The sequence below is a fragment of the Caballeronia sordidicola genome (assembly GCF_000729995.1).
GTDB classification, from domain to species: domain Bacteria; phylum Pseudomonadota; class Gammaproteobacteria; order Burkholderiales; family Burkholderiaceae; genus Caballeronia; species Caballeronia sordidicola_A.
Genome location: NZ_JNFG01000006.1, coordinates 57,672 through 115,342, shown reverse-complemented (window position 1 = coordinate 115,342; position 57,671 = coordinate 57,672). Strand labels below are relative to the sequence as shown.

46 protein-coding genes (1 of these 46 only partly in view) are annotated in these 57,671 nt (G+C 60.8%); 22 read left to right on the top strand and 24 right to left on the bottom strand.

The window, feature by feature from the left end; genetic code table 11:
- Nucleotides 1-223: 223 nt before the first annotated feature.
- Nucleotides 224-1,249, top strand: coding sequence for an alpha/beta hydrolase (locus FH08_RS0106240; RefSeq protein WP_031357501.1), 1,026 nt, complete (start codon nt 224-226; stop codon nt 1,247-1,249).
- 88 nt (nt 1,250-1,337) lie between these two features.
- On the opposite strand, the gene FH08_RS0106235 is transcribed toward FH08_RS0106240, so the two are convergent.
- The 5 genes from FH08_RS0106235 to FH08_RS0106215 form a co-directional block, all read right to left on the bottom strand.
- Nucleotides 1,338-1,958, bottom strand: a complete 621-nt coding sequence (locus FH08_RS0106235; RefSeq protein WP_031357500.1) for a glutathione S-transferase C-terminal domain-containing protein — start codon at nt 1,956-1,958, stop codon at nt 1,338-1,340.
- Between the two features lie 231 nt (nt 1,959-2,189).
- Nucleotides 2,190-2,909, bottom strand: coding sequence for a PqiC family protein (locus tag FH08_RS0106230; RefSeq protein ID WP_031357499.1), 720 nt, complete (start codon nt 2,907-2,909; stop codon nt 2,190-2,192).
- Complete coding sequence (locus FH08_RS0106225) at nt 2,906-4,579, bottom strand: intermembrane transport protein PqiB (RefSeq protein WP_031357498.1); 1,674 nt, start codon at nt 4,577-4,579, stop codon at nt 2,906-2,908. Before FH08_RS0106225 ends, FH08_RS0106230 begins: the two co-directional genes overlap by 4 nt.
- Complete coding sequence (locus FH08_RS0106220; protein WP_081889373.1) at nt 4,572-5,270, bottom strand: paraquat-inducible protein A; 699 nt, start codon at nt 5,268-5,270, stop codon at nt 4,572-4,574. The genes FH08_RS0106225 and FH08_RS0106220 overlap by 8 nt, the downstream gene beginning before the upstream one ends.
- A complete protein-coding gene (locus tag FH08_RS0106215; protein WP_075583295.1) occupies nt 5,267-6,070 on the bottom strand; it encodes a paraquat-inducible protein A in 804 nt (267 codons plus the stop codon). The genes FH08_RS0106220 and FH08_RS0106215 overlap by 4 nt, the downstream gene beginning before the upstream one ends.
- A 490-nt stretch (nt 6,071-6,560) precedes the next feature.
- Between FH08_RS0106215 and FH08_RS0106210 the strand changes: the two genes are divergently transcribed.
- From FH08_RS0106210 to FH08_RS0106195, 4 genes are all read left to right on the top strand, one after another.
- Nucleotides 6,561-7,121, top strand: a complete 561-nt coding sequence (locus FH08_RS0106210; RefSeq protein WP_031357495.1) for a cytochrome b — start codon at nt 6,561-6,563, stop codon at nt 7,119-7,121.
- A gap of 156 nt (nt 7,122-7,277) precedes the next feature.
- Nucleotides 7,278-7,850 (top strand): YceI family protein, encoded by a 573-nt coding sequence (locus tag FH08_RS0106205; protein ID WP_031357494.1) that lies wholly within the window; start codon nt 7,278-7,280, stop codon nt 7,848-7,850.
- A gap of 48 nt (nt 7,851-7,898) precedes the next feature.
- On the top strand, nt 7,899-8,483 hold the full coding sequence (locus tag FH08_RS0106200) for a YceI family protein (protein WP_031357493.1): 585 nt from the start codon (nt 7,899-7,901) through the stop codon (nt 8,481-8,483).
- A gap of 273 nt (nt 8,484-8,756) precedes the next feature.
- Entirely contained in the window at nt 8,757-10,031 is a 1,275-nt protein-coding gene (locus FH08_RS0106195) for an MFS transporter (RefSeq protein WP_031357492.1), read from the top strand.
- 122 nt (nt 10,032-10,153) lie between these two features.
- Here the strand turns inward: FH08_RS0106195 and secF are convergent, their stop codons facing one another.
- The 5 genes from secF to queA form a co-directional block, all read right to left on the bottom strand.
- Entirely contained in the window at nt 10,154-11,104 is a 951-nt protein-coding gene (gene secF, locus FH08_RS0106190) for a protein translocase subunit SecF (RefSeq protein ID WP_031357491.1), read from the bottom strand.
- Between the two features lie 17 nt (nt 11,105-11,121).
- Complete coding sequence (gene secD, locus FH08_RS0106185; RefSeq protein WP_031357490.1) at nt 11,122-13,191, bottom strand: protein translocase subunit SecD; 2,070 nt, start codon at nt 13,189-13,191, stop codon at nt 11,122-11,124.
- A 105-nt stretch (nt 13,192-13,296) separates the two neighbouring features.
- Nucleotides 13,297-13,620 (bottom strand): preprotein translocase subunit YajC, encoded by a 324-nt coding sequence (yajC, locus tag FH08_RS0106180; protein WP_031357489.1) that lies wholly within the window; start codon nt 13,618-13,620, stop codon nt 13,297-13,299.
- A 171-nt stretch (nt 13,621-13,791) separates the two neighbouring features.
- Nucleotides 13,792-14,979: a tRNA guanosine(34) transglycosylase Tgt gene (tgt, locus tag FH08_RS0106175; protein ID WP_031357488.1), complete on the bottom strand. Its 1,188-nt coding sequence runs from the start codon at nt 14,977-14,979 to the stop codon at nt 13,792-13,794.
- 158 nt (nt 14,980-15,137) lie between these two features.
- Complete coding sequence (gene queA / locus FH08_RS0106170) at nt 15,138-16,190, bottom strand: tRNA preQ1(34) S-adenosylmethionine ribosyltransferase-isomerase QueA (RefSeq protein WP_031357487.1); 1,053 nt, start codon at nt 16,188-16,190, stop codon at nt 15,138-15,140.
- Nucleotides 16,191-16,558: 368 nt separating this feature from the next.
- On the opposite strand from queA, the gene recG reads away from it, so the two are divergent.
- The 6 genes from recG to ubiA all read left to right on the top strand — a co-directional run bounded on the left by recG (nt 16,559) and on the right by ubiA (nt 23,740).
- On the top strand, nt 16,559-18,799 hold the full coding sequence (gene recG / locus FH08_RS0106160) for an ATP-dependent DNA helicase RecG (RefSeq protein ID WP_031357486.1): 2,241 nt from the start codon (nt 16,559-16,561) through the stop codon (nt 18,797-18,799).
- Nucleotides 18,800-18,990: 191 nt separating this feature from the next.
- Nucleotides 18,991-19,950, top strand: coding sequence for a hydrogen peroxide-inducible genes activator (locus FH08_RS0106155; RefSeq protein WP_031357485.1), 960 nt, complete (start codon nt 18,991-18,993; stop codon nt 19,948-19,950).
- 360 nt (nt 19,951-20,310) lie between these two features.
- On the top strand, nt 20,311-21,795 hold the full coding sequence (locus FH08_RS0106145; protein WP_031357484.1) for a catalase: 1,485 nt from the start codon (nt 20,311-20,313) through the stop codon (nt 21,793-21,795).
- 83 nt (nt 21,796-21,878) lie between these two features.
- The gene (locus tag FH08_RS52460; protein WP_160172434.1) at nt 21,879-22,040 is read left to right on the top strand and encodes a hypothetical protein; all 162 of its coding nucleotides are present in this window, start codon (nt 21,879-21,881) and stop codon (nt 22,038-22,040) included.
- Nucleotides 22,041-22,205: 165 nt separating this feature from the next.
- The gene (locus FH08_RS0106135) at nt 22,206-22,697 is read left to right on the top strand and encodes a Dps family protein (RefSeq protein WP_031357483.1); all 492 of its coding nucleotides are present in this window, start codon (nt 22,206-22,208) and stop codon (nt 22,695-22,697) included.
- Nucleotides 22,698-22,879: 182 nt separating this feature from the next.
- Nucleotides 22,880-23,740, top strand: a complete 861-nt coding sequence (ubiA, locus tag FH08_RS0106130; RefSeq protein ID WP_031357482.1) for a 4-hydroxybenzoate octaprenyltransferase — start codon at nt 22,880-22,882, stop codon at nt 23,738-23,740.
- 203 nt (nt 23,741-23,943) lie between these two features.
- Here the strand turns inward: ubiA and proC are convergent, their stop codons facing one another.
- The 6 genes from proC to FH08_RS0106100 form a co-directional block, all read right to left on the bottom strand.
- Nucleotides 23,944-24,756 (bottom strand): pyrroline-5-carboxylate reductase, encoded by an 813-nt coding sequence (gene proC, locus FH08_RS0106125; RefSeq protein ID WP_031357481.1) that lies wholly within the window; start codon nt 24,754-24,756, stop codon nt 23,944-23,946.
- Between the two features lie 20 nt (nt 24,757-24,776).
- The gene (locus FH08_RS0106120; RefSeq protein WP_031357480.1) at nt 24,777-25,481 is read right to left on the bottom strand and encodes a YggS family pyridoxal phosphate-dependent enzyme; all 705 of its coding nucleotides are present in this window, start codon (nt 25,479-25,481) and stop codon (nt 24,777-24,779) included.
- Between the two features lie 81 nt (nt 25,482-25,562).
- Nucleotides 25,563-26,789: a glycolate oxidase subunit GlcF gene (glcF, locus tag FH08_RS0106115; protein WP_031357479.1), complete on the bottom strand. Its 1,227-nt coding sequence runs from the start codon at nt 26,787-26,789 to the stop codon at nt 25,563-25,565.
- 17 nt (nt 26,790-26,806) lie between these two features.
- Nucleotides 26,807-27,895 (bottom strand): glycolate oxidase subunit GlcE, encoded by a 1,089-nt coding sequence (gene glcE / locus FH08_RS0106110; RefSeq protein WP_031357478.1) that lies wholly within the window; start codon nt 27,893-27,895, stop codon nt 26,807-26,809.
- A 207-nt stretch (nt 27,896-28,102) separates the two neighbouring features.
- Nucleotides 28,103-29,596 (bottom strand): FAD-linked oxidase C-terminal domain-containing protein, encoded by a 1,494-nt coding sequence (locus FH08_RS0106105; RefSeq protein ID WP_031357477.1) that lies wholly within the window; start codon nt 29,594-29,596, stop codon nt 28,103-28,105.
- Between the two features lie 186 nt (nt 29,597-29,782).
- The gene (locus tag FH08_RS0106100; RefSeq protein WP_031357476.1) at nt 29,783-31,198 is read right to left on the bottom strand and encodes an FAD-binding oxidoreductase; all 1,416 of its coding nucleotides are present in this window, start codon (nt 31,196-31,198) and stop codon (nt 29,783-29,785) included.
- Nucleotides 31,199-31,379: 181 nt separating this feature from the next.
- On the opposite strand from FH08_RS0106100, the gene FH08_RS0106095 reads away from it, so the two are divergent.
- Together FH08_RS0106095 and hmpA are read left to right on the top strand one after the other, a co-directional pair.
- Nucleotides 31,380-31,931: a cob(I)yrinic acid a,c-diamide adenosyltransferase gene (locus FH08_RS0106095; protein WP_031357475.1), complete on the top strand. Its 552-nt coding sequence runs from the start codon at nt 31,380-31,382 to the stop codon at nt 31,929-31,931.
- Nucleotides 31,932-32,065: 134 nt separating this feature from the next.
- Nucleotides 32,066-33,268 carry an NO-inducible flavohemoprotein gene (gene hmpA / locus FH08_RS0106085; RefSeq protein WP_031357474.1) on the top strand — a complete coding sequence of 401 codons (1,203 nt, stop codon included), beginning with the start codon at nt 32,066-32,068 and terminating at the stop codon, nt 33,266-33,268.
- 81 nt (nt 33,269-33,349) lie between these two features.
- Here the strand turns inward: hmpA and aroG are convergent, their stop codons facing one another.
- The 4 genes from aroG to FH08_RS0106065 all read right to left on the bottom strand — a co-directional run bounded on the left by aroG (nt 33,350) and on the right by FH08_RS0106065 (nt 41,579).
- Nucleotides 33,350-34,423, bottom strand: a complete 1,074-nt coding sequence (gene aroG / locus FH08_RS0106080) for a 3-deoxy-7-phosphoheptulonate synthase AroG (RefSeq protein ID WP_031357473.1) — start codon at nt 34,421-34,423, stop codon at nt 33,350-33,352.
- A 430-nt stretch (nt 34,424-34,853) separates the two neighbouring features.
- On the bottom strand, nt 34,854-36,320 hold the full coding sequence (gene tldD, locus FH08_RS0106075; RefSeq protein WP_031357472.1) for a metalloprotease TldD: 1,467 nt from the start codon (nt 36,318-36,320) through the stop codon (nt 34,854-34,856).
- Between the two features lie 103 nt (nt 36,321-36,423).
- Complete coding sequence (locus tag FH08_RS0106070; protein WP_031357471.1) at nt 36,424-37,287, bottom strand: carbon-nitrogen hydrolase family protein; 864 nt, start codon at nt 37,285-37,287, stop codon at nt 36,424-36,426.
- A gap of 98 nt (nt 37,288-37,385) precedes the next feature.
- Nucleotides 37,386-41,579: a YhdP family protein gene (locus FH08_RS0106065; protein WP_031357470.1), complete on the bottom strand. Its 4,194-nt coding sequence runs from the start codon at nt 41,577-41,579 to the stop codon at nt 37,386-37,388.
- Nucleotides 41,580-41,785: 206 nt separating this feature from the next.
- On the opposite strand from FH08_RS0106065, the gene glnE reads away from it, so the two are divergent.
- The gene (gene glnE / locus FH08_RS0106055) at nt 41,786-44,581 is read left to right on the top strand and encodes a bifunctional [glutamate--ammonia ligase]-adenylyl-L-tyrosine phosphorylase/[glutamate--ammonia-ligase] adenylyltransferase (protein ID WP_031357469.1); all 2,796 of its coding nucleotides are present in this window, start codon (nt 41,786-41,788) and stop codon (nt 44,579-44,581) included.
- A gap of 487 nt (nt 44,582-45,068) precedes the next feature.
- The gene (ltrA, locus tag FH08_RS0106050) at nt 45,069-46,442 is read left to right on the top strand and encodes a group II intron reverse transcriptase/maturase (protein ID WP_031357468.1); all 1,374 of its coding nucleotides are present in this window, start codon (nt 45,069-45,071) and stop codon (nt 46,440-46,442) included.
- A 210-nt stretch (nt 46,443-46,652) separates the two neighbouring features.
- On the opposite strand, the gene FH08_RS0106045 is transcribed toward ltrA, so the two are convergent.
- The 3 genes from FH08_RS0106045 to FH08_RS0106035 form a co-directional block, all read right to left on the bottom strand.
- On the bottom strand, nt 46,653-46,889 hold the full coding sequence (locus FH08_RS0106045) for a type II toxin-antitoxin system prevent-host-death family antitoxin (RefSeq protein ID WP_326928930.1): 237 nt from the start codon (nt 46,887-46,889) through the stop codon (nt 46,653-46,655).
- A 248-nt stretch (nt 46,890-47,137) separates the two neighbouring features.
- Nucleotides 47,138-48,793, bottom strand: a complete 1,656-nt coding sequence (recN, locus tag FH08_RS0106040; protein ID WP_031357466.1) for a DNA repair protein RecN — start codon at nt 48,791-48,793, stop codon at nt 47,138-47,140.
- 7 nt (nt 48,794-48,800) lie between these two features.
- On the bottom strand, nt 48,801-49,703 hold the full coding sequence (locus FH08_RS0106035) for an NAD kinase (RefSeq protein ID WP_031357465.1): 903 nt from the start codon (nt 49,701-49,703) through the stop codon (nt 48,801-48,803).
- A gap of 220 nt (nt 49,704-49,923) precedes the next feature.
- On the opposite strand from FH08_RS0106035, the gene hrcA reads away from it, so the two are divergent.
- The 3 genes from hrcA (at nt 49,924) to FH08_RS0106020 (ending at nt 52,618) form a co-directional block, all read left to right on the top strand.
- Nucleotides 49,924-50,943 carry a heat-inducible transcriptional repressor HrcA gene (gene hrcA, locus FH08_RS0106030; RefSeq protein WP_031357464.1) on the top strand — a complete coding sequence of 340 codons (1,020 nt, stop codon included), beginning with the start codon at nt 49,924-49,926 and terminating at the stop codon, nt 50,941-50,943.
- 190 nt (nt 50,944-51,133) lie between these two features.
- Nucleotides 51,134-52,201 carry a ferrochelatase gene (gene hemH / locus FH08_RS0106025; RefSeq protein WP_031357463.1) on the top strand — a complete coding sequence of 356 codons (1,068 nt, stop codon included), beginning with the start codon at nt 51,134-51,136 and terminating at the stop codon, nt 52,199-52,201.
- A gap of 9 nt (nt 52,202-52,210) precedes the next feature.
- A complete protein-coding gene (locus tag FH08_RS0106020; RefSeq protein ID WP_031357462.1) occupies nt 52,211-52,618 on the top strand; it encodes an RNA-binding S4 domain-containing protein in 408 nt (135 codons plus the stop codon).
- On the opposite strand, the gene FH08_RS52930 is transcribed toward FH08_RS0106020, so the two are convergent.
- Nucleotides 52,590-52,751 carry a hypothetical protein gene (locus tag FH08_RS52930; RefSeq protein WP_174254665.1) on the bottom strand — a complete coding sequence of 54 codons (162 nt, stop codon included), beginning with the start codon at nt 52,749-52,751 and terminating at the stop codon, nt 52,590-52,592. The two genes, FH08_RS0106020 and FH08_RS52930, sit on opposite strands and share 29 nt — an antisense overlap.
- Before the next feature lie 468 nt (nt 52,752-53,219).
- Here FH08_RS52930 and grpE point away from each other — a divergent pair, with 468 nt between their 5' ends.
- The 4 genes from grpE to dnaJ all read left to right on the top strand — a co-directional run.
- Entirely contained in the window at nt 53,220-53,801 is a 582-nt protein-coding gene (grpE, locus tag FH08_RS0106010; protein WP_031357461.1) for a nucleotide exchange factor GrpE, read from the top strand.
- A 26-nt stretch (nt 53,802-53,827) separates the two neighbouring features.
- The gene (locus FH08_RS0106005; RefSeq protein WP_031357460.1) at nt 53,828-54,223 is read left to right on the top strand and encodes a thioredoxin; all 396 of its coding nucleotides are present in this window, start codon (nt 53,828-53,830) and stop codon (nt 54,221-54,223) included.
- Nucleotides 54,224-54,421: 198 nt separating this feature from the next.
- Entirely contained in the window at nt 54,422-56,395 is a 1,974-nt protein-coding gene (gene dnaK / locus FH08_RS0106000; RefSeq protein ID WP_031357459.1) for a molecular chaperone DnaK, read from the top strand.
- Nucleotides 56,396-56,733: 338 nt separating this feature from the next.
- A protein-coding gene (gene dnaJ / locus FH08_RS0105995; RefSeq protein ID WP_031357458.1) for a molecular chaperone DnaJ crosses the window boundary here: on the top strand, nt 56,734-57,671 show its 5' portion. 205 nt of this gene lie beyond the right edge of the window; only the first 938 of its 1,143 coding nucleotides appear in the window; the start codon lies at nt 56,734-56,736; the stop codon falls past the right edge of the window.

The window sequence follows — 57,671 nt, the reverse complement described above, 5'->3', positions numbered from 1 at the left end:
GGTTAGCCAGACCTTGTCGCGCTATTTAGTTATCTATCTATGAGTAGATAAAATTTGAGATGTTGATCCGTTTTTGTACCTCGTTTTCGGTATTCCGTGTTTCAGCCGTTTTGCGTCGCAAGTCGCAGGGAGCCTCAGGCATTACCCGTTTTACCCAACCGCATCAACCCGGGTTCCACACCGGGCCCTAACCCGCCGTCCCCTTCACTAACAGGAGTGAACCATGTACAAGCTCAAGTCCTTCGCCATCGCCTCGGCTGTAGCAGCATTTCTTGGGGCAAGCGCTGCGGCGCAAGCCGCTCCGGTGCTCGAACCTGTGACGCAGCAGTTTATCGACGCGCTCACGGCGCAAAAAGGACCGCCGATCTACACCGTGTCTCCCGCCGATGCCCGCAACGTCCTCGCTGGCGCCCAGTCGCAGCCGGTATCGAAGGAAGCCGCGCAGATCGAGGACCGCGTGATCGACGCCGGCCCAACGGGCAAGATCGCGATCCGAATCGTACGTCCCGCCCACGCTAAGGGCGTGCTGCCCGTGATCATGTATTTCCATGGCGGCGGCTGGGTGCTGGGCGACAAGAATACGCACGACCGCCTGGTCCGCGAGATCGCGAACGGCGCACAGGCCGCGGTGATCTTCGTGGATTACGATCGCTCGCCGGAGACGAAATTCCCGGTGCCGACAGAAGAGGCCTACGCCGCCACGCGCTACGTGGCTGAACATGCAAAGCAGTTCAACGTCGATGCAACCCGTATGGCCGTAGCAGGCGACAGCGTCGGCGGCAACATGGCGGCGGCCGTCACGTTGATGGCGAAAGAGCAGGGCGGCCCCGCGCTGCGTTACCAAGTATTGTTCTACCCGGTTACCGATGCGAATCTCGACGACGGCTCGTACAACGAATTCGCCGATGGTCCGTGGCTCACCAAAAACGCGATGAAATGGTTCTGGGACGCCTACGCGCCGAACGCCGCCGATCGGGACAAAATCACGGCGTCGCCGTTGCGCGCATCGCTTGATCAGTTGAAGGGCTTGCCGCCCGCGCTCGTCATCACCGACGAAAACGACGTGCTGCGCGACGAAGGCGAAGCGTATGCGCGCAAGCTGTCGCAGGCTGGCGTCCGGGTGACGGCAGTGCGCTATGCCGGCACCATCCACGACTTCGTCATGCTCAACGCGCTGGCCAACACCCCGGCTACGCGCGGCGCGATCGATCAAGCGAATACCGTGCTGAAGAAGGCGCTGGCGAAATGAGCGGCGCCGCACGCGGGTAATCGCCACGACAAGCAAAAGCCCCACGCGTGGGGCTTTTCAAGTCATGCTCACTGCGGCAAATGAAGCCTCAGTTACCGTCAGTCAGCAATGTATCGATGAAAGACTGGCGCTGCGACAAACGCTGAAGGTGCTTATCCAGATTGGGATATTCCTCGCGCCAGTTCAGGTCGGGCGTCCGGAAATCGAGATATCCGAGCGCGCAACCGCAAGCGATATCGGCGAGGGTGAAGTGATTCGCCGAACACCAATGCTTGGCGGCGAGCCCTTTTGACATGGCCTTCAGGCCGTCGTCAATTTTGCGCTGTTGGCGCACCACCCACGCCTCGTTGCGCTGCCCTTCCTCGCGCTGGGTGCTTTCCAGGCGAATCAGAACGGCGGCGTCGAGCATGCCGTCGGCGAGCGCTTCCCAGCATCGCACTTCCGTGCGTTCGCGGCGCTCCTGCGGCAGTAGTTTGCCGACCGGGGTGAGCGTGTCGACGTATTCGCAGATCACGCGCGAATCGAAAACGGCTTCGCCATCGTCCAGGATCAGGCACGGCACCTTGCCGAGCGGATTGAAACTATGGATTTTCGAATCCGATGCCCAGACGTTTTCGAGCACCAGTTCGCAGTCGATTTTCTTTTCTGCCATCACAATCCGCGTCTTTCGGACGTACGGGCTGGTGAGCGAACCGATCAGTTTCATCATCTGTGTTGTCGTTTCTGCAAAGATTAGTCACGGAGATGGATATTAACCGCCCGAACGCGCGCCGACTGTAAATTCAAGATAGCGGCGTTGTGGTCGGGCGACAAAAAACCCGGCGCACCTTTCGGTGCAACCGGGTTGCTGTCCCGGAGCCCGGAGTCGCGCTCCTGACAGGGGCTTTGGCTTCTACGCCGCGTCATGTCAAGACGTAGCGCGCAACCATGTCAGCCATATTTATTGTGCAGGCGCAGCCGCGTTTGCAGACATGGCAGCGGCGGGGCAGGGAAGCACCGCCGGCACGCGAGCTGCGATTTTTCCGGACTTGCCGGCCGTAGCGGAAGACGACACGGGCACAGGCACCGCGCTCACCGTCCGAACCCCGGCGGAAATCTCGCTGGCGAGTTGATCGACCGCTCGCCGATGCCCCGCCACCAGCGCGTCATATCCGGCATCGACAGTTTGCCCGGCCACGGTCCGGCACGTCAGGACAGCCTCGTTGTTCACGCCGCGCACGCTCCAGACGGCATCGATCAACGCGCGCCGGCCCGGCGACGACTCGAAGCGCTGAACATTCACCTTCACGCGGTATACCGGTACGCTCTCGGGATGCGGCGTGCCGTAAACGTCGATGGCGCCCAGTTGCTGCGACAAGTCCGACGACAGCGCGCGCCGGACTTCATCGGCGGGAAGGGACGCCCAGCGCTCGTCCTCGAGCACCCGGACTTGCGCCGAGCCGTCCTGCACGACCATCTGGTTTTTCGCGACTTGCGGCGGCATGTCCACCGGCGACACTTCCAGATAGAACGACGCGGGCGCGGCCGTTCTCGTCGCGGCGTCGTTGCCGCCGAGCGTGTAAAAACGGCTGGCCGGCGAACTGCTGCACGCGGCGAGCGCGGCGACCAGGCCAATCGCCGACACCCCACCGACGGCCCTCACTACTCTGGCCAAGCTCATGGCTTATCTCCTGGTTTTCCACGCACGAGCGATTCCGGATGACGTTCCAGATAATCGGAGAGCGCGTTGAGCGATTGCAGCGTCCGCGTGAGTTCCTGCAGCGCCTGATGAACATCGGATTGCAGCGGCGAGTCCTGCTGCAGCGTGTTTTGCGCCTCGCCGAACGTTTTCCGTGCGGCGGTGAGCGTGTCGCGCGCTTCGGGCACAACTTCCGTACCGAGCTGGTTAAAGAGGTTGTTCGCGTTCTTCAGCGCGCTGTTCAGGTTGTTGCCAATATCGTCGAAGGGAATCTTGTCCAGTTTCTTCGCGATGTCCGCCACCTGCAGTTGCAGTTCGTCGAGCGTATTGGGCACGGTTGGCAACTCGAGCGGATCGGCCGTGGGGTCCACCGTGGCCTTGGCCGCTTTCGGGAAGACATCGAGCGCGACATAAAGCTGCCCGGTCAGCAGGTTGCCGGTACGCAACTGTCCGCGCAAACCGTTCGACACCAGTTTCTGCAGCAGTTCCTGTCCGGCGACGGTGTTCTGGCGCGGCACCGAGTCCCGGAAACGCTTGCCCAGCCGGTCCGGATAGATATTCATGGTCACCGGCATCTGGAAGGCGCGCGTCTTCGGGTCGTATTCGATCCCGATGCCCGTCACGCTGCCGAGCAGGATGCCGCGGAAATCGATTGGCGCGCCCACCGACAAACCGCGCAGCGACTGGTTAAAATTCATGACCACGCGGATTGGCTGGCCGTCCGGATCGCGCATGGAGTCCTGTTCGTCCGACCCGAGACGGAAGGTCATGTTGTCCGGGGCCTGCTGTCCGGGCTCCTGGTTCGGCGGTGTCTGGAAGGCAATACCCCCCAGCACGACGGTCGCCAGCGACTGAGTGTTCAGCTTGAAGCCACTCGCATCCAGCCGCAGGTCAACGCCGCTTGCGTGCCACCAGCGCGAATTCGACCCGACATACTGATCGTACGGCGCGTTCACGAACACCTGCATGGTGACGCCCGTGCCGTCCTTGTCGAGTGAAAATCCGACTACTTGACCGACCTGCACGCGCCGGTAATAGATAGGCGAACCGATATCGATGGAGCCCAGCGACTCACCGCGCAGGGTGAACTGCCGCCCTTTTTGATCGCCCGTTACGGCGGGCGGGGTTTCGAGCCCGACAAAATGCGTCTCGTCCTCTTTGGACTTCCCGGCATCCACGCCGATATACGCACCGGACAACAACGTGCCGAGCCCGGTCACGCCGCTTGCCGCCACGCGCGGACGCACGACCCAGAAGCGCGAGTCTTTCACCGCGAAGTCCTCGGCGACCTTGGTCAACTGGACGTCGACGAGTACGCGCGAGTGGTCTTTCGACAGCGTGATTTCCTTGACCGTGCCGACATCGACGTCCTTGTATTTCACCTTGGTCTTGCCGGTCTCCAGGCCTTCGGCGCTCACGAAGCTAATGGTAATCGTCGGTCCGCGTCCCGACACCGATTTCACCACCAGCGCAATGCCGATCAGCGCGGCGATCAGCGGGATCACCCAGACGAGCGACGGGATCCAGCGGCTACGCGGTTCGATCACCGGTTCCGGAAGATTGGGCGGCAAGCCACCGCCGCCGCCCGCGTTTCGCGACGGCTCGTTCGGGCCTTTGACGGGGTTGTTCGAAGGACCTTGCGGGCTAGTCATGTTTCTTTCCTGAAGGTTCGATGTGATCCCACATCAGTCGCGGGTCGAATTGCATGGAGGCCAGCATGGTGAGCACCACCACGCAGCCGAACGCAAGTGCGCCCGGCCCTGGCGTGATGACGGCGAGTGAACCGAAGCGCACGAGCGCGACGGTCAGTGTCACGACAAAGACATCGAGCATTGACCATCGGCCGATTTTTTCGACGATTCTGTACAACGTCGTGCGCTGGCGAGGACGCCACTTGGAGCCCGATTGGGTGGCCCAGGTGAGAAACGCCAGCGTGCCGAGCTTGAGCATCGGCACGAGAATGCTGGCGATAAAGATGATCGCGGAGAGCGGATAGTCGCCATCGTTCCAGAACATCGCCACGCCGCTCATGATCGTGTCGTCTTCGGAACCGACGATCGACGATGTGTGCAGCACCGGATACAAATTCGCCGGAATGTACAGGATCGCAGCGGACAACAGCAACGCCCAAGTGCGCGCGACCGCGTCCGGATTACGCCGATGCAGCGGCGAGCCGCAGCGCACGCAAAGCTGGCGCTCGACCGTGAACACGCGCTTTTGCACGCGGTTGCACGCGTGGCAGGCGATCAGCCCCGCCTCCTTGGCCGTGGTGAATACCGGCTCGGGCGTGTCGGCTCCTTCAATTGCTTCGGGAGCGCCTGGGGTTGGGGGCGTGTCGGTCATGGCTTAATCCCTGGAGCGGCTGCATCGGGCGGCGCGCCTTCCGGCGATCCTTGCGGCGAGCCTTGCTGTGTCCCGCGAGGCGGCGCGTATGGATGCAGCAGGTCAGATGCGGTACTGGACTGCGGCTCGGTCGAATAAGCCGATACCCCGCCGGACCGGAGGCCGCCGAAAGGTGTATACCGCAACGGTCCGTGACCTCCGACCCGCTCGGCGATGTCCCACAGCGCGCGCGGGTCGAAAGTGAGAATGACCGCGAACAGCAAGGTAAGCGCGCCGAATGCGAATAGCGCCGCTTCCGGAATCACGCGGGCGATGCTCACCATTTTCACGAGCGTGACCAGGATTCCAAGCATGAACACTTCGATCATTCCCCACGGCCGCACGAACTGAATCGCGCGTAGCACCTGGCTGAAGCCGGCCGGAATGAAACCCGCGCGCAAGGGCACGAGCAGATACAGCATGGCGACCAGTTCTGTGAGCGGAAAGAGGATGGTCGCGCAAAAAACCATGGTGGCGATCACTTCCATGTTCTCGCCCCACAACGCGACAATTGCACCAATCAGGGTCGTTTGCGACGTAATGCCGTTCGTTTCCAGTTCCACGATAGGAAAGGCCTGCGCGATCAGAAACGTGATCAGCGCGGCAAGCGTGATGGAGCAAAGCTTGTCCAGATTCGACGAAACGCTCTGGTAGAGCGTGGCGCCGCACCGCGTGCATTTCGCGGAGCTGCGGGAAGGCAGTGCGCGCTTATGAAACAGTGTGTCGCATTCGTGGCACGCGATCAGATCGTCTTCTTCCATAGGCGGAAAACTGGGCTCGTATTGGCGTGTTGTTTTAGTTTCTTGAACGTCGTGGTTCCGGAGCGGCTGCATAACAGAGCAAGGGCCGGGCCAGCGGGCATGGTAACAAACGGCGGGCTGCCACGCGGAAGAAGCTCGGAGACCTGATTCACCGTCCTGTCACAGAAGGCGCTGCGGCACGGGCTCATGCCGGTGAGCGGACTTTGATTGGCTCCTCGTACGGATGTAATCCCGAATGGAATTGTTGGCGTGCCCGGCTCGTTAACCTGACTGAAAGCCCGAATACGAGCCTGGATAACAAGCCACCGATACCAGATTTGTAACGCGGGCGCGGAGGGATCGGCAACTATTTCTTTAGCGAAAAGCCGGTTTTTACTTGTTCGGGTAGGATGGCGGCCTTGAGACCTTATCGTCGGGTTAGTGCGGATACCGCGCGTTACACCGCTTGGGGTCAAGTCATCAATTGCGCATTTTTTCTGGTGGACCACGTATGGAACGCAGCCCGAATTTCGCCAGCTCCGACAGCTACAGCCGGACCGCGATCGGCCTTCACTGGCTGATCGCGCTGCTGATTGTATGCGGCTTCTATCTTGGCTGGATCATGACCGATATTCCCGGTTTCACGCCAACCAAGCTCAAATACTTCTCCTGGCACAAGTGGATCGGCGTGACGGTGTTCGCGCTCGCCGTCGTGCGCGTGCTCTGGCGCGCCACGCATACTGCGCCGGCCATGCCGCGGCGCATTCCCGCCTGGCAAAAAGGTGTCGCCCACCTCACGCATTTTCTGCTGTACGCGCTGATGCTGGTGATTCCGGCGTCCGGGTATCTCTATAGCTCGGCGGCCGGCATTCAGGTCGTGTATCTCGGGCTGATACCGTTGCCGACGATCATCGGACCGGATACCGCGTTGAAAGTCACGCTGAAGATGGTTCATATCTACCTGAATTACACGTTGCTCGTGCTTGTTGTCATGCACGTGCTGGCGGCGTTGAAGCATCATTTCGTCGATCGTGACGGTTTGCTCGCACGCATGATTCCGTTCCTTCGGTAAGCGTCCGGTAAGCACTGCCCGGTTCGCATTCATCGGAAATGAGGTGCAATTGATTCCTTGTTGTTGATAGCCAGTTTCCTCCGCACAGTTGCGCTGGATTGCGTTTGACTCTTCAATAGCGGCTTGGCCGGTTTTCCCGGTGGCCTCAGGACATACATGAAACACGCAAATTTTTCCCGTTGGTTGCTTGCAGGCGTTTGCTCCGCATCGCTGGTCGTGGCGGTTTCGGCGTTTGCCCAAGCCCAGGTCGACACGACTAAAAGCACGGTGACGGCGACATCGAAGCAAATGAACGTGCCGGTCGAAGGCAAGTTCAATAAGTTCACGGCGCAACTCGACTTCGATCCGGCGAAGCCGGCCGCGGGCAGCGCGAATCTCACCATCGATACGAGCAGCTACGATCTCGGCGATGACAGCTACAACAAGCAGGCGACCGACAAGGACTGGTTCGACACGGCCCATTTCCCGACCGCCACTTTTGTTTCAACGGCCATCGCGCCGGCTGGCGGGACCAAGTTCAACGTCAGCGGCAAGCTGACCATCAAGGGCAAGTCGCAGAACGTCACCGTGCCGGTCACCGTCACGAGCCAGGGTGCAACGCAAACCTTTGATGGCTCATTGCCCATCAAACGCACGCAGTTCGATGTCGGCTCAGGCGAATGGAAGGACACCTCGGTCGTCGCCGACGAAGTCGTCATCAAGTTCCACCTCGTCGCGGCCAAGAAATAAGCCGAGAAATAAGCGCTCATCAATCACCACATTCATCCAGGAAAACTCATGAAAAAGAACCTTCTGTTTGCAGCCGCCGGTGCGCTTTTCGCGGCCGTTTCGTTCAACGCGATGGCCGAAGAAGCCACGTATCAGCTTGATCCGGCCCACACGTCACCGAGCTTCGAAGCTGACCACTTTGGCGGCCTCTCGGTCTGGCGCGGCAAGTTCACCAAGAGCAGCGGCACCGTGACGCTCGATCGCGCGACCCAGAAGGGCACACTGGAAGCGACCATCGACATGACGTCGGTCGATATCGGCAATGAAAAGCTGAATGGTGAACTGAAGAGCGCGCAATTCTTCGACACCGATAAATTCCCGACGGCGACTTACAAGGGCACGTCGATCAAGTTCAAGGGCGATGTGCCTGTTGAAGTGATCGGCGAGCTGACGCTGCACGGCGTGACGAAGCCGGTGAACCTGAAGATTGAATCGTTCAAATGCATCATGCATCCGATGCTGAAGAAAGAAGTGTGCGGTACGGAATCGACGGGTACGTTCGATCGCGGCGACTTCGGCGTGGACTACGGCAAGGCATACGGCTTCAACATGAAGACGACGCTGCATATTCAAGCCGAAGGCGTGAAGCAGTAAGCCGGACGTTCTTTCTCGCTGGATAAGAAAACCGCTTCTGACCGAAGCGGTTTTTTTTCGCACCCGGTATTGCGAGGATATCGATCCGGTTTTCGGTGTGGCACAGTCTGTGGCGTTTGCACGTTTGCACGTTTGCACGTTGGCCGACAGCCCGTTACACCGATAAGAGCGCAACAAGTTGCATGGGACCAGAGTAGGCGCATGGGACCAGAGTAAGCGCTAAAGCGCCAACTCTGGTCGACACGCTAACTCTGGTCGACACTGGAGAGATGCATGAGCAGTACGTCATCAGCAGTACCGATCAGTCGGCCCGCCGCGTGGCGCGCGGTGGTAGCCGCGTCCATAGGCAACGCGCTCGAATGGTTCGACCTCGTGGTCTACGGGTTCTTCGCGGTCGTTATCTCGAAGCTGTTTTTCCCGTCGGGCAACGACTCGGTGTCCATCCTGCTGACACTCGGTACGTTCGGCGTATCGTTTTTCATGCGGCCGCTCGGCGCCATCGTGCTTGGCGCGTATGCCGACAGGGCAGGGCGCAAGGCCGCGCTCACGCTGTCCATCCTCTTGATGATGATGGGCACGTTCATCATTGCGGTGTTGCCCACATACTCGTCCATCGGCGTTGCCGCGCCACTGATCCTGGTGCTCGCGCGCCTGATGCAGGGCTTTTCGGCCGGCGGTGAGTTTGGCAGCGCGACGGCGTTCCTGGCCGAGCACGTTCCCGGCCGGCGTGGTTTCTTCGCGAGCTGGCAGGTCGCAAGCCAAGGCTTGACCACGCTCCTTGCAGCGATATTTGGCGTGGTGCTGACCGGCAACCTCTCGCCGGAACAGATGAGTACATGGGGCTGGCGTGTGCCGTTCATCTTCGGCTTGCTGATCGGGCCGGTGGCGTACTACATCCGCACTCGCCTTGATGAAACACCGGAATTCCTCGCCGCCGTTCCCACGACGACCCCTTTGCGCGACACCTTCGCGTCGAACAAGGAACGCTTGCTGATCGCCATTGGAACGGTGGTGCTGGGCACGGTGGCGACTTATCTCGTGCTCTTCATGCCGACCTATGCGATCCGGCAGTTGGGACTCGCGCCATCGGTGGCTTTCTCCGCGATCCTGCTCACGGGCGCGATCCAGATGGTCCTTTCACCCTTCGTAGGTCATCTCTCCGATACCCACGGCCGCACGCGCATCATGCTGATCTCGGCGGTGCTGTTGCTCGTGTTGATCTTTCCTCTCTTCACGTGGCTCGTCGGCCATCCAACCTTCGGCACGCTGCTGGTCGTTCAAGCGGTACTCGGCGTGTTGATGACCGGGTATTTCGCGGCGTTGCCGGGGTTGTTGTCGGAGATGTTTCCGGTTGCCACGCGCACGACCGGGATGTCGCTGGCTTATAACATTGCGGTGACGGTGTTCGGTGGATTCGGGCCGTTCATCATCACGTGGCTGATTGCATCGACGGGATCGAAAGCCGCACCCAGCTTCTATCTGATTTTCGCCGCGGTGGTGAGCCTGGTCGCATTGATGGCGGCGCGCAAGCGGCTGGGATTCAGGTGACGGTTTTGTGTGGGCCTGTTTGCACGTAGCCGTTGCAATTGCCGGCCCAAAAGCAAAAAAGGCCGATTCGTGAGAATCGGCCTTTCTTTTAAACCTCGAACGTCACATCTTCAAGCCTGCGATCAAACTTCCGCGCCTGCATTCGGATCGCCCGGATCGTATTTCGGCTTCTTGTCCTTCACCAGGTCTTCGCGCTTCACACCCAGCCACATAGCCAGCGCGGCCGCGACGAACACCGACGAATAGATACCGAACAAGATCCCGACCGTCAGCGCCAACGCGAAGTAATGCAGCGTCGCTCCGCCGAACAGGAACATGGACAGCACCATCATTTCCGTACAGCCGTGAGTGATGATGGTTCGCGACATCGTGCTGGTGATGGCGTGGTTGATCACCTCGATCACCGTCATCTTGCGTTGCTTGCGGAAGGTTTCGCGAATCCGGTCGAAGATAACGACGGACTCGTTCACCGAATACCCGAGCACCGCAAGAATGGCCGCCAGCACGGACAGCGAAAATTCCCACTGGAAGAACGCGAAGAAACCGAGAATGATCACCACGTCGTGCAAGTTGGCGATCACGCCGGCAACCGCGTATTTCCACTCGAAGCGGAACGACAGGTAGATCACGATACCGATCACCACGCACGCCAGCGCGAGCAAGCCGTTGGTCACGAGCTCTTTACCGACCTGCGGACCCACGAACTCCACGCGCTGCAACTGCACCTGCGCGTCCTGGATCTTCAATGCGGTCATCACCTGATCGCTCTGCTGCGCCGACGTCAAACCCTGCTTCAACGGCAGGCGAATCAGTACATCACGTGACGTGCCGAAGTTCTGCACCTGGGCATCGGGATAACCGAGCGCGCCCAACGTGCCGCGCACCGGTTCAAGCGGCACGGCTTGCGGATACTGCACTTCCACGACCGTCCCGCCGGTGAACTCCACCGACAGATGCAGCCCACGATGTACGAGGAAAAACACAGCCGCAAGGAACGTGATGAGCGAGATCGCGTTGAAAATCAACGCGCGCTGCATCAGCGGCAAGTCGCGGCGAATACGAAAGAATTCCATGATTTATTCTCCGGGACTCAGTTGGACGAGCCGGGTTTTTTCGGTTCAATACCAGGACCCGAGCGACGGCGCACGACCGGCTTGCCGGTGCGCACGGGTGGCGCGGCCTGCTTTTGCGAGCGGGCCGGAACCGGTGCTTTGGCGCGTGTTGCAGGCAGGACGACTTGATCGACGGCGGAGTCGTCGCCACGCTCATTTGCCAGGTAAGCAGCGGTGGCCGCAGCCGTGTCGCTGCCCGCGGGACGCCATACCTGACCGATTGCGAGCGACTGCAACTTCTTCTTGCCGCCGTACCAGAGGTTCACGAGGCCGCGCGAGAAGAACACGGCCGAGAACATCGACGTCAGGATGCCGATACAGTGCACGACCGCGAAGCCGCGCACCGGACCGGAGCCGAACGCCAACAGCGCCAGACCCGCGATAAGCGTAGTCACGTTCGAGTCGACAATCGTGGCCCATGCATGCGCAAAACCGTTCTGGATAGCAAGCTGCGGCGGCGCGCCGTTACGCAGTTCCTCGCGGATCCGTTCGTTGATCAGCACGTTGGCGTCGATCGCCATACCGAGTGCCAGTGCAATAGCTGCAATACCCGGCAGCGTCAGCGTGGCTTGCAGCATCGACAGAATGGCGACCAGCAGCAACAGGTTCACCGACAGCGACAACATGGAGATCAGGCCGAACAGCATGTAGTACGCGATCATGAAGACGGCGATCGCGGCAAAACCGTACTGCACGGAATCGAAGCCCTTCTTGATGTTGTCGGCCCCAAGGCTCGGACCGATCGTGCGTTCTTCAATGATGTCCATGGGCGCTGCGAGCGAACCTGCGCGCAGCAGCAGCGCCAGGTCGGCTGCTGCTTGCGGCGAAGGCTGGCCGGTGATCTGGAAGCGGTCGCCGAGTTCGGACTGGATGGTCGCGACTGTCAGCACTTCGCCCTTGCCCTTTTCGAACAGGATCATGGCCATCGGCTTGCCGATGTTGTCGCGCGACACGCTGCTCACCGCGCGGCCGCCGGCGGCGTCCAGGCGAATGTTCACCGACGGACGCTGATGTTCGTCGAAGCCCGACGATGCGTCGATGATCCGGTCACCCGTGAAGATCACCTGCTTTCTCACGAGCGTCGGGCCGGTATTGCCCTGCGTGAAGAGTTCGTCGCCCGGCGGAACCGGATCGTTCGGACCGGGATGGGTGTTGGTCGGATCGGCGAGACGGGCTTCAAGCGTCGCCGTCCGGCCGATGATGTCCTTCGCCTTCGCCGTGTCCTGCACGCCCGGCAATTCGACCACGATGCGGTCAGAGCCTTGTTGCTGGATCACCGGTTCGGCCACACCCAGTTCGTTCACACGGTTATGCAGTGTGACGATGTTCTGCTTCAGCGCGCTGTCTTCCGCCAGCTTTTGCGCGGCCGGCGTGAACGTACCGATCACTTGGTAACCGTCACCGCCCGGACTGGTCGCCCATTGCAGTTCGCTCAGGCCGCCCGTCAGCAGCGTGCGCGCGGCGTCGGCTGCGGCTTGATCCGCGAAATTCACGACGACCGACTGGTTCACGCGATTCACACCGCCATCGCGGATGTTTTTATCGCGTAACAGCGCGCGGGCATCCGCCGCGTTCGAGTCGAGCTTCTTGTTCAGCGCACCCGCCATGTCGACTTGCAACAGGAAGTGGACACCGCCGCGCAAGTCGAGGCCGAGGTACATGGGCAACGCGTGCAACGCGCTCAACCAGCGCGGAGAGGCTGCCTGCAAATTCAGCGCGACGATATATTGCGGATCGCTCGGGTCGCTGTTGAGCGTTTTCTGCAACAGATCCTTCACGCGCAATTGCGTGTCGGTGTCTTTCAGGCGCACGCGGATGTTGGCGTTCAACGACGAATTGTCGAACGTCACTTCATCGGGCGTCACCTTGTCGGCAGCCAGCGCGTTTTCGATGTTGGCAAGCGTGGTTGAATCCAGCTTGACCGTTGCCTTGCCGCTCGATACCTGCACCGCCGGCGCTTCGCCGAAAAAATTGGGCAGTGTATAGACGAGGCCGATGACTAGCGCCACCAGCATCACGGCATATTTCCAAAGTGGGTAGCGATTCATGGGGATGGCCGAACAGGAGAGTTGGCGAGGAGGGGTAAGCGACGCGTCCGGCGATGAGCGGGCAACTGGCCGCGGAGGCCGCGCCGGACGCGAGAAAAGTTGACCTTAGAGCGACTTGATCGTGCCTTTCGGGAGGATAGTCGTGACAGCAGCCTTCTGGATGGTAATTTCCGTACCTTCCGAAATTTCAACGCCGACGTACGCATCCGTCACCTTCGTGACCTTACCGACAATACCGCCGTTGGTTACCACTTCATCGCCCTTCGCCATGGCCGACAGCATATTGCGATGTTCCTTCTGGCGCTTCATTTGCGGACGAATCATGATGAAATACAGCACTGCAAACATCAAAATGAGCGGCAAAAAGCTCATGATGCTCGACTGGGCGCCATCTGCGCCGCCGCCGAAAGCTCTTGAAATGAAATCCACGTCCGTCTCTCCGTTATAACGATCAGAAAATTAGCCCGCTATTCTACCACCGGGCCACGCCACGTAAGCGCGGAATGCGCTTTGTGATCAAGCTGTTAAAGCGTGACGTAAAGCAATTGTAATGTTTATCAAGCCGATTGCAGATTCAATGGCCTGACGTTAGCCATCCGGTCAGTCAATTCCCCGTGCGCGATCCTCTTTAAACTGCTTCACAAATGCGTCAAACGCGTGATTTTCGATCGAATCGCGGATCTCTTGCATGAGTTGCAGGTAGTAGTGCAGGTTGTGAATCGTGTTCAGTTGCGAGCCGAGAATTTCACCCACGCGATGCAAATGGTGCAGATAACCGCGCGTGAAGTTGCGGCAGGTGTAGCAGCCGCAGGTTTCATCGAGTGGCTTGAGCGAGTTCTTGTGCGCCGCGTTGCGGATCTTGACGTCGCCGAAACGGGTGAACAGCCAGCCGTTGCGTGCGTTGCGGGTCGGCATCACGCAGTCGAACATGTCGACGCCCGACGCCACGCCCGCTACGAGGTCTTCCGGCGTGCCGACACCCATCAGGTAGTGCGGTTTGTCGGCGGGAAGCTTCGGGCCGATGTGTTCCAGCACGCGCATCATGTCTTCCTTCGGTTCGCCGACGGACAGGCCGCCGATCGCGAAGCCGTGGAAACCGATGTCCGCGAGACCGGCCAGCGATTCATCGCGCAAATCTTCGAACATGCCCCCCTGGACGATGCCGAACAACGCGTTCGGATTTTCACCCTTGGCGAATTCGTCGACGGAACGCTTGGCCCAGCGCATCGACATGCGCATGGAATCGGCTGCGTCCTGGTGCGGCGTGGGCACGTCGTTGGTGGCGTACGGCGTGCATTCGTCGAACTGCATCACGATGTCCGAGTTCAGCACCTTCTGGATCTGCATCGAGATTTCCGGCGATAAAAACAGCTTGTCGCCGTTGATGGGCGACGCGAACGTGACGCCATCTTCGGTGATCTTGCGCAGATCGCCGAGTGAAAAGACCTGGAAACCGCCGGAGTCGGTGAGGATCGGACGATGCCAGTTCATGAATCGATGCAAACCGCCGTGCGCCGCGATTGTTTCAAGCCCGGGGCGCAACCAGAGGTGGAACGTGTTGCCGAGGATGATCTGCGCGTGCATTTCCTCGAGCTCGCGCGGTGCAACGGCCTTGACCGTTCCGTATGTTCCGACGGGCATGAAGATCGGTGTTTCGACCACGCCATGGTTCAAGGTGACGCGGCCGCGTCGCGCCTGGCCGTCGGTGGTGATCAGCTCGAACTTGAGGCCGTTTTCGGGGCGGGCGGGTGCTTCAAGGGTATCGGCTGCGTTGCTTGTTGCGGTCATTCAAAAGCTCCTGTGCCACCGGAGGACAGTCCGGCGCAGATGGGTAAGGTGTTCTTGGGGTGCGGCGAGAATGCATAAGGTGATGCGGGCGGCACGATGATACGAGGCGCATTCAATCGTTCTTGCCTTGCCTTGCCACCGCGTCGCAGACGACGTTCTCAAGCCGCCGTTTGCCGCGTCAGCAGCATCGCGTCGCCGTAACTAAAAAATCGGTACCGCTCTTCAATCGCATGCGCATACGCCGCGCGAATCGCGTCCATGCCGGCGAAAGCCGAGACCAGCATCATCAGCGTCGACTTCGGTAAATGGAAGTTCGTCACAAGCCGGTCGACCACGCGAAATTTATACCCCGGTGTAATAAAAATGTCCGTCTCGGCGCTCGTTTCCGCGAGCGGCCGGCCGGCTTCAGCCGCGTCGCGGGCAGCCGCTTCGAGCGCGCGCAACGACGTTGTCCCGACTGCGACAACACGGTTCCCTCGCGATTTCGTCGCGGTGATCTTGTCCGCGAGTTCCTGCGGCAGCCGATACCATTCGCTATGCATCTTGTGTTCCGCAAGGTTTTCAACCCGCACTGGCTGAAACGTGCCCGCGCCCACGTGCAGCGTCAGCGTCGCGCGCTCCACGCCGCGTGCGTCGAGCGCGGCAAACAGCGCCGGGTCGAAGTGCAGGCCGGCCGTGGGCGCCGCGACCGCGCCGGGGTTCGCCGCGTAGACGGTCTGGTAGCGGGTTTCATCGAAGGAATCGGGATCGTGCTCTATATAGGGCGGCAACGGCAGGCGGCCGTATTGCTCGATCAGCGTGAGGCAATCGGCAGGAAAATGCAGCGTGTAGAACGGCTCCACGCGCTCACCGACCGTAACCTCGAATGCGTCGGCGAGAACCAGTTTCGTGCCCGGCAACGGACTTTTGCTGGCGCGGATCTGCGCGAGCGCGGTGGTTGCGCCGGTCAGGCGCTCGACCAGCACCTCGATACGGCCACCGCTGGCCTTCTGGCCGAGGAACCGAGCCTTCAGGACTTTGGTATCGTTGAAGACAAGCAGGTCGCCGGGTTCCAGCAGGTTCGGCAGTTCGGTGAAATGGCGATCGGTAAAGGTGGCCGTCGCGACGTGGTTATCTACGTCGAGCAAACGGCTCGCGCTGCGCTCGGTGAGTGCCGTTTGCGCGATCAGCTCGGGCGGCAGATTAAAATCGAAATCGGAAAGCGTGAACATGGGGAAAGCAGGTCGATGCGCGATGAAACGCGCGTTAGTTTGGCCAGGCGCTTGGCAAGGCGGCGCGGGGTGGGCGCGGGTTCAGTGCGTTAATTCAGGTTTCGTGGGCCGGATGTCTGATCGACCGTTGCGACGGTTTCAAATAACGTCGCGGCTTTCGAAATCACCGTGCCGCTTGCCGATCGCGCCCCGGAAAGCACAAGGAAGCCATTGGTTTCGCGGCTGCGTTCCATATGGCCGATGGGCAAAAACCCGTCGCCGGCCACCTATTTAGGCGCTTTAACGAACCCGCACATGCCGCGCGGCGAGCGGATGATGACCCCATCGCCGTGCCGAACGAAGCCGATATTGTACTTTGAAGAGATTAGATGCCCTTGTCCGACCGCCGATTGCTCGTTGCTCCTGACGCTGAAGACGCTCCCGATGCAGCCGGTGAACCCGACGCGCCCGTTCAAAAGCGCAAGCGCGGGCGAGGGTCAGCTGCGAAAACGCTCGCGAATCTGGAGATCGCCGCGGACAAGGTCCAGCCGTTGAAGCCCGCGGCGGCACCTCCAAAACCCGTCGACAAACTCGCCAAGCTCGGCCTCAAATCCGATATCGATCTCGTGCTGCATCTGCCGATGCGTTATGAGGACGAAACCAGCATCACGCCGATCGGCCATCTGATTCCCGGCGACAACACGCAGACCGAAGGCGTGGTGTTCGACAACGAGATCGCGTACCGGCCGCGCCGGCAGTTGCTGGTCAAGATCCACGACGACGCCGGCGACGAACTCACGCTGCGTTTTCTCAATTTCTACGGCTCGCAGGTCAAGCAGATGGCGATCGGCGTGCGCCTGCGGGTGCGTGGCGATGTGCGCGGCGGCTTTTTCGGCATGGAGATGGTGCATCCGGCGGTGCGTCCGGTGGATGAGGACACGCCGCTGCCGCAAGCATTGACGCCGGTGTATCCGAGCACGGCGGGGGTGTCGCAGGCGTATTTGCGTAAGGCTATCGACAGCGCGTTGTCGAGGGTTCATCTGCCTGAGTTGCTGCCGGAAAAAATCGCCCGCGCGCATCTGCAGCCGCTGAACGTGCCCGCTTTGCTCGATGCCGTCAAAACGCTCCATCATCCGCACGCCGATTCCGATGAAAACGCGTTGATCGACGGCACGCATCCGGCGTGGACGCGCATCAAGTTTGAGGAATTGCTCGCGCAGCAGTTGTCGCTCAAACGGGCGCATGAGGAACGCCGCACGCGCGCCGCTCCGGTGATGCCGCGGTTACAGCATGTGCCCGAATCGCTGGTCGCGCGGTTCATCGGTACGTTGCCGTTCAAGCTGACCGGCGCGCAGGAACGCGTGTGCGCCGAGATATCCGGCGAACTCATGTTGCCGCACCCCATGCAGCGCCTGTTGCAAGGCGACGTAGGCAGCGGCAAGACGATTGTGGCGGCGCTCGCTGCCGCGCAAGCCATTGATGCCGGTTATCAGGCCGCGTTGATGGCGCCGACCGAAATCCTCGCTGAACAACACGCCCGTAAGCTGCGCGCCTGGCTCGAGCCGCTGGGCGTGACGGTGGCATGGCTTGCCGGCAGCCTGAAGGCGAAGGAAAAACGCGCGGCGCTTGAAGCGGCGGCATCGGGAGCGGCGCACTTGGTGATCGGCACGCACGCGATCATTCAGGACGCGGTGGAGTTTGCGCGGCTTGGTTTTGTGATCGTCGATGAACAGCATCGGTTTGGCGTGGCCCAGCGGCTTGCGTTGCGAGCCAAGGCGCATAACGCCGCCGATGGTGTGAACAACTTCCAGCCGCATCAACTGATGATGTCGGCCACGCCGATTCCGCGCACGCTCGCCATGACGTATTACGCGGATCTGGATGTATCGACAATTGATGAATTGCCGCCCGGGCGCACGCCGATCCTGACCAAACTGGTCGCCGATAACCGCCGGGAAGAAGTGATCGCCCGCGTGCGCGAGGCGGCGCTGACCGGCCGGCAAGTGTATTGGGTGTGTCCGCTGATCGAAGAAAGCGAGACGCTGCAATTGCAGACGGCGGTGGAGACGTACGAGACGCTGGTTGCCGCGTTGCCCGAGTTGCGCATCGGGCTTGTGCATGGGCGTTTGCCGCCGGCGGAGAAAGCCGCCGTCATGGATGCATTCACGCGCGCCGAAGTCCAGTTGCTGGTCGCGACCACAGTGATTGAAGTCGGCGTGGACGTGCCGAACGCCTCATTGATGGTGATCGAGCACGCAGAGCGCTTTGGCCTGGCGCAGCTTCACCAGTTGCGTGGCCGTGTGGGGCGGGGCAGCGCGGCCTCAGTGTGCGTGCTGATGTACGCCGGGCCGTTGTCTCAGACGGCGCGCGCTCGATTGCAGACGATGCGTGAAACCACCGATGGCTTCGAAATCGCGCGTCGCGACCTGGAGATCCGCGGTCCCGGCGAGTTCCTCGGCGCGCGTCAGTCGGGCGCGGCGATGTTGCGTTTTGCGAGCCTGGAAAACGATGGCTGGCTGATCGAACCGGCGCGTGCGGCAGCGGACCAGATGCTGGCTCAGTTCCCCGAGGCGGTCACAAATCACTTGGCGCGATGGCTTGGCGCGCGCGAGCAATTTCTGAAAGCTTGAACGCAGCGCGATTTCCCGGGTCTTAAGCGACTGCATGCAAGCACGGGCTGCCGCGCTTGTACGCTGAGGCCGATGGCTGGCGCGAGATTTCCTCCGCGGATTCCAAGGCTTCGCTTGGTCACAGTTGGCGAATCCCCCCGACGGGTGTATAAGTCAAATCCTATCGATTCAATGACTCTGATTGGCCCCTAATGACCCTTACCGAATTGAAGTACATCGTTGCGGTGGCGCGCGAGCGGCATTTTGGCCGTGCGGCCGAGGCGTGTTTCGTGAGTCAGCCGACCTTGTCGGTAGCAATCAAAAAGCTGGAAGATGAACTGAACGTGCAGATTTTCGAGCGCGGCACCAGCGAAGTCAGCGTCACACCAATCGGCGAACAGATCGTCACGCAAGCACAGCGCGTTCTGGAACAAACCCTCGCCATCAAGGAAATCGCCAAGCTGGGCAAGGACCCGCTGGTTGGGCCGCTGCGTCTTGGCGTGATCTACACCATCGGGCCGTATCTGCTGCCCACGCTGGTCAAGCAGATGATCAAGCGCGTCCCGCAGATGCCACTGATGCTGCAGGAGAACTACACGCTCAAGCTCATCGAACTGCTCAAGCAGGGCGAAATCGATGTCGCCATCATGGCGCTGCCGTTTCCGGAAACGGGCTTGATGGTGCGCCCGCTGTTCGATGAACCGTTTGTTGTCGCCATGCCGGCGGGTCATCCGTGGGAAAACCGGCCCAAGATCAATGCCGATGACCTGAAGCTGGAAACCATGCTGCTGCTGGGCAGCGGCCATTGTTTCCGCGATCACGTGCTCGGCGTGTGCCCTGAACTGATGCGTTTTTCGCAGAACGCGGACGGAATCCAGAAGACCTTCGAAGGGTCATCGCTGGAAACCATCCGGCATATGGTCGCCAGCGGCGTCGGCATTACCGTGCTGCCGCGGATGTCGGTGATGGAAGTGAAACCGCACGCGGGCGGCGTGGATGCGGGTCTCCTGAGCTACGTTCCCTTCGAGGACCCGGTTCCGGACCGGCGCGTCGTGCTGGCGTGGCGCAAGAGCTTCACGCGGATGCCGGCTATCGAAGCCATTTGCGACGCAATCGCTGCCTGCAATCTCCCAGGTGTTACGCGGCTAGAGTTGCCCGCCGCAGTCAACTAATCCTGTCTTAGCTGGATTTAGCTCGTACCGCGTCCAGACTGGGCGCGGCTTCCGGCACCATTTCCCCGCCTCCCTCGATCCTCGTGCGCCCCGGATTCATTTGACCTATCGCATAGATTAAATTAATTGAATTCGATAAACAGATAGTTTTTGCTATTCTCACCTCCATGGATCGGCCCTGATCCAACAAAACAAACCGGAGGAAGCCATGACGCTGATCGCCCGCCAGGCCACGCAACTCGCCGCCGCTTATCGCGAAGCCAAAGGCGTTGTGGTGGACGTGCTAGCCAGCTTCGCCCGCACTTGCTGAAACTCACCCGGCATAACTTTTCGTCCCAGACAAATTTCACGGAGTAATCGATGACCAATCGCATCCTCACCAATGCAGCAGGCGCGCCAGTCGGCGACAACCAGAATTCGATCACCGCTGGTCCGCGTGGTCCGATCGCGCTGCAGGATTTCTGGCTGATCGAGAAGCTCGCGCATTTCGACCGCGAAGTTATCCCCGAGCGTCGTGTGCACGCCAAGGGATCGGGCGCGTTCGGCACGCTCAAGATCACGCACGATATTTCCCGCTTCACGAAAGCCAAGGTGTTCGCGGAAGTCGGCAAGCAAACGCCGTTGTTCATGCGCTTTTCGACCGTTGCGGGTGAACGCGGGGCGGCTGATGCCGAGCGCGACGTGCGCGGCTTCTCGATCAAGTTCTACACGGAAGAAGGTAACTGGGACGTCGTCGGCAACAACACGCCGGTGTTTTTCATCCGCGATCCGCTGAAATTTCCTGACTTCATCCATACGCAAAAGCGCGATCCGTACACCAACATGCGCAGCAACGTGGCGGCCTGGGACTTCTGGGCGCGGCATCCGGAATCGTTGCATCAGGTCACCATCCTGATGAGCGATCGCGGGATTCCGAAGAGCTACAGGCAGATGCATGGTTTCGGCTCGCACACGTATTCGTTCATCAACGCGAACAACGAGCGCTTCTATGTGAAGTTCCACTTCAAGTCGCAGCAGCCTCTCGAGAATTACACCGATGCCGAAGCGTCAGCGGTAGTCGGCGGCGATCGGGAAAGCGCGCAGCGTGATCTGGTCGACAACATCGATCGCGGTAATTTCCCGAAGTGGAATTTCCGCATCCAGGTGATGACGGAAGCTGAAGCCGCGACGTATCGCATGAATCCGTTCGATGTCACCAAGGTCTGGCCGCACAAGGATTTTCCGCTGATCGATGTAGGCACGATCGAGTTGAACCGCAACGCAGGTAACTATTTTGCTGATGTCGAGCAAGCCGCTTTCACGCCGGCGAACGTGGTGCCGGGTATTGGCTTCTCGCCGGACCGGTTGCTGCAAGGGCGCTTGTTCTCGTATGGCGATGCGCATCGGTATCGTCTTGGCATCAATCACCATCAGATTCCGGTGAACGCGCCGAAGACCGCCGTTCAGAACTCGTTTCATCGCGATGGCGGCATGCGCGTCGATGGCAACAGCGGTGGCCGCGTGAACTACGAGCCGAATCGCTTTGGCGACTTTGCGCAGGACCCGAGCGTGAACGAACCGGCGTTGGCGGCGGGCGCGGTGGAGCGTTACGACCATCGTGAAGACGACGACTACTACAGCCAGGCAGGCGCGCTGTTCCGACTCTTCGATGACGCGCAAAAGCAGCGCTTCTTCGGGAACATCGCACGGCACATTCACGGCGTGCCGAACGAGATCGTCGCGGTGCAGATCGAGCACTTCCGGCGTGCCGATCCGGCGTATGCGGCGGGTGTGGTCGCGGCGCTCGCGGCATTGGGCCAGAAGGTTGAAACGGCTGACGATGACGTGGAAGCCGCGGTGAAGTAAGCAGGACGGGACGCATTTTCAGAATGTGCGTCCCTTTGTGAATCGACATGCAGACTCAAGGGCTGAACTCAAGGAGAACGACGATGACACAAGCGATCATGACACTCGAACGGGCGGTGAGCGGTATCGAGGCGAAGAGTCTCAATGCGTCGCGCGGCGTACGGCTCGCGATCGGCTTTGGCATTGTCGCGGCGAGTTACGCGGCGGTGATTATCGAAGGATTGCATGGTGCGGGTCTGATCTGATTATCCTTGCAGCGCGTCGTCCTGACGCATCGAGATATCCCTTGTGGCCCGCCTCCATGGCGGGTCGCACTGCGTTTCTAAGATAAACTCACGAACGCTCGGCGGCCCCGGTAGCAGCATTGGACGGGTCGCTTGCACTGTTCGTATCACTCTCACGGAGTCACTATGGCGAAGAAAATCGCATCACCGGCTGTGAACATCGGTATCAGCGACAAAGACCGCAAGAAGATCGCCGATGGTTTGTCGCACCTATTGGCCGATACCTACACGCTGTATCTGAAGACCCATAATTTTCACTGGAACGTCACGGGGCCGATGTTCAACACGCTCCATCTGATGTTCGAAGGGCAATACACGGAACTGGCGCTGGCTGTTGATTCGATCGCCGAACGCATTCGCGCACTGGGCGTGTACGCGCCGGGTAGCTATCGCGAGTTCGCGAAGCTGTCGTCCATTCCTGAAGCCGATGGCATTCCGGTTGCCGAAGAAATGATTCGCCAATTGGTGGAAGGTCAGGAAGCGGTTGTACGCACGGCGCGCGCGATTTTCCCGCTGACCGACAGCGCTAATGACGAGCCGACGGCTGACTTGCTCACGCAGCGCATGCAGATTCACGAAAAGACCGCGTGGATGTTGCGCGCGATGCTTGGGCAGTAAGTTCGGTTCGATCGCCATGGATCGAGCGTGGCGAATGGAATTGAAGAAGCCCCGCGTTCGGCAGAACGCGGGGCTTCTTGGTTTTCGGGGTTTCTTCGCCGCGTCAAACCAGAAGGGAAAGCCAACCGCGAATCTCCTCTGCCTTAAAATGCGGTTACCGCCATTGCCGCCGTTCAACCGCCATGTTCGCTCGCCTCCCGCTGTATCTTCGCCTCGTCCGCATGGACAAACCCATCGGCAGCTTGCTGTTGCTGTGGCCGACGCTCAACGCGTTGTGGATTGCATCGAGCGGTCATCCGTCACCCATGCTCTTGCTCATCTTCGTGCTCGGCACGTTGCTCATGCGCTCGGCGGGTTGCGCGATCAACGACTACGCCGACCGCGACTTCGATAAACACGTGAAGCGCACCGAAAACCGGCCCATCACATCCGGCAAGATTGCCGCATGGGAAGCCGTGGCGCTGGCGGCGGCGTTATCGCTGATTGCGTTCTTACTGATCCTGCCGCTCAACACCCTGACCAAGGAGCTCTCGGTGTTCGCGCTGTTCGTCGCGGGGAGTTATCCGTTCACGAAGCGGTTCTTCGCGATTCCTCAGGCGTATCTCGGCATCGCGTTCGGATTCGGCATTCCCATGGCTTTTGCCGCCGTGCAGGACCACGTCCCCGCGCTCGCATGGATCATGCTGGCGGCCAACGTGTTCTGGTCGGTTGCCTACGACACCGAATACGCGATGGTCGATCGCGACGATGACATCAAGATCGGCATCCGCACATCGGCGCTGACGTTCGGACGTTTCGATGTCCTCGCGATCATGCTTTGCTATGCCGCAACGCTCGGGATCTACGTATGGATCGGCTTGACGCTGGCGTTCGGCGTGTTGTACTGGATCGGCTGGGCGGCAGCGATGGCATGCGCGATCTATCACTACACGCTGATCAAGAACCGCGAACGCATGCCGTGCTTCGCCGCGTTCAAACATAACAACTGGCTGGGTGGCGTACTGTTCGCAGGCATCGCGGCGAGCTACGCATTTATGCGGTAACACGATTCAAGCCAACCAGCGCTGAAGCGTTTCAGGTTGGTTGCATTGACACGACGCCGGATTTGTCGAGCAGGGCAGAGCCGAGTGGAGCCGCATCGCGCAAGGACGCTAACGCAAGCGCGTCACGTCGGTAGCCTGACGAACAGGTCCGGTAACAAGAAGCCATGGAAACCTCGTGGCTCTTCCCATTGATCGGGCCGACTTCAAGCCTTCCCCAACTCCTCGCCCATCTCCTTCGCCCGTGCATCCGCGGCCAACGCGCCACGAACGATAGCGTCCTTCACGCCCTGGGCATCGAAGGAAGCTAAAGCCGCGGCAGTCGTCCCTCCCTTCGATGTCACGCGCTCCCTCAACACGCTCGCTGGTTCGCTGGATTGCGCTGCCAATTGCGCCGCACCCGTGAACGTAGCCACCGCGAGCGCGCGGCCTTGCTCCTCGTCCATGCCAAGCTGCCGCGCAGCTTCCTGCATGGCTTCGATGAAATAAAACACATACGCCGGGCCGCTACCCGAAATGGCGGTGACGGCGTCGATCTTCGCTTCGTCGTCGAACCAGACGATTTTGCCAACCGCTTCCAGTACCTTCGACGCCAGCGCTTTGCCGGCATCGTCAACACCGGGCAGCGCGGCGAGACCCGTCACGCCCATGCCGATCAGCGCCGGCGTGTTCGGCATGGTGCGCACGATTTGCGTATAACCGCCGAGCCAGCGCGACAGGTCGGCGGCACGAATGCCGGCCGCGATGCTGATCACTAATTGCTTCGACAACACCGGCTGCAGCGCGGCGGCCACGTCCTTCAAGACCTGCGGTTTCACGGCGAGAAGGATCGCGTCGTAGTCAGCAAGTGTCGAATCGATGGACGCGCCCGTCGCCACGTCGAAGTCCTTTCCGGTACGAGCGCGCGCCTCTTCGCCAGGATCGACAACGTACAGATCCGCAGCCGCAACGCCGCGCTTGATCAAACCGCCGATAAGCGCGGATGCCATGTTGCCGCCACCGATAAACGCAATTTTCATAGTGAGTTCAGATCAAGGGTTCAGTTGGAATAATCGCGTGCGCCGAAGATAGCCGTGCCAATACGAACCAGGGTCGCGCCTTCGAGAATGGCGGCTTCAATATCCGCCGACATCCCCATGGAAAGCGTGTCGAGTTCCAGGCCTTCCGCGCGCAGTGTGTCCATGATTTCATGCAGCCGCCGATGCGGCGCGCGTTGTTCATCGAGTGTGCCGGCCGGTTCGGGAATCGCCATCAGGCCGCGCAGGTGCAAACGAGGAAGCGCGGCAACGGCGCGCGCGAGCGCCAGCGCTTCGTCTGGCGTCACACCGCTTTTCGACGCCTCTCCGCTCACATTCACTTGCAGGCAGACGTTAAGCGCTGCCATATTGCCACCGCGTTGGTCAGACAATCGCTCGGCAATCTTGAGCCGATCGACCGAATGCACCCAATCGAAATTCTCGGCGACCACTTTCGTCTTGTTCGATTGCAACGGTCCGATGAAATGCCACTCGATCTGGCTGCGCAAATCGGCCAGTTCAGCAATCTTGGCCACCGCTTCCTGCACGTAGTTTTCGCCGAACGCGCGTTGTCCGGCGTCGAAGGCGGCGCGAACATCCTCGGAAGGAAAGGTCTTCGATACCGCGAGCAACGTGACCGTGGACGCGTCGCGCGAAGCGTCCGCCGCCGCTTTCGCGATGCGCTGACGGACTTCGTCGAGGTGACGGGCTACATGAGAGGAGGACATGGAATCGGACGCCGCATATCGAGTAAGCAGAGGTCCGATTATACGGATGCCGTGAGCCGGTCCAGCACGCTCCCGGCAGCGTTAGCCATACAGCAGATGTTCGACAAGCTGGATCCAGTGCACGACGGGCGTGGACGTGCCGCTCTGCAAATGCGCGATACAGCCCACATTCGCCGATACGATCAGCTGCGGCTCGAGCTTCTCGAGCGCATCGAGTTTCTGGTCGCGCAAGGCGTACGAGAGTTTCGGCTGCAGCACCGAGTACGTGCCGGCCGAGCCGCAGCACGAATGACTATCGGCGGGAAGATGCACTTCTATGCCCAGCGCGGTGAGCAAGTTCTCCACGTGACCGCGGATTTGCTGGCCGTGTTGCAGCGTGCACGGCGGATGGAACGCGACGGTATGCACGGCGCGCCGCCTAGTCATGGCGGTCAGTTCGTCCTCGTATTGCGGCAGGATCTCGGACAGGTCCCGCGTCAGGTCCACGATCCGTGCAGCCTTCTCCGCGTAGACCGGATCATTGCGCAGCAAGTGCGCATATTCCTTCACGGTCGCGCCGCAACCGGACGCGTTCATCACGATTGCCTCCACGCCGTTTTCCACATACGGCCACCATGCGTCGATGTTGTTGCGCACGTCGTCCAGCGCCTCTTCGTTGTAGCCGAGATGCAGGCGGATCGCGCCACAACAACCGGCATCCGGCGCGGTCAGGATCTGAATGCCCAATGCATCGAACACCCGTGCAGTCGCTATGTTGACGTTCGGCATCATGGCGGGCTGGACGCAGCCGGCGAGCATCAGCATGGTGCGCTCATGCGTGCCGGTTGGCGGCTCCAGCGGCCGTTGCGCGACTGGAATCTTGGTCCGCAAGGCTTTGGGCAAGAGCGGCCGGAACTGCTGGCCGATCTTCATCGCAGGCGTGAAAAGCTTGCTGTTCGGCAGGAAATTGGCGAGCAGTTTGCGTTGGACGCGCTGGCCGAACGGCCGCTCCACTTTCGCTTCCACCACCTTCCGGCCGATCTCCACCAGCCGTCCATACTGCACGCCCGATGGGCACGTGGTCTCGCAATTACGGCACGTGAGGCATCGGTCCAGATGCAGTTGCGTGCTGCGTGTCACAGGCGCGCCTTCCAGCATCTGCTTGATCAGGTAGATCCGGCCGCGCGGGCCGTCGAGCTCATCGCCCAATATCTGATAGGTCGGGCACGTCGCCGTGCAGAATCCGCAATGCACGCACTTGCGCAGGATAGCCTCGGCTTCTTCGCCATCGGCGGTGTCGCGCATGAAGTCGGCGAGGTTGGTTTGCATCGCGTTGGTCTTTCAGCTCAGAAGTCGGGGTAGAGGCGGCCGCGATTGAAAATGCTAGCGGGATCGAATGCGGCTTTCAGGCCACGATGAATCTTCATCAACGGGGCGGCCAAGGGCGTGAAGACGCCCGCGTTACGGTCATACGATGCGCTCGACCGGAAGATGGTCGCGTGGCCGCCGGCCTGCTTGGCGCTGATGCGCACGGTTTGCGGATCGGCGTCGGTGATCCACCAGCGTTGCGCGCCGCCCCATTCCATCAGATGCGGGCCGGGAAGGTGCATCGGCTCGGCAATCGATGGCAACGACAGCCGCCACAAAGCCGATTTCGGCGGTATGACCGCGAAGAACGGATCCAGTTGCTCGCGCAAACCGCACCAGAAACGCTCGGCTTCAACCGCGTCCACCACTTCGCCGCCCAGCGATGTCCGCGCCGCTTTCACCGCTGCTTCCGCGCCGCCCAGGCGCAACGCGAGCGTGTGGTCACGCCACGCGCTACCGGTTAGCGGCAACGGGTGTCCGCTCCATTCGTTGAGCTTGCGCACGGCGTCCGTGTCGTTCATTTCGAACTTGAGCGTGGCTTCGGCAACGGGTTTCGGCAGCACTTTCACCGATACCTCCAGGATCAACCCCAGCGTGCCGAGCGAGCCCGCAAGCAGCCGCGAGACATCGTAGCCCGCGACGTTCTTCACGACCTGGCCGCCGAAATGCAGCACGTGGCCCTGGCCGTTCATCACCACGGCGCCGAGCACGAAATCGCGCGGCGCACCGGCCGCGGCGCGCCGCGGGCCGGCCAGTCCGGCTGCAATACAGCCGCCGAGCGTGGCGTTTGGCCCGAAGTGCGGAGGTTCGAACGGCAGCATCTGGCCGCATTCGTCCAACCGCGCTTCGATCTCTTTGAGCGGCGTGCCCGCTTTCGCGGTTATCACGAGTTCGGCCGGGTCATATTCGATAATCCCGCGATGCGCCCGCGTATCGACTATCTCGCCTTGCAGCGTCTGTCCGTACCAATCCTTCGTGCCGCCGCCGCGAATCCGTAGCGGGGTGTTGCTCGCCGTCGCGGCGCGAATACGCTCGGACCAGCTCGCGACAATGTCTTCCGTTGTCATGGTGTCCCGCGGTTTTTATGGCTCTTGGGTCAGTGTATCGGCGTGTTCCCGCACGGCCACTCGTATAAACGTGGATACGTGTGCGGGCTTGAACGCCGGGGAACCACCGCCGATGCTTCAAAGGGACATTAATGGGATGTCATGACCAGGCAGCGTTTAGAAGCACTGCCTAAACATGCCACCTGCGCACGTCGCTGCGCACGCCGCTTAAAAGCGTGGAATCTCGGGATGCGGCAGCAAGCCGCCGCGAATATGCATTTTCCCGTACTCGGCGCAACGCGCGCGCGTCGGGATGCCTTTGTCGGGATTGAGCAGGCCGGGGGGATCGAAGGCACGTTTTATCGCGTGAAACGTATCGCGTTCTTCGGGCGAAAACTGGACGCACATGGAGTTGATCTTTTCGATACCCACGCCATGCTCGCCCGTCACCGTTCCGCCCAGCTCCACACAGGTTTCGAGGATGTCCGAACCGAATGCCTCGGCGCGGTGCCATTCGTCCAGATCGTTGCCGTTGAACAGGATCAGTGGGTGCATGTTGCCATCGCCGGCGTGGAAAACGTTCATGCAACGTAGTGCGTACTTTTTTTCCATCTCTTCAATACGCGCCAGCAGCGGTCCGATCTGGCGGCGCGGCACGGTACCGTCCATGCAGTAATAATCAGGCGAGATACGGCCGGCGGCCGGAAACGCGTTCTTGCGGCCGGACCAGAACTTCAGCCGTTCGGCTTCCGAACGCGAAATCTGGATACGGTTCGCGCCAAATTCGCGCAGCACGGACGTCATGCGGACGATTTCTTCCATGACTTCGTCGTGCGTGCCGTCCGATTCGCACAGCAAGATAGCCTTCGCGTCGAGGTCGTAACCCGCTTTCACGAACTCTTCCACGGCGCGTGTCGCGGGTTTATCCATCATCTCGAGCCCGGCAGGGATGATGCCGGCCGCGATGATCGCCGCGACCGCGTTGCCGCCTTTGACGACGTCGTCGAAGCTCGCCATGATCACCTGGGCCGTTTGCGGCTTGGGGATCAGCTTGACGGTGATCTCGGTGACGATGGCGAACATGCCTTCGCTGCCGATCAGCACCGCCAGCAGGTCGAGCCCCGGCGCATCAAGCCCAAGCGAACCGAATTCGAGGATGTCGCCTTCCATCGATACCGCGCGCACTCGCATCACGTTGTGACACGTGAGGCCGTACTTGAGGCAATGGACGCCGCCGGAATTCTCGCTGACATTGCCGCCGATCGTGCAGGCAATCTGCGATGACGGATCGGGCGCGTAGTAGAGCCCATACGGAGCTGCGGCTTCGGATATGGCGAGATTGCGCACGCCGGGCTGGACCGTGGCGGTCCGCGCGTATGGGTCGACCTCCACGATCTTGCGAAAGCGCGCAAGCGACACCACGATTCCATGCCGGATCGGCATGGCGCCGCCCGACAGGCCTGTTCCCGCGCCACGCGGAACGATCGGCACGTCGAGCCGCGCGCAGATCTGCACGACGCGCTGAACCTGCGCCTCGGTTTCGGGCAGCGCGACTGCAAGCGGCAGCCGCCTGTACGCCGCGAGCCCGTCGCACTCGTAAGCGGCCGTGTCTTCCTCGCGATACAGCAGGCAATGCGTCGGCAGCACGGCCATCAACGCCTGGACCACTTCGCGCTGACGTTGCGCCAAAACATCAGGCGTTAGTTCGGCGGATGCGTTCATGTCTCCTCCCGGCGGTGTTTGTGCTCTGGAGCATTCCAAAAACCAGAGCGTTGATCTTGCACCTGCGCGTGGCTGCCGTCGATCGGGCTAATTACGGGGACGGAGCATGTTTTCGTGCGGGCGCGTCATTCGCGCCGCACGCTTGCTCGCTGCTCGGCTATCCGGAAGTAATCAACCCGCGTTCAATCAAGCGTCGTACGAGAATATCTTGCCCGGGTTCATCAGGTTTTTCGGGTCGAGCGCGTGTTTGATCGAACGCATTACGCTGATCGCGTCCTCACCGTGTTCCTCGATCATGAAACCCATCTTGTGCAACCCGACGCCATGTTCGCCGGTACACGTTCCGCCCATGCGCAGCGCGCGTTCCACAATTCGATGGTTGATCCGCTCAGCTTCTTCGAGTTCTTCCGGTTTCGACGGATCGAGCAGCATGGCGACGTGGAAATTGCCATCGCCCACATGGCCGACGATAGGGCAAGGCAGCGTGCTGACCTTCAGGTCCTGCTCCGTTTCAATCACGCATTCGGCCAGCCGCGAGATTGGCACGCAAACGTCCGTGGTGACGGCGCGGCAGCCGGGTTTCAGTTGCAGCATCGCGAAATAGGCGTTGTGACGGGCGTTCCACAGGCGGCTGCGATCTTCCGGCCGCGTTGCCCATTCGAAGTCCGTGCCACTATTTTGCGCAACTATTTCCTGCACCGTTTCCGCCTGCTCCTTCACGCTGCTTTCGGTGCCGTGGAACTCGAAGAACAGCATCGGTGATTCGCGAAAAGTGAGGTTCGAATGGCGGTTGATCGCGCGCACGGCCAGCGAATCCAGGAATTCGACGCGAGCCACGGGCACGCCCATCTGGATGGTTTCGATGGTGGCGCGCACGGCGTCGCCCATCGACGGAAATGCGCACACCGCCGCCGATACCGCTTCCGGCTGCGGATAAAGCCGCACGGTGATTTCGACGATCACGCCGAGCGTGCCTTCCGAGCCGACGAACAAGCGCGTGAGGTCGTACCCCGCTGACGATTTGCGCGCCCGGGTGCCGGTCTTGATGACGCGGCCATCCGCTAACACGACGGTGAGGCCGAGCACGTTCTCGCGCATCGTGCCGTAGCGCACGGCATTGGTGCCCGACGCACGCGTCGCCGACATCCCGCCAATGCTCGCATCCGCGCCGGGATCGATGGGGAAAAACAGCCCGGTGTCTTTCAGCGCTTCGTTCAACTGCTTGCGCGAAATGCCGGGCTGCACGGTGACCGTCAGGTCTTCGGCGTCGATCGATAAAACCTGGTTCAAGCCCGACATATCGATCGATACACCGCCTTGGACCGCCAGCAAATGACCTTCCAGCGACGAGCCGTTGCCGTACGGAATGACAGGCACATTGTGTTCGGCGCAGAGCCGGACCACGGTCTGGACCTCTTCCGTGCTGGTCACGAAAACGACGGCGTCGGGCAGTTGCGGATCGAACGGCGATTCGTCGCGGCCGTGGTGCTCACGCACCGCGGTGGTGGTCGATACGCGTTCGGCGAACGCGGCTTTCAGCGCGTCGAGCAAGGCGGTGGGGAAGGTGCGGCGGACGGCGAGCGGCGGGACGGGGTGGTTCACGGCATGTCTCCGGACATCGGTGTGACGGGATGTTGGGAGCACGAAATTTCGCATCGGAATGCGCGAATCGTGCGTTTTATGTAGTCATTTTACGCTGGAAGCTCGCATCGAGCCGATGCTCGCACCTTGCCTATAATGAGCGCGGATGCTGACCGGCGTTCTGCGCCACCTGGAGAAGATCATGGGCAATCGCCTGAGCAAGATATCGACGCGCACCGGCGACGACGGCACGACCGGCCTCGGCGACGGCAGCCGCGTGCAAAAGGACGACGCGCGGATCGCAGCGATTGGGGATGTCGATGAATTGAATTCGCAGCTCGGCGTGCTGCTCTGCGAACCGCTGCCGGATGACGTGCGCGCCGCGTTGTCGGCGATCCAGCACGATCTCTTCGATCTCGGCGGCGAGCTCTGCATTCCCGGCCATTCGATGATCGAGAAGGCGCACCTTGCTCGTATCGATGAATGGATCGAGGAGTACAACGCGACGTTGCCGCCGCTCAAGGAGTTCATCCTGCCAGGCGGATCGCGCTCGGCCTCGCTCGCCCATGTCGGCCGGACGGTGTGCCGGCGGGCGGAGCGTTCGATTGTGGCGCTCGGCCGGGTGGACAAGATCAACGCGGCGCCGCGGCAATATGTGAATCGATTATCCGATCTGCTGTTCGTGCTGGCGCGCGTGTTGAATCGTGCCGATGGCGGAACGGACGTGTTGTGGAGTCACGAACGGAAGATCTAGGGTAGGGCGCATCCGGCACCGATTGCGCTGCCGATCACCACAATCAGCATCGTCTTATATCCCTGCGACAAAACGCCCAAATATGCAGCTCCTTTAAAGATATATTATAAATGCATCTTTAAAGGAGCCCATTGATGACAGCATTGACCCCCGACCAGATTGCCCGCGTAAAAGCCACCGCCCCGGTGCTCGCCGAACATGGCGTGACCATCACCGCACACTTCTACAAGCGGATGTTCACCCATCATCCCGAGCTGAAAAACGTCTTCAACCAGGCGCATCAGCAAAGTTCCAGTCAGCCGCAAGCGTTGGCGCGAGCCGTGTATGCGTACGCGGCGAACATCGATAACCTCGGTGCGCTCGGTTCGGCCGTCACGCATATCACGCACAAGCACGCGAGCCTGAATATCCGGCCGGAGCAATATCCGATCGTCGGTGAAAATTTGCTGGCGGCCATATCCGAAGTACTGGGCGATGCCGTCGATGAACCCACGCTCGACGCCTGGCGCGCGGCTTACGCGCAGCTCGCGGAGATTTTGATCGAGGCAGAAAAGGCGCTTTATTCCCAGGCGGCGTGGAGCGGTTTCCGGCCGTTCGTGGTGTTTCGGCGAGAACAGGAAAGCGACGAGATCACGTCGTTTTATTTGAAGCCATCCGATGGCGGTCCGGTCTGCCATTTCGAACCGGGCCAGTACGTCAGCGTGAAGCGGTTCGTGAAGGAAATTGGCGTTGACCAGCCGCGTCAATACACGCTTTCGGACGCACCGAACGGGGAGTGGTTACGCATATCGGTGAAGCGCGAGCGGCCGCAGGATGCGCCGCCGGGGTTTGTGTCCAACCTGATTCACGAAGGCATCGAAGTTGGCGGAATTGTTGAAGTCAGCGCGCCAATGGGCGAGTTCACGCTCGACGCCGCCAAGACGACGCCCGTTGTATTGATTAGCGGTGGCGTGGGGATTACGCCGATGGTGTCGATGCTCACGTCGCTGACCGCGCAGAACAGCAAGCGGAAAATATCGTTTGTGCACGCTTGCCGGGATGGACGCACGCACGCATTCGGCCGATGGCTCGACGCGATTGTGGCGAAACATCCGAACGTGTCGCGTACGGTCTTCTATGAAAAGACCCACGCCGATGACCGCCTGGGAACGGATTTCGACTTCGCGGGGCGGCTGGATTTTGCCCGCATCGCCGATAAAACCCTGCTTCCCGACGCCGACTATTATTTGTGCGGCCCGGTCCCCTTCATGCGCGCGCAGCAAGAAGCGCTGGTGGCGGCGGGGGTATCGGAGGCGCGGGTGCGTACCGAGATTTACGGGTCTGGCGAGCTGGCATAGCGCCACGGCGTGTTAAAGCGAGGGCCACCGGACACGGCGGCCCTGCTTTGCAACCCAAGCTCAAGCCCAAGGTCAAGCCAATCAGTTCCCATTCCCCCTCGCCACGCGCCGTTGCTTCACGGCTTCGGCCAACCCTTCGAGCACGTTCAAGCTGTCTTCCCAGCCGATGCACGCATCCGTGACGCTCTGCCCGTACGTCAGCTCGCAGCCTTCCTTCAGATCCTGCCGTCCCGCGACCAGATTCGATTCCACCATCACACCGATGATCCGCTCATCGCCGCCTGCGACCTGCCGCCCGATATCGGCGCAAACGGGGATCTGGTTCTCATGCTTTTTCGAACTGTTCGCATGGCTTGCATCGATCATCAGGCGCGCGGCCAGCCCGGCCTTGCTGATGTCGTTGCAGGCGGCGTTCACGCTTTCCGCGTCGTAGTTCGGTGCCTTGCCGCCGCGCAGGATGATGTGGCAATCCTCGTTGCCAGCTGTCGATACGATGGCCGAATGGCCGCCCTTCGTCACCGAGAGGAAATGGTGCGGCTGCGACGCTGCCTTGATCGCATCCACCGCAATCTTCACGTTACCGTCCGTGCCGTTCTTAAAGCCGACCGGGCACGACAATCCCGACGCCAACTCGCGGTGCACTTGCGATTCCGTCGTCCGCGCGCCAATCGCACCCCATGAAATCAGGTCGGCGATGTACTGCGGGCTGATCATGTCGAGATATTCCGTGCCGGCGGGCAGCCCCAGTTCGTTGATTCGCAGCAGCAATTCGCGCGCTGTCCGCAGGCCGTCGTTGATCTTGAAGCTGTTGTCCATGTACGGGTCGTTGATCAGACCTTTCCAGCCGACCGTCGTACGCGGTTTCTCGAAATACACGCGCATCACGATTTCCAGCTCGCCCGCAAAGCGCTTGCGCTCTTCGACGAGACGGCCCGCGTATTCCAGCGCCGCTTTGGTGTCGTGGATCGAACACGGTCCGACGATCACGATCAGACGGTCTTCCATACCGTGCAGGATGCGATGCATCGACTGGCGCGAGTTGTAGATGAGCTCCGAAACCGTTTCGGCGCAGGCGAACTCACGAATCAGGTGAGCGGGGGGCGTCAGTTCTTTCAATTCACGGATTCGGACATCGTCGGTGTTGTGCGGGGGCATGCTGGTTCTCCAGGAACTTGTTTTGGTGCTGTGTTCGTTGGTCGTAACGTCCGACAGATCACGAACAGCGCAAAAAGTCGTCAAAAAATTGGGCATAAAAAAACCGCCAGGCTGCGCTGGCGGTTTTTCGGGAAACTTGGGTTCTACACAAACGACTCACCCCTCTCGATCCGCCAGCGGCTTGAGATGCCAAAAAAAGTAAAAATAAAACTTGGCGGACATGATGGTTTTGGTCGTTGGGTAAAAATTGAACGTCTGGCTTTATAACCTTAAACACGCGCGGTTGGCAAGTTGTCAGGCCTCAAAATGCGGACATCCCGCACCGTGAAGCCTGTTTCCGCAATAAACGTGAGCATTCGATGCGGAATTCCCGCGCGGTGCGCTCGAATCCTTCACGAAGCGCGGCGCGGGAAAACCACAGGCTAAACGCTCAAACCGTACCGCCCACGGTCATCTTTTCGATCCGCAATGTCGGCTGGCCCACGCCCACCGGCACGCTCTGGCCTTCCTTGCCGCACACGCCCACGCCGCCGTCGAGCGCCATGTCGTTGCCGATCATGGTCACGTACTTGAGCGATTCCGGCCCGCTGCCAATCAGCGTCGCACCCTTCACCGGATACGTGATCTTGCCGTTCTCGATCATGTACGCCTCGGACGCGGAGAACACGAACTTGCCGTTGGTGATGTCGACCTGACCACCGCCGAAATTCACCGCATACAAGCCGTTTTTCACCGATGCCAGGATTTCACCCGGGTCCTTGTCACCGTTGAGCATGTACGTGTTGGTCATGCGCGGCATGGGCAGGGCGGCGTACGATTCGCGCCGTGCGTTGCCTGTTACCGGCATTTTCATGAGACGCGCATTCAGCGAGTCCTGGATGTAGCCCTTGAGAATGCCGTCCTCGATCAAGGTCGTGCATTGCGTAGGATTGCCTTCGTCGTCGATATTCAACGAACCCCGCCGGTTCGGCAACGTGCCGTCGTCGACAACCGTCACGCCCTTCGCCGCTACCCGCTCGCCCATGCGCCCCGCAAACGCCGACGAGCCCTTGCGGTTGAAGTCGCCCTCCAGCCCGTGGCCGATTGCTTCATGCAGCAATACGCCCGGCCAGCCCGGTCCCAGCACGACAGTCATTGCGCCAGCAGGCGCCGGACGCGCATCGAGATTAACGAGCGCCGCGTGCACGGCTTGATCGACATAGTGGGAGAGGATTTCGTCCGTGAAATAGGCGTAGTCGTAACGCCCGCCGCCGCCACCGCTGCCCATTTCGCGCCGTCCGTCCTTTTCAGCGATCACGGTAACGGAGACCCGCACGAGCGGCCGGATGTCCGCGGCCAGCGCGCCGTCACTGCGCGCGACCAGCACGACGTCATATTCACCCGCCAGACCCGCCATGACCTGGACAATGCGCGGGTCCCGCCCACGCGCCATTTTCTCGACGCGTTCGAGCAACTTCACCTTCGCAGTGGCGTCGAGCGACGTGAGCGGATCGGACGGCAGGTACAGGTCGCGGCCGAACACACCGGTCAGCGTGCTGGCCGATTTGATCTTGTGCTTGCCGCCGCCGGCTTTTGCAATTGCGCGTGTGGCGATAGCTGCCTGACGGATGGATTCCGGGGACAAGTCGTCCGAGTAGGCAAACGCCGTCCGGTCACCGGACACGGCGCGCACGCCCACACCTTGATCGATGCTGAAGCTGCCCGATTTGACGATGCCTTCTTCCAGGCTCCACGCTTCGCTGCGCGTGGACTGGAAATAGAGGTCCGCGTAGTCCACGCGGTGCGTGAAGATCTCGGCCAGCGTGCGCGTAATCGTGGATTCGTCGAGGCCGTAGGGCGTCAGCAGGATCTCTTTCGCGGTGGCGAGATTTCGGATGCCGGGTTCGATGATGTTCATTCGTTGCCTGTGGCGAAGAAGTCTGTGGAAATTAAACGCATTCTAACGTCGGAGTATTTATGCCACACCCTGACCAAATGGAGGGGGGCTCCGAAAAAACAAGCTAACCCAGCACGCGATGGCGCAGTGCAGGAAGGCTTTGACGGACGGATGCTATACGCGCAGCATCAATGGCTCCGGCTGCCACGCCCGCTCCTTCCTCCACTACGGCCACGATCTCGCCCCATGGGTCGATCAGCATGCTGTGGCCCCAGGTCCGGCGGCCGTTTTCGTGTTTGCCGCCTTGCGCGGCGGCCAGCACGTAGCATTGGTTTTCGACCGCGCGCGCCTTCAGCAGCGTTTCCCAGTGGGCCTCGCCGGTCGTGTAGGTGAACGCGGACGGCACGACCATCAACGCGCAATCGCCCATTTTTCTGTAAAGCTCGGGAAACCGCAGGTCGTAACACACCGACAACCCGACGCGTCCGAATGGCGCATCAAACGTACGCACTTCGCTTCCCGGACAGATCGTGCGGGCTTCGTCGAAGGATTCCGTCCCTTTCTCGAAATTGAAGAGATGAATCTTGTCGTAGCGGGCAACCTGCTTGCCGGTCGGATCGAAGACCAGGGTGGTATTGAGCACACGCGCGGCTTCCGGCGATTCCATTGGCAAGGTTCCGCCGATCACCCATACACGATGCTCGCGCGCCGCGTCCGACAAGAACTGCTGGATCGGACCATGGCCGGGCGTCTCGCGGATCGCGAGCTTGTCCGTGTCCTTGAAACCCATGTAGCAGAAGTATTCCGGCAGCAGCACAAGCTGCGCGCCATCGCGTGCGGCTTCGGCAATCAGCCGTCCCGCTTCCGCGATATTGCGCTCACGATCCGGCGCACTCACCATTTGCAGTGCGGCTACGCGGAACGTCCCGGCGTGGAACGTCCCGGCGTGGAACGTTCCGGGGATGCCTTCGCTTGATTTTTCGCTCATGTCAGCCTGCTAAAAAGGGGCGCAACCATGGGCAAATTCGTGCTCGAATTTGCCTGCCGCCAGCCTTTGAGAACTTCACTTGAGCGCGATCAAAGCGCTCAGTTGGGCACCGTGGCAGCGGGAGATTCGATCTTACCCTGATCGCCTTTCACCCGCTGAATGACGGGTTTGGACCACGAGCCCGTAATGGAATAGTCGATCGTGAACGCTTTTCCAATCGATTTCGACAGCAGCAGATCGGCCGCCAGCGTGCCGAGCCCGAGCAAAGGATTGATCACGGCCGCGCCCAGCGCCACGGCGCCCGCGCTGATGGTCGGGATGACCTTGGCGTGAAGGTCTTGCGTTTCCTTCGGCAAATCGACCAGTCCTTTTAGTTCGACACGGGCCGGCGCCGTGATCATCGTGAAATCATTGGTTCGGCCGATGCCATTCTGAACCGTACCCGTGCCTGTGATCTTTTCGAACGGCAGCCCCTTGCCGACCACGTCCTCGTAATTGAGCGTGAGGAAGTGCGCGAGGCTTTGCAGGCTGAACACGCCCAGCAGCTTGGCCGCGCCCGGATTGACCTTGAGAATCTGGCCGTGCTGCAAGTCCACATTCAGTCGGCCGTTGAGCGTGGGCAGGTCGGGCGCGGCCGGACTGCCGTCCCAGCCAAACTGGCCCGTCACGGTGCCTTTGCCGTTCTTCACCGTACGCGGCAGGCCCAACCGTTCGACCAGCGCACCGGCATCCATGATGTCCAGCTTGAAATCGAGCGCGGTGCGGCGAGGGGCGTTATCGTCGGCGTCGGCCGGAAAACCGACGGGACCGCTGATCGTGCGCCAGTTGGCCGTGGCCGAAAGTGTCGCGTCCGGGTTGCTCAGGTCCAGCTTGTCCAGATGCCAGACCGGTACGTTGTCTTCCACGTCGTTGCGTGCGTCCACCTCGAGGCGGCCGAGCGTGCGCCCGCGCACCACGAGTTCGTTCACGATCAAATCGATGGACGGCATGTTGGGCGGCGGTTTACGGATCATCTGTGTGACCAGGTCGGTTTCCTGTTTCCCCGGAATCACGACCTTCGTGAAGCGCGCCTGCAATGCACCCGGACTGCCTTTCGTCGCGCCCGGCATCCATTCGGCATTGCCGGTGACCTGATCCGACGCAATGTTCGCCTGCCACTTGCGGTCATCGCCGAGATTTGCGCCGATCGCCACATCTTCCCAGCGCCGGTTGAGCAGTTTCACCGTCGCGAAATGCAGCGTGAAGCGCTTCGGGAGGAACTGCTTCACCACCTGCGATTGCGCTTTCGGATCCGGTTGCGGCATCGGTCCCAAGTCGGCGATCAGCTTGCGCCACGCATCGGCATCGAGTTCGTCGATATCCACCGCGGCCGTCACGCCCTGCGCCGGCAGATCGGCCGGTTTGTTCACGCCAATAGCACCCCGTTCGACGATCGGCGCTTCCTTGCCGGTCTGCTTGAGCAAGTAATGCGCTTTGACCGGCCCGAGCGTGAGTTTCGCGTCGTGGTCCTGCATTGATCCGGCGACCGGCGTGAACGTGAACGAGACAGGCATGGGCGTGCCCTCGCTCTTGTGGAATGGAGCGGGGAAGTCCAGGCCGAGGCCGGTCAAGTCGGAACTAGCCTCGACTTGCGGCAACGCGTTTTTCACGCCGCGCACACGCAGGTCGTACGGTGCGGTGCCGCTGATGTGCTTGAGAATCTGCGCAGCCTGGGCCTGATCGTGCGCGTTCAGGCTCTGGGCAGCGTCGCCGCCAATGCGGCCGTTTACATCGAAGGCATAACTGCCGTCGGGTTTCACGCCGCCCGTGCCGCGCACGTCGCCGCCGAGAAATTTCGCCGTGAGGCCATCGAGCGATGCGGTTTTCTCACCGAAGCGCACCCGCCCCCTGAGATTCGACAGTGGCGGCACCGCAGCGTACGCAAGCTCGTTGCCGTTGAACGTTATGCCGCCTTTGTAACCCACGTGCGGCCGTACGCCGGGCGGCGGCGCGACCCGCGGGATTTCCAGTTGCAACGCAAGCGCGGCGTTGCCGGTCGCGTGGATTTTCGTCGACACGTGGTGTGAGAGCGCGCCGAGCGAGCTGTCTTCCACGTAATGAAGCATGTCGGTGATCGGGCCGTGCGCATCGGCGTCGATCAGCAGCTTCGATTCACGATTGCCCAAGTCCTCAATACGGCCCGTCGTCTTGACCACGCTCACGCCGAGATAGTGTCCGCGCGAAATATCGAAGCCCAGCTTGTTATTGGCGAGATGAAACGTTCCGTCAATACCATCAAACGCCGGCCACACATTCGGCGTGCCGTTTGCCATGGTCCTGGGCGGATAGGGCGTTGGCTCGAACTTGCCACCGGAGAAGGGCGCGACGATGCGGAACAGGCCGGCGTCGGGGAAACGTGAATAGGGAAATTTCGTCAGGTCGCCGTGAATCTCGATGGTGCCGTTGCGCGAGATACCGGCTTGCAACGCGTGGCCCAGGTACAGGCGCACTTTTTCGCTGAGGCTGGTCGGCAGATAGTGCACGAGGCTCGTCACATTCAGCCGCGCGGCCTTGGCCTTGAGATCGAGCGAACCGCGGCCTTCGCCCTCGTTCCTGTAATCCGCCGTCGCACTCGCTTCCGCGTCCGCGTTCTTGACATGCAGCTTCTCCACGTGCGCGGTGATCGCCTTGTGCTGCTTGCCGGGCGCTTCAGCGAGGGTCCAGGTCACGCGTCCATCGATCCGGTCCAGCACCAGACGCGGGTTATCGAAGACGCCCGGTATGGTGATCGCGGTATTTTTCGTATCGATGACCGCGCTGCCATGATCCTGATCGGCATCAATACTGCCCCACAGGTTTTCGACGCCCGGAATCCCCGCCCGCGGATGGTTGTTGATCGTCAATCCCGGCGGTGGTTCCTGGGCCTGCACGCTCACGCCGAGCAAGTCGCCCTTGACTGTATAGCGCATTGGCGGCTCAGCGCCCGTCTGGCGCTGTGCCATCACTTGAGCGTCCGTCGTTGGCCTGGGCCGCTCGGTTTGCAGCGTGTAGTTGGCAATCTGGCCTCGCGGGTTGAAGCGGAGCAGATCGTTTTGCGCCTTCGCCGGCAACGGCAGCGCGCGCGCGAATTCGCCGAGAACGCCGAGATCGACGACATCACCCGATACCCCGAACAATTGCCCGCGTTGCAGGGTTGCCGCGCGGTAACGGCCGGTCAGCGTATGGAAGGCCAGCAGGCGCGACACCGGCGTTCCGTCAGCGAGCGGCGGCTGGCCGAGTTCCGCGTGCAGGTTCGCGAGGCGCAGCGTGTATTCGTCGTCCTGCTGCCCAAGATCCCAGTGGAAGTTCGCGATCGGCACGTCCAGACGCGGCTGCGTTGGACGCACGCGCAATGCGATATCGGAGCCGGTCAGGTCGCCGCCCGCTATTTGCAGCTTGCCGCTCGCGAAGTCGATCCAGATGCGGTTGTCGAAACGTCCGCTGTAGGTCGCGAACGGCATTGTCACGTACTGCGAGAGTTTGGGCAGATCGACAGGACCGGTCGACAGATACGCCTGGCCCGTCCAGTTCGCCGGCCGGCCGAAGACGCTGAAGCGCGGCGTGGCGAAGTCCGCGCGAAAATCGAGCGGGCCGTGCAGCAGGTCGCCGTCGGGCTGCGCCTGCAACGCCAGCCGATGATGCGGGCCGTCGTTGAGAATGGCGAGCTTGATGCGCTTGAGCGCAAGTTCCGGCGCGCTGCGCTCGCCGTCATGCCAGCGCAGCATGCCGTCGCGCAGCACGATGGCTTGCTGTCTGAGCAGCCAGGTCATGAACGCGTCGTTGCCCGTGTGTTTTGCCTGGATCGGCACGCCGGCCACGCTGAAGGTCCCGTCGGCGGCGCGCGAGATGACGACATCCGGGCCATCGACGGTGAGATTCGAGAGCACCGGGACAGGACCCAGCAGCGAGCGCCACGCAACCGTTGCGCTGGCATGCGGCACGGCAAGACCCGGCGTGCCGTCAGCGGCATCGATCCGGAGATTGTCGATATCGAATGAAGGTTCGAAGCCGATCCACTTCGCCGTGATGCGCCCGATGCGCAACTGCGCGTGGATCTTCGACGAGACCATTTCCTCGATGCGCGGCCTGAACGCATCGATCTGGGGAAGCACGGCGTAACGCAGCGCGAGGTAGATCCCGGCGACGCCGAAATAGACCACGACAGCCAGCACCAGAAGGACTTTGAGCGCCCACGACAAGGCGAGCTCGGCGCGACCACCTAGCTTCACGGGTACGGCTACGGGTGGGTCGGCTAGTTCCTTTCGGTCGGACATGCTGCGGCGGGTCGGCGATATGGTAGGTTTTCGAGATTTGACGTTGAAATGTAACACAGCGCGCACTGCAAAAAACTGCGGGAACACGCTACGATGCGGCCGCGAAGCCAAGCCGGACGGCGTTCTGCACACCGCGCGCCAATGTGCGCAAAAGCCCCGGCGCACTGCCGGACTTGTTTGTGAGCAATGACTGAGCCCGACCTTTCATGACCAACGCCGTTTTGCTGAGTGCCAGCACTTCCCACTATGCCGCACGCGTGTATGCCGCGCGTCCCGAATTGTCGGCGCAGGTGGCCGAATGGTCACAAACGCCGATTCGCCGCGCATGGATAGAAGCGCGGCTGAACGCCCTGTGCGACGCGTGTTCGGCGCATTCGGCGGGCGGCCGGCTCGATGAAGCCGCGCTCAAGACTGCGCTCCGGCGCTTGCGCATCGAGGTCTTCTGCACGGTGATGGAACGCGATCTCGCCGGCCTCGCGCAGGTGGCCGAAGTCACGGGCGCCATGACCGATCTTGCCGAGCTGACCATCCAGCGCGCGCTCGCGGTGTTATCGGCGGATCTGGAAGTGACGTTCGGCGAGCCGCGTGGGCCTGACGGACAGCGCTTGACGCTGGGTGTAGTGGGAATGGGGAAGCTCGGCGGACGTGAGTTGAATGTGTCGTCGGATATCGACCTGATCTTCGTCTATGAAGAAGACGGTGAGACGACAGGCGGCGAACGGGCGGCGTTATCAACGCAGGAATATTTTACGCGGCTCGGCCGCAAGCTCATAGGCGCATTGGCCGAGGTGACGCAAGACGGTTATGTCTTTAGAGTCGATATGCGGTTGCGGCCGAACGGCGATGCGGGGCCGATCGCCTGCGGGCTCGGCATGCTTGAAGAATATTTCTATGTGCAGGGCCGCGAGTGGGAGCGGTACGCGTGGATCAAGGGGCGGCTGGTCTCCGAGGGCGAGAGCGACGCGGCGCAACGGCTTTCGAAGCAGTTGGACTCGTTGGCCATGCCTTTTATCTACCGGCGGTATCTCGACTACGGCGTGATCAGCGCGATTCGCGCGCTGCATGTGCAGATCCGGCAGGAAGCGCAGCGGCGAGCGTCCATGCGTCCCGACAAAGCCGACGACATCAAGCTCGGCCGTGGCGGCATTCGGGAGATCGAGTTCAGCGCGCAGGTGTTTCAACTGATCCGCGGCGGCCAGATTGCCGATCTGCGAATTCGTCCGACCTTGTCCGTGCTGAATCGCGCGGCGGCGCACGGGTTGATATCGGCGACTGTATGTAGAGAACTCACCGAGGCGTACTTGTTCCTGCGCAAGCTGGAGCACCGCTTGCAGTATCGAAACGACGCGCAGACGCACGCCATGCCGGTCGCACCGGAAGACCGCGCGGTGTTGGCCAACGTAATGGGTTTTGCCGACTACCCGGCGCTGACCGATGCGCTGGAGGCGCATCGGGCGCGCGTGGAGCATCAGTTCGACCAGATTTTCGCCGACAAGGTGAAGGGCGACGGCGGTTGTGCGGTCGCGGAGGATTCGGCGGCGTCGTGGGTCTGGAGCAGCGCGCTCGCCGACGACAGCGCCGAAGAACAGTTGGTCGAACGCATGACCGAACTGGGTTTCACCGATGCCACCGCTGTGCTCACGCGTCTGCGCAACGTATGGAAATCGACGCGATACGAAGGTTTGCCTGAGCGCAGCCGGGAACGATTTGACATCGTCGCGCAACGTGCGCTCGAAGCCGCGAAGGCCGTCGAGCCGCCCGAGCGACGCGGCGACACCATTGCCCGGCTGTTCGACCTGCTCGAAGCGGTCAGCCGCCGCGGCTCTTATCTCGCGATGCTGACCGAATATCCGGCGGCGCTCGAGCGGGTGTTGTCGGTGCTGGGTGCGTCGCGTTGGGCGGCAGGATATCTGATCCGCCATCCACAGCTTCTCGACGAATTGCTCGACGATGAAGTGATCGCGAGCCCCTTCGACTGGGCGCAATTTCGCGAATCCTTGCGCGGGCAAATTGCCGCCGCCGATGGCGCCGAGCAGCAGATGAACTTGCTGCGGCACGCGCACCAAGCAGAAGTGTTTCGCATTCTCCTGATCGATCTGGCCGGCAAGCTCACTGTTGAACATGTGAGCGACCTGTTGTCGGCGCTGGCTGATGCGGTGCTTGATGTCACTATCGAAACGGTGTGGTCGCAGTTTCCCAAGCGTCACCGCGAGGTGCCGCGGTTTTCTGTGATTGCTTATGGGAAGCTGGGCGGGAAGGAACTGGGTTACGCGTCGGACCTCGACCTGATCTTCCTGCACGACGACCCCGACGAATCTGCTGCCGATATCTACGCTACGTTCGCCCGCCGACTGATCACGTGGCTCACGACGGCAACGGGTGCGGGCACGTTATTCGATGTCGATTTGCGGCTGCGTCCGAATGGCGAATCGGGTTTGCTGGTGACGAGCCTGGAATCGTTCCGGCGCTATCAGATTCGTGAGGGCGATGCTGCGAATACGGCGTGGGTCTGGGAACACCAGGCGTTATCGCGGGCGCGTTATTGCGCCGGCGATGCGGAGATTGGCGAGCACTTCGAGGAGATTCGCGCCCAGGTTCTTACGATGCCGCGAGATGCCGCTGCGCTGGCCCAGGAGATTGTTGTGATGCGCGAGCGGGTGGATGCCGGGCATCCGAACCGGAGCAAGTTGTTCGACCTGAAGCACGACCGCGGCGGGATGGTGGATATCGAGTTCATCGTGCAGTATTGCGTGCTGCTGCACGCGCGCGAAGACGCTGAATTCGTGCGGAATATGGGCAATATTTCGCTGTTGCGGCTGGCTGCGGGATTCGGGCTGTTCAGTGCCGAGGAGGCTGAAACGGTTGCGGCTGCGTACCGGCGTTATCGGAAATTGCAGCACACGCTGCGGCTCGACGGGATGGAGAAGGCGCGGGTTGACCCGGATGTTGTGGTGGCGGAGAGGGAGGCTGTGACGGGGCTTTGGAAGCGGGTGTTTGGGTAGACGCCGGCCGCTTTGTTGGACCCTTTGACAGGGCTTGACGTTGGAACATTGTCCCGGCCTCGGCCGGGATTTTTGATGTGTGCCGAGCATGCTCAACAGCTCGGGGGTGAGAGTCCCCTATCCAGCCTGATGGTGGCGAAGGATTAGTGAAGCGCAAGGGCGTCGTCGTGAGGCGGGGTCTGAAAGAAGCGTGGAGCAAAGCCACGACCTGACGAACAGAAACCAGATATGAGGCCTACCCAGCCGGACGAGCAAGCATGTGATTGCGAAGTCCATAACCATCAAGGGTTGGGGTGGTAAATCTGGCAGGTGTGTGGCGAAGGCGGTTGAGCTTACCTCGGGAGGCCTGCACGGTGTCCTGGACTCAGGACTGAACGGCTCGTAAGGGCCGTTGAGCGCCGTGCAGGAGTCAGCAGAGGGCATATTAGGGCGGCGACGCCTGAAGGCCCGAACGGAGAGGAGCGGCGAGTAAGCCGGAGAACTCGACATGGAAGCGCAGCAGAAAACGCATCGCGGCCTTGATAGCGGAGGTAGGGGTGAAGCCCCGAGGGCCGCAGATCGAGGGGCTGAATCTATGACGGCGAACCCTGAGACTGAAAGCCCGTCGGCTTACGACCGACTGATGGAAGAAATATGTGAACGGGAGAACCTGAAGCAGGCGTTGAAGCGTGTGAAAGCTAACAAGGGGGCACCGGGTGTGGACGGCATGACGGTCCACGCGCTACCGGGGTTCCTGCGTGAGCACTGGCTGTCGATAAGGGCCACGCTGCTGAACGGCACGTACAAACCGCAACCTGTGAGGCGGGTCGAGATACCCAAGCCGGATGGAGGTGGCGTGCGCAAGCTCGGCATCCCATGTGCGCTTGATCGATTCATCCAGCAGGCGGTATTGCAGGTGCTGCAAAGGCAGTGGGACCCGACGTTCTCGGATTCCAGTTACGGTTTCCGTCCGGGACGCTCGGCGCATCAGGCCGTGGCACAGGCACAAAGCTACATCCAGTCGGGGCATCGATGGGTTGTAGATTTGGACCTCGAGAAATTCTTCGATCGCGTGAGCCACGACATTCTGATGAGCCGGGTGGCAAAGCGGGTTTGCGACAGGCGTGTCCTGAAGCTAATCCGTTCCTTCCTGAGGGCGGGTGTGATGGAAAACGGGCTGGTTGGTGCAACGGACGAAGGGGCGCCGCAAGGGGGTCCGCTATCACCGTTGTTATCCAACCTGATGCTTGACGACTTCGACCGGGAGCTTGCGCGACGAGGTCTACGCTTCGTGAGGTACGCCGACGATAGTAACGTCTACGTACGCAGCGAACGCGCGGGCCAGCGGGTGATGGAAGGCCTCAAGGCCTTCCTGAGCGGCAAGCTGAAGCTGAAGGTCAATGAGGCGAAAAGCGCGGTCGCGCGGCCACACACGCGCAAATTCCTTGGATTCACCTTCTCGGACCGAGTACAGGTCAAACGGCGCATTGCGCCCAAGGCGCTGGCTCGCTTCAAGGATCGAATCCGGGAGTTGACTCAACGCACGCGAGGGGTCAGCGTCGACCGGTTGATCGGTACGCTGAAACGATATATGACGGGCTGGCGCGGCTACTTCGGTTTCTGCGAAACGCCCAGCGTACTTCGGAAACTGGACGAATGGGTTCGTCGGCGTCTTCGCTGTTTCCTCTGGAAGCAGTGGAAACTGAGTCGGACCCGATTCCGGGAACTGATCGCGCGGGGAGTGTCCCGAGACCTTGCCGCCCAGACCGTGGGTTCGCCGCACAGTGTATGGCGCTTGAGTTGTAGCCCGGCGCTGAACATTGCGTTGTCCAATCGTTACTTCCGATCGCTTGGACTTCCATCGGTTGGCCCGGTCGGGTAACCAATCCGAACCGCCGTGTGCGGACCCGTACGCACGGTGGTGTGGGAGGGGTCGGGCCGCGAGGCCTGCCCCTATCCCGATTTAAGCGGGCACTCGCTACTTCACCAAACGAATCGGGCTCGCTTTGTATTCAGCGACCGTTTGGTCATTTGTCAGCAAGGTGATGCCCTCGACTGTTGCTTGCGAGATCAGGCGTGTCGAGCAACAGCTTCATTCGTCGCCGCCAAACATCGCGGCGATTTCGTCACTGCCCAAGTGGTTGAACACCTGCGCATCAGGCACGGTGACCTGACCGGCCAGAAAGCCGATTCGCTTCTTCTTGGCCGGCGCCGGGGCGTCTATGGCAATGATCCGCAGCATCGGCTTGCCCGTTTTGGCGATTACAACGGATTCACCCTTCACCGCCTTCTCGACCAGCCGCGACAGGTTGGTTTTGGCCTCGTGCATGTTGACAGGAATAGTGGGCATGGCTTTTAGCTTAGCTAGGTTGGCTAGGTTAGCTTAGTCTAGCGTGAGGCCCACGATATGGGGATATGGCGGCCGTCGCGGCGGTGTCGATCGGTAGCGAGCCAAGATCAGCAAGACGACGCTTGATCACATGAAGGTGTGTGGCCAGCATCGCGGGCGTGTGCGTGTGCGTGTGCGTGGCGACGGACGAGGGCCGCAAACCGCCGCGCTCCGCATTGATTCACCGCTCACGCAGCAAGCATTTCCTTCGCATGCTTGCGGGTCGTGGCCGTGATTTCGAGCCCGCCCAGCATCCGCGCGACTTCCTCCACCCGCTTCGACTTATCCAGCGGCGTGACGGTGCTAACCGTTCCCCCCGCAGAATCACCGGCTTTTGCCACCTGGAAGTGGTGATCGCCACGTGCGGCGACTTGCGGCAAATGCGTGACGCACAGCACTTGTCGGTCGCGGCCGAGTTGATGCAGCAAGCGCCCGACCACTTCCGCGACACCCCCGCCAATCCCCGTATCGACTTCATCGAAAATTAATGTGGGAGTCGGGCTCGCCGTGCTCGCAATCACCGCCAACGCCAAACTTATCCGTGCGAGTTCGCCGCCGGACGCCACCTTTGCCAAGGGCCGCAAGGTCACGCCTGCATGTCCGGCCACCCGGAACTCGATCTGCTCGAGACCGTTCGCGCCGCCTTCCGCAAGGGGCACGAGCGCGACTTCAAAGCTCCCGCCGACCATCGATAATTCCTGCATGCCCTTCGTGACCGCCTTGCCAAGCGACTTAGCGGCTTTCCCACGCGCCTTCGACAACACCGTCGCTTCCGTCAGATAAACCTCTTTCGCCTTGGCAACCGCAGCACGCAGTGCATCGAGATCGGCAGCAGCATCGAGCGCCGCCAACTGCCTGCGCCGCTCGGCATGCTCCTCGGGTAACGCCTCGGGTTGCATGCGGAACTTGCGCGCAGCCGAATGCAGTTGCTCCATCCGATGCTCCACCTGCGCAAGCCGGTTCGGATCGAGTTCGAGCCGCTGCGCATAGTGGGAAAGCGAATAGGACGCTTCCTGCAATTGAATCTCGGCAGGTTCGAGCGAAGCCAGCACGTCGGCAAGGGCAGGGTCGATGTCGACAAGACCGCGCAGCTTCGACACGATGGAAGAGAGCTGCGTGATCATGGCTTCGTCCGACTCGGACAGCGCGTTCAGCGCACCCTGCACACCGTCGATCAAACTCGCCGAATGCGATAGCCGATGATGCTCGGCGCTCACTTCCTCCCACTCACCTGGCTGCGGCGCAAGTTTGTCGAGTTCGTTCAATTGCCACGCAAGGCGCTCGCGCTCCAGTTGCAACTCGCGATCGCGGTTTTGCGCCAGTTCCACCGCCTGCGTAGCGTCGCGCCAGACCCTATGCGCCCGCGCTACTTTCTGCGCTGCTTCGAGAAGGCCCGCGTGGGTATCGAAGAGTTCGCGCTGAGCGTCGGGGCGCATCAGCAATTGATGAGCGTGCTGGCCGTGGATGTCGACGAGCATTTCGCTCAGTTCACGCAGTTGCACGAGGGTTGCCGGCGTACCGTTGATAAACGCCCGCGAGCGCCCGCTCGAATCGACTACACGGCGCAGCATGACCGTGTCGGCATCGCCAACTGCCAGCGCGTGCTCGTCCAGCCAGCGCGAGACTTGCGCGTGGGTCGAAAACTCAGCGGTGATGTCCGCGCGTGCTTCTCCGGTCCGCACAATGCTGGCGTCGGCGCGCGCGCCGAGTGTGAGCGCGAGCGCGTCAATGAGAATTGACTTGCCGGCGCCGGTTTCGCCTGAAAATACGGTGAAGCCGCGCTCGAACTCGAGGTCTAGCGCGGCGACAATGACGAAGTCGCGAATCGAGAGATGACGGAGCATGGGCGTCTTAGAGTTTCGTGGCGTCTTCGTGCGAGGGATATTCGTTCCAGTGCAGCTTCTTGCGCAGCGTTGCGTAATGGCTATAGCCAATCGGGTGCAACACCGGCACGGTATGGCGCGAACGCCGCACCTCAATGGTGTCGTTCAATTCGACAGCGGTAAACGACTGCATGTCGAAATTCACGTTCACATCGCGCCCGCCAATAATCTGGATATCCACCTGAGAGTCGTCGGGCAGCACGATCGGACGGTTGGACAGTGAATGCGGCGCAATGGGCACAAGTACGAACCCCTGCAATTGCGGATGCAGGATCGGTCCGGACGAGGAGAGCGCGTAAGCGGTCGAACCCGTTGGCGTGGCGACAATCAGCCCGTCCGAGCGCTGGTTGTACATGAAGCGCCCATCCACCGACACGCGCAGTTCCGCCATGCCCGAGAAACCGCTCCGGTTCACCACGACGTCATTGAACGCCAGCGCGTGATAGATCGGCTGGCCGTCCCGGACAATGCGCGCTTCCAGCAAGCTCCGTTCTTCGCGCTCAAAACTGCCGGCGAGCATTTGCGGCACGAGCTCGTGCATTTCGGCCAGCGTGATGTCCGTGATGAAACCGAGCCGCCCGTGGTTGACGCCGATCAGCGGCGTGCGATGGGGCGCAAGTTGCCGCCCAATGCCTAGCATGGTGCCGTCGCCGCCGAGCACGACCGCCACGTCCGCGCGCGCGCCAATTTCATGCGCGGTCAAGGCGGGGTAGTCGGTCACGCCGACTTCATGCGCCGTTTCGGTTTCGAATACGACGTCGAAGCCGCGTTTCACAATGCAAGCGGCGAGCGCCGTCAACGGCTCCCTGATGCCGGGCGTATTGTTGCGCCCCACGAGCGCGACAGTCTTGAATTGGGTCCCAATTTCCATGCCGGCATTACACCATAGGTGAGTGTCGAAAAGAACCGTGCGCCCGCCCGCGGCGCCCCGGAGTTGTTTGGATGCGCCAAGCCCCGGGCGTGAAGGGGAATTGTCGCTAGAATGGTGTTGATCATGAATTGATGACGGGTGAATGACAATCCAGCGCCAACCGTCGTCGCCCTATTTGCTGTGCTCGCTGTTTCCTTAAACGTTGAGCTAAAATTTCCCCATGCTAGACCCACGTGCCCAGACCCTCCTCAAGACGCTGATCGAGCGCTACATTGCCGAAGGTCAGCCGGTCGGTTCCCGCACGCTGTCGCGTTATTCCGGCCTCGAGCTCAGCCCGGCCACCATTCGCAACGTCATGTCGGACCTGGAGGACCTCGGGCTGGTGGTAAGTCCGCATACGTCGGCGGGGCGGATTCCCACGCCGCGCGGTTACCGGCTCTTCGTGGACACCATGCTCACCGTCGAAACCACCGACGACGAAGCCATGACTTCCGCCGTCAAGATCAAGCTGCAGGGCGGCGAGCCGGCGAAGATCGTGGCCGCCGCGGCGAGCGTACTCTCGAACCTGTCCACGTTCGCTGGCGTCATTCTCACGCCGCGCCGCAGCCACATGTTCAAGCAGATCGAGTTCATGCGTTTGTCCGACAAGCGCATCCTGCTGATCATAGTGACGCCTGAAGGCGACGTGCAGAACCGCATTATGGCCACTCAACGCGACTACTCGCCGTCGCAGCTCACCGAGGCGTCGAACTATATCAACGCGAACTTCGCCGGGCTGTCCTTCAACGAAGTACGCCGCCGACTGCGCGAGGAAATCGACGCGTTGCGCGGCGACATGACCTCGCTCATGCAAGCAGCGGTGGCCGCGAGCGTCGACGAAACGGATCAAGGCGACACCCTGCTGATTTCCGGCGAGCGCAACCTGCTGGAAGTGGCGGATCTTTCTTCCGACATGGCGCGGCTGCGCAAGCTCTTCGACGTGTTCGACCAAAAGACGAGTCTCCTTCAATTACTCGACGTATCGAGCCACGCCCAAGGCGTGCAGATATTTATAGGCGGCGAGTCGAATCTCGTACCGATCGAGGAAATGAGCGTTGTGACAGCGCCCTATGAAGTGAACGGGAAGATCGTGGGTACGCTGGGGGTGATCGGACCCACGCGGATGGCATATAACCGCGTGATTCCTATCGTCGATATCACCGCGCGCCTGCTGTCCCTCTCGCTCAGTAGCCAGCAATAGTGCGATAAGCGTGCAATAAACCCTCTGCCGGTCCGGTCCGCAAAATGCTTCGAATCGCTCCGGCAGACAACCCATCTTGCCTCGCCCCAGCCTCGTTCACCACTCGGCCGTTCGGTCGATGTTGCGTTCCGAAACGCGCCGCTATAATGGGTTTCACTTACTTCCACGGGCTTCACAGCCTCGTTCCTTTATGCGCTACGACCTCGAGTTGCCTTCGCAGCCTTCCGCTTCGCATCGCGTTGCGGTGCTGCTGATCAACCTCGGCACGCCGGATGCGCCCACGCCCAAGGCTGTGCGCAAGTACCTCGCGCAGTTCTTGTCGGACCCGCGCGTGGTGGAAATTCCTGCGCTCGCGTGGCAAGTCATCTTGCGATTGGCCATCCTGCCGTTTCGCGGCCGGGCGTCGGCGAAGAAATATGCGCAGGTTTGGCTCCCGGAAGGCTCGCCGCTGCGGGTCCATACGGAAAAGCAGGTTGAGGCGTTGCGGCGCTTATTCATGGTGAATGACTATCACGTGATCGTGGACTACGCCATGCGCTACGGCACGCCCGGCATTCCGGCCATGATGAATCAACTCAAGCTGGAAGGCGCCGAGCGCGTACTGCTCGTACCCATGTATCCGCAATATTCGTCGTCGACCACCGCTACCGCGTTCGACGACGCGTTCAATGCCTTGCGGCGCGTGCGCAATCAGCCGGAACTACGCACCATCCGCCAATATGCGGACCATCCGGCCTATATTGGCGCGCTGGCCGAGCAGGTGCGGGACTATTGGCGGCATCACGGTCAGCCGGACTTCGCGGCAGGGGACCGGCTGGTGCTGAGTTTCCACGGCGTGCCAAAGCGCACCATGGATCTTGGCGATCCATACCATGATCAGTGTCAACAGACCGGCTCGTTGCTCATGGCGGCACTCGGTTTGTCGCCGGTCGAATGCCGGGTGACATTCCAGTCGCGTTTTGGCCGTGCAGAATGGCTGCAGCCTTATACCGCGCCCTCGCTCGCCGAACTCGGGGCGGCGGGCGTGAAGCGGGTAGATGTGTTCTGCCCAGGGTTTACGTCGGATTGCCTGGAAACGATCGAAGAAATCGGCATTGAAGTGCGCGATGAATTCCTGCACGCTGGCGGCAAGGAGTTTCACCGGATTCCCTGTCTGAACGCATCGCCGGCCTGGATCAAGGCGCTGGGAGAAATTGTCGCGCAACACCTGCAGGGCTGGCCGGTGCAGGCGCCGCAAGCGCTCAGCGCAGCCGCATAGACCGAGCAAATGAACTACCAGATCTCAACCGACTCCGGCGCTCGTCTTCGTATCGACAAATGGCTGTGGGCGGCGCGCTTTTTCAAAACGCGCTCACTGGCCAGCGACGCAGTCGAGAAGGGCCGAGTGCGAATTGGCGGCGCGAATGTGAAGCCGTCCAAGGATGTGCGTGTTGGCGATCTCGTGGAGATCGAGATTGAACACGTGCTTTGGCAAGTGAACGTGCTGGGAATTTGTGAAGTGCGCGGGCCCGCGCCGATTGCGCAGACGCTCTACGCTGAAACGGACGCTGGACGGGAAAAACGCGTGGCAGAGAATGAGCGAAGGAAGACGTACCGAGAGCCGGCAGCCGCATTGCAGGGTCGCCCGACCAAGCGCGACCGCCGCATTATCGACAAACTTTCAGGCTCGGACTGAAAAAATGTTCCATGGTGGCCGAGACGCCGCCGTACTCCGTGGTGTGGTCGTTGACCGCGCCGGACATGCAAATTGTCGTGGTGCCGCCAACAAGTACCAAAGCGACGATCGCAATAGCAAAGGTCAGTTTCATGGGCACCCCCTGTAACAATCAACAGCTCTGAAAAACCGGCGCTAGAGCTGACTTGAAACAAGCCTTAGCGACAAAAAAAGCGACAAAAAAACTTGGATTCGGACATTCGTAAGATTAGGGTTAACTAGAGCTTCCGAAGACATGTTCGAAGTGTAGGCGAGCAAATCAACCGGCTCAATCTGAATCTGATGACAGGCTCAAAATGGTTGTAACCGGTCATTTCTGCGGCCTAGAAACAGCCCCGGAAAGCACCCGCAACCCCTTGAAAACGCTCATCTGAGCCTCAAATGGGGGACTTGGGACGAACACAGGAAGTACCTCGCTTTACTCGCACTGTCCGCTGTTCGGGCCCGTTGTGTTTTTGCAACGTTGAGTTGGCGGTTATCATCGGCAGCTTTTTGATGGGTCGAAACCGCAACGTTGCGTTCGATTTCATCCGTTTTCACCCATAGCAAAATCTCAAGCGACATGGAAAACACGCAAGATAATTCCGCGAGCCAGAACCCCACGCCCGCCGACAATACCGCGGCGGCCCAAACTATCCAGCAACCCGGCGCGCCGGACGGAATTTCCTCCCCGGAAACCGTCGACGTGAATGAAACCGAGGCACTGCTCGCTGAAGCGCAAGCCCGGGCAACGTCGCTGCAAGAAGAGTTCCTGCGCGCGAAAGCCGAGACCGAGAATGTTCGGCGCCGGGCGTCGGAAGATGTGCAGAAGGCGCATAAGTTCGCGATCGAGAATTTCGCGGAGAACCTGCTGCCGGTGCTCGACAGCCTGGAAGCCGCGCTGACGCATTCATCCACCGACCTGGCAAAAGTCCGCGAAGGCGTTGAGTTGACGCTGCGCCAGCTGACCGCCGCGCTTGAAAAGGGCCGTGTGGTCGAGGTCAATCCGGTAGGCGAGAAGTTCGATCCGCATCGTCATCAGGCTATTTCGATGGTGCCGGCCGAGCAGGACGCAAACACGGTGGTCTCGGTGCTGCAAAAGGGCTACGTGATTGCGGACCGCGTTCTGCGTCCGGCGCTTGTCACGGTCGCCGCGCCGAAATAAGCGTTTCAGCTAAAGACGGTGCTGTGATGGCCGATATTCCTGTCGACGCTACGGCATTCGGCGCTTTCGACATGCAGGAATTGAGCGCCGAGTCGTTCGATGCAGGCCTCGAGTCGGCGGCGGACGAATTGGCCGTCGTCTTTTTCTGGGGTTTCGAGTGCTTCAACTGCGAAATCGCGAAGAAGGCGATGCTGGCAAAACCGGACGAGATCCGGGCGCTCGGGCTGAAATGGTTTCACAGCAACGTCTATGAGCATCGGGATCTTGGCCTCCGTTTCATGTTGCATGGCGTGCCGACGTGGTTCTTCTTCTATCGCGGCAAGCGCCTTGGACGAGCAACCGGTTGGCATGGGCTTGGCCAGTTCGAAGCCGCGGTCGCCGCGGCTCGCGAAAAAATCCGGGTCCTCGAAGCCAAGACTTGAACGGTGAGATCCAGGAAAAGTTTCAGATCGGCTGAAAAAAAGCGGGAAAGCGTCGGCTTTTGGTCTTGAAAACGATGCGAACGCTCTTATTTGGCGTACAGGGTTAAATTTTGGGCATCCGGCTAGCGGATTCGACCGTCAACAGGTCGAAAACGCAAAAACGGAGCTGCTGCAATCAAAGTCAGGAGAGTGATAAAAATGGGCAGAATCATTGGTATCGATCTGGGCACGACGAACTCGTGCGTCGCGATCATGGAAGGCAACACGGTCAAGGTGATTGAGAACGCGGAAGGCACGCGCACTACGCCGTCGATCATTGCTTATGTGGACGACAACGAAATTCTCGTCGGCGCGCCGGCGAAGCGGCAGTCGGTCACGAACCCGAAGAACACCCTGTACGCAGTCAAACGGTTGATCGGTCGCCGTTTTGACGAAAAAGAAGTGCAAAAAGACATCGCGCTGATGCCTTACAAGATCGTGCGCGCCGATAACGGCGACGCCTGGGTCGAAGCCCGCGATCAAAAACTGGCGCCGCCGCAAATCTCGGCTGAAGTGCTGCGCAAGATGAAGAAGACCGCTGAAGACTATCTCGGCGAAGAAGTGACGGAAGCCGTCATTACGGTGCCGGCCTACTTCAACGACAGCCAGCGTCAGGCGACGAAAGACGCGGGCCGTATTGCCGGTCTGGACGTGAAACGCATCATCAACGAACCGACTGCAGCCGCGCTCGCGTTCGGTCTGGACAAGAACGAAAAGGGCGACCGCAAGATTGCGGTGTACGACTTGGGTGGTGGCACGTTCGACGTATCGATCATCGAGATCGCGGACGTTGACGGTGAGAAGCAGTTCGAAGTGCTCTCCACGAACGGCGACACGTTCCTCGGCGGTGAAGATTTTGACCAGCGCATCATCGAATACATCATCGGCGAGTTCAAGAAGGATCAAGGCGTCGATCTGAGCCGCGACGTGCTCGCGCTGCAACGCCTGAAGGAAGCCGCTGAAAAGGCGAAGATCGAGTTGTCGTCGACCGCTCAGACCGAAATCAACCTGCCGTACATCACGGCGGACGCGTCGGGTCCGAAGCACTTGAACCTGAAAATTACGCGTGCGAAGCTGGAGTCGCTGGTTGAAGACCTGATCGAACGCACGATGGAACCGTGCCGTATCGCTATTAAAGATGCAGGCGTGAAGGTCGGCGAAATCGACGACATCATCCTGGTCGGCGGCATGACGCGTATGCCGAAAGTGCAGGAAAAGGTTAAGGAATTCTTCGGCAAGGATCCGCGCCGTGACGTGAACCCGGACGAAGCCGTGGCTGTTGGCGCCGCGATTCAAGGCCAGGTTCTGTCGGGTGATCGCAAGGACGTGCTGCTGCTGGACGTGACGCCGTTGTCGCTGGGTATTGAAACCCTCGGCGGCGTGATGACGAAGATGATCAACAAGAATACGACCATCCCGACCAAGCACGCACAAGTCTATTCGACCGCTGACGACAACCAGAGCGCCGTGACGATCAAGGTGTTCCAGGGTGAGCGCGAAATGGCAGCAGGCAACAAGCTGCTGGGCGAGTTCAACCTTGAAGGCATTCCGCCGGCATCGCGCGGCACGCCGCAGATCGAAGTGAGCTTTGACATCGATGCGAACGGGATTCTCCACGTCGGCGCGAAGGACAAGGCGACCGGCAAGGAAAACCGCATCGTTATCAAGGCGAACTCGGGTCTGTCAGACGCTGAGATCGACAAGATGGTGAAGGACGCTGAAGCGAACGCCGACGAAGATCACCGTCTGCGTGAACTGGCCGACTCGCGCAATCAGGGCGACGCGCTGGTGCACAGCACGAAGAAGGCCGTGGCTGAGTACGGCGACAAGGTCGAAGCGGCTGAGAAAGAGCAGATCGAAGCGGCGTTGAAGGATCTTGAAGAAGCGCTGAAGAGCACGGCGAGCGACAAGGCCGCGATCGACGCGAAGATTGAAACGCTGGCAACGGCGTCGCAGAAACTCGGCGAAAAGATGTACGCCGACATGGCTGCAGCGCAAGGTGCAGCGGGCGCGGCAGCGGGTGGAGCGAATTCGGCGGGCGCAGGCGCAGCAGGCGGCCCCGGTGCGCAAGCGGCGCCGGAGCAGCACGACGATGTTGTCGACGCGGACTTCAAGGAAGTGAAGAAGGACTAAGTCGATTGAACCGCATCAGCAGTTCGTCGGTGAAGGTTGAACCGGTCCCGTGCGGCTTTGGTGTTGCGCGGGACCGCGACGAAAAATGTCTTGCGAGAAGTTGTTGAGCGCACGGACGAAGAACGCGCCTGGCGAGCCTAATGGCTTTCCGGGCACGTTGTTTTTTTAGAGGGCGCTGTGCTTTGTGCGGGTTGATTTGCGTACCGGTCACTTTTTGATCGCGCGAATCATGCATGTTGGCAAGGCGTCGACGAACCACATGAGTCGCAAGACTCCAGGCATCCAAGAGGGAGCTGCCGGACCTGATCTTCGATCAGGCGCGGTGGCGCTGAACCGATATGGCGAAACGGGATTACTACGAGGTTATGGGCGTCGCGAAGAATGCGAGCGACGACGAAATCAAGAAGGCTTATCGCAAGCTTGCGATGAAGCATCACCCCGACCGCAATCCGGATAACAAGGATTCGGAAGCGCGTTTCAAGGAGGCCAAAGAGGCCTACGAAATGCTCTCGGATCCGCAAAAGCGCGCGGCCTACGATCAATACGGCCATGCCGGCGTCGATCCGAACATGGCCGGTGCAGGTCAGCAAGGTTTTGGCGGTTTCGCTGACGCGTTCGGCGATATTTTCGGCGACATCTTCGGCCAGGCGGCCGGCGGTGGCGCGGGAGCCAGCCGCGGGCGCGCGGGTCCGCAGGTTTATCGCGGCGCGGATTTGCGCTACAGCATGGAAATTTCGCTGGAGCAGGCGGCGCACGGCTACGACACGCAAATTCGCGTGCCGAGCTGGGTAAATTGTGAGATTTGCAAGGGCTCGGGCGCGAAGCCCGGCACCAAGCCGGAAACCTGTCCGACGTGCCAGGGACAAGGCACCGTGCGTATGTCGCAGGGCTTTTTCAGCATCCAGCAGACTTGCCCGAAGTGTCATGGAACCGGCTCCCACATTCCTGATCCGTGCGGACATTGCCATGGCGCGGGCAAGGTGAAGGAAACGAAGACGCTGGAAGTGAAGATTCCGGCGGGCATCGACGACGGCATGCGGATTCGTTCGTCGGGTAACGGCGAGCCGGGCATCAACGGCGGTCCGAGCGGCGATTTGTACGTCGAGATTCACATCAAGCAGCATTCGGTGTTCGAACGCGACGGCGACGACCTGCATTGCCAGATGCCGATTCCGTTCACCACGGCGGCGCTGGGCGGTGAGATCGAAGTACCCACGCTGGCCGGCCGCGCGAGTTTCACCGTGCCGGAAGGCACGCAGTCGGGCAAGACGTTCCG

Bases quoted from the DNA above. Each gene is read 5' to 3' on its own strand.
- ltrA (WP_031357468.1), top strand. From the start codon at position 45,069: ATGGAAGCGCAGCAGAAAACGCATCGCGGCCTTGATAGCGGAGGTAGG.
- FH08_RS0106195 (WP_031357492.1), top strand. From the start codon at position 8,757: ATGAGCAGTACGTCATCAGCAGTACCGATCAGTCGGCCCGCCGCGTGG.
- secD (WP_031357490.1), bottom strand. From the start codon at position 13,191: ATGAATCGCTACCCACTTTGGAAATATGCCGTGATGCTGGTGGCGCTA.
- aroG (WP_031357473.1), bottom strand. From the start codon at position 34,423: ATGCCCCCGCACAACACCGACGATGTCCGAATCCGTGAATTGAAAGAA.
- dnaK (WP_031357459.1), top strand. From the start codon at position 54,422: ATGGGCAGAATCATTGGTATCGATCTGGGCACGACGAACTCGTGCGTC.
- FH08_RS0106220 (WP_081889373.1), bottom strand. From the start codon at position 5,270: ATGACCGACACGCCCCCAACCCCAGGCGCTCCCGAAGCAATTGAAGGA.
- FH08_RS0106205 (WP_031357494.1), top strand. From the start codon at position 7,278: ATGAAACACGCAAATTTTTCCCGTTGGTTGCTTGCAGGCGTTTGCTCC.
- FH08_RS0106105 (WP_031357477.1), bottom strand. From the start codon at position 29,596: ATGAACGCATCCGCCGAACTAACGCCTGATGTTTTGGCGCAACGTCAG.
- glcF (WP_031357479.1), bottom strand. From the start codon at position 26,789: ATGCAAACCAACCTCGCCGACTTCATGCGCGACACCGCCGATGGCGAA.
- recG (WP_031357486.1), top strand. From the start codon at position 16,559: ATGCCCTTGTCCGACCGCCGATTGCTCGTTGCTCCTGACGCTGAAGAC.
- FH08_RS0106095 (WP_031357475.1), top strand. From the start codon at position 31,380: ATGGGCAATCGCCTGAGCAAGATATCGACGCGCACCGGCGACGACGGC.
- glcE (WP_031357478.1), bottom strand. From the start codon at position 27,895: ATGACAACGGAAGACATTGTCGCGAGCTGGTCCGAGCGTATTCGCGCC.
- grpE (WP_031357461.1), top strand. From the start codon at position 53,220: ATGGAAAACACGCAAGATAATTCCGCGAGCCAGAACCCCACGCCCGCC.
- FH08_RS52930 (WP_174254665.1), bottom strand. From the start codon at position 52,751: ATGAAACTGACCTTTGCTATTGCGATCGTCGCTTTGGTACTTGTTGGC.
- hemH (WP_031357463.1), top strand. From the start codon at position 51,134: ATGCGCTACGACCTCGAGTTGCCTTCGCAGCCTTCCGCTTCGCATCGC.
- hmpA (WP_031357474.1), top strand. From the start codon at position 32,066: ATGACAGCATTGACCCCCGACCAGATTGCCCGCGTAAAAGCCACCGCC.
- secF (WP_031357491.1), bottom strand. From the start codon at position 11,104: ATGGAATTCTTTCGTATTCGCCGCGACTTGCCGCTGATGCAGCGCGCG.
- tgt (WP_031357488.1), bottom strand. From the start codon at position 14,979: ATGACCGCAACAAGCAACGCAGCCGATACCCTTGAAGCACCCGCCCGC.
- FH08_RS0106225 (WP_031357498.1), bottom strand. From the start codon at position 4,579: ATGACTAGCCCGCAAGGTCCTTCGAACAACCCCGTCAAAGGCCCGAAC.
- FH08_RS0106215 (WP_075583295.1), bottom strand. From the start codon at position 6,070: ATGGAAGAAGACGATCTGATCGCGTGCCACGAATGCGACACACTGTTT.
- FH08_RS0106020 (WP_031357462.1), top strand. From the start codon at position 52,211: ATGAACTACCAGATCTCAACCGACTCCGGCGCTCGTCTTCGTATCGAC.
- FH08_RS0106240 (WP_031357501.1), top strand. From the start codon at position 224: ATGTACAAGCTCAAGTCCTTCGCCATCGCCTCGGCTGTAGCAGCATTT.
- FH08_RS0106210 (WP_031357495.1), top strand. From the start codon at position 6,561: ATGGAACGCAGCCCGAATTTCGCCAGCTCCGACAGCTACAGCCGGACC.
- FH08_RS52460 (WP_160172434.1), top strand. From the start codon at position 21,879: ATGACACAAGCGATCATGACACTCGAACGGGCGGTGAGCGGTATCGAG.
- FH08_RS0106155 (WP_031357485.1), top strand. From the start codon at position 18,991: ATGACCCTTACCGAATTGAAGTACATCGTTGCGGTGGCGCGCGAGCGG.
- FH08_RS0106065 (WP_031357470.1), bottom strand. From the start codon at position 41,579: ATGTCCGACCGAAAGGAACTAGCCGACCCACCCGTAGCCGTACCCGTG.
- hrcA (WP_031357464.1), top strand. From the start codon at position 49,924: ATGCTAGACCCACGTGCCCAGACCCTCCTCAAGACGCTGATCGAGCGC.
- proC (WP_031357481.1), bottom strand. From the start codon at position 24,756: ATGAAAATTGCGTTTATCGGTGGCGGCAACATGGCATCCGCGCTTATC.
- recN (WP_031357466.1), bottom strand. From the start codon at position 48,793: ATGCTCCGTCATCTCTCGATTCGCGACTTCGTCATTGTCGCCGCGCTA.
- FH08_RS0106005 (WP_031357460.1), top strand. From the start codon at position 53,828: ATGGCCGATATTCCTGTCGACGCTACGGCATTCGGCGCTTTCGACATG.
- FH08_RS0106045 (WP_326928930.1), bottom strand. From the start codon at position 46,889: ATGCACGAGGCCAAAACCAACCTGTCGCGGCTGGTCGAGAAGGCGGTG.
- FH08_RS0106200 (WP_031357493.1), top strand. From the start codon at position 7,899: ATGAAAAAGAACCTTCTGTTTGCAGCCGCCGGTGCGCTTTTCGCGGCC.
- FH08_RS0106135 (WP_031357483.1), top strand. From the start codon at position 22,206: ATGGCGAAGAAAATCGCATCACCGGCTGTGAACATCGGTATCAGCGAC.
- FH08_RS0106070 (WP_031357471.1), bottom strand. From the start codon at position 37,287: ATGAGCGAAAAATCAAGCGAAGGCATCCCCGGAACGTTCCACGCCGGG.
- tldD (WP_031357472.1), bottom strand. From the start codon at position 36,320: ATGAACATCATCGAACCCGGCATCCGAAATCTCGCCACCGCGAAAGAG.
- FH08_RS0106230 (WP_031357499.1), bottom strand. From the start codon at position 2,909: ATGAGCTTGGCCAGAGTAGTGAGGGCCGTCGGTGGGGTGTCGGCGATT.
- FH08_RS0106235 (WP_031357500.1), bottom strand. From the start codon at position 1,958: ATGATGAAACTGATCGGTTCGCTCACCAGCCCGTACGTCCGAAAGACG.
- ubiA (WP_031357482.1), top strand. From the start codon at position 22,880: ATGTTCGCTCGCCTCCCGCTGTATCTTCGCCTCGTCCGCATGGACAAA.
- glnE (WP_031357469.1), top strand. From the start codon at position 41,786: ATGACCAACGCCGTTTTGCTGAGTGCCAGCACTTCCCACTATGCCGCA.
- FH08_RS0106035 (WP_031357465.1), bottom strand. From the start codon at position 49,703: ATGGAAATTGGGACCCAATTCAAGACTGTCGCGCTCGTGGGGCGCAAC.
- FH08_RS0106145 (WP_031357484.1), top strand. From the start codon at position 20,311: ATGACCAATCGCATCCTCACCAATGCAGCAGGCGCGCCAGTCGGCGAC.
- FH08_RS0106120 (WP_031357480.1), bottom strand. From the start codon at position 25,481: ATGTCCTCCTCTCATGTAGCCCGTCACCTCGACGAAGTCCGTCAGCGC.
- queA (WP_031357487.1), bottom strand. From the start codon at position 16,190: ATGTTCACGCTTTCCGATTTCGATTTTAATCTGCCGCCCGAGCTGATC.